The organism is Azonexus sp. (genome assembly GCF_030824335.1).
Lineage (GTDB): Bacteria > Pseudomonadota > Gammaproteobacteria > Burkholderiales > Rhodocyclaceae > Azonexus.
In genome coordinates this window covers 1-41,170 of the sequence record NZ_JAVBXX010000029.1, presented here as the reverse complement: position 1 = coordinate 41,170, position 41,170 = coordinate 1, and the positions used below count along the sequence as shown (strand labels likewise).

Sequence of the window (41,170 nt, the reverse complement as noted above, 5' to 3'; positions counted from 1 at the left end):
TGAGATCAAGGAGCTTTAGCCATGAATAACGACAATTTCTTTTCGATTGATCGCCTGGTCGAGTTTGGTCTCGGGATCGGTGTTGCGCAACAGATGGTGAACTCGATGAACCATGCACTGCAGAACACCTATATTCCGGGTTCGATGAATCCGATGGCGGGCAATATTCCCGTTCGCCCACCCGGTGCTTTCTTTGTCATTCTGGATGGCAAGCAGGCAGGGCCATTCTCGGAGGACGAGTTGACCAGGCTCATTCTCCAGGGCGCGGTCGGCAAGACGACTTATGTCTGGCGAGCAGGCATGCCGGCCTGGGAGCGTTGCGAAAACGTTCCCGAGGTGCTTCGGCTGGTGGCCTTGTGTCCGCCACCTTTGCCTGCGGGGGAGGGCGCGCCATGAAAATCAACCCGGTCAACGTGCTGCTCGCCATTCTGGTCAGTGCCATCCTGGCCTTCGGCTTGTGGAGCCTGGATGGCGAACTGAAGCACTATGTGGCAGTCGGCGCCTTCTTCTTTTTTGCCGGCACGTTGCTGCCAATGATTGGTGGCAGTTTTGAGTCTGCGCGCAAAGGGATCAACCTGCGCACGGTGAGCAGTGTGTTCTTCGTTCTCGGCCTGTTGATCAATGGGTTTTTTGCGATGCTCGGCCTGTCGGCAACGGCTTATATCATCGTCAGTGCTTTGGCTTTTCTGGCCTACGTTTTTCTTGCCAACGCCATCTACAGCGCAAGGCAATAAAACGATTCATCCGTTAAAAAAATGCCCCGGGTTGCAACCCGGGGCATTTTTTTGTCAGGCTCTTGCGACCATCCCGCTATGCCGCAGCAAGGCATCCGGGCTGGGTTCGCGGCCGCGGAAGGCCTTGAAGTTGTCGAGCGCGGCACGTTCGCCGCCGCGTGACAGGATTTCTTCCAGAAAACGCTTGCCAACCACCGGGTCGAACGGATTGCCGGCTTCCTCGAAGGCAGCGTAGCAGTCGGCCGACAGTACCTCCGCCCACTTGTAGCTGTAATAACCCGCCGCGTAGCCTCCACCGAAAATGTGCGAGAAGCTGTTCGGGAAACGGTGCCATTCGGGTGGGATCAGTACGGCCACTTCGCGGCGTACCTCGTTGATCACGTCCATTGCGGTCAACGGGCCTTGCGGGTCGAAATCGCAATGCAGCAGCATGTCGAAAATGGAGAATTCGATCTGGCGTACGGTCATCATGCCGCTCTGGAAATTCTTCGCGGCGAGCATCTTGTCGTACAAGCTGCGCGGCAGCGGTTCGCCGCTTTCCACATGTGCCGTCATGCCTTGCAGCACGTCCCATTCCCAGCAGTAGTTTTCCATGAACTGCGATGGCAGTTCGACGGCATCCCACTCGACACCGTGGATGCCGGAAACGCCCAGCTCTTCGCCGCGCGTCAGCAGGTGATGCAGGCCGTGTCCGGTTTCGTGGAACAGCGTCTGGACTTCATCGTGCGTAAAGGTGGCCGGCAAGGGTTTGCCGTCTTTTTCGCCAACCGGGCGGGCGAAGTTGCAGTTCAGGTAGGCAATCGGTTTCTGCAGGCCGTTGGCAGTCCGCTTGCGTGAGCGGGCTTCGTCCATCCAGGCGCCGCCGCGCTTGGTTTCGCGGGCGTAAAGGTCCATGTAGAACTGGCCGACCAGTTCGCCGGCCGGCGTTTCGATGCGGTAGAAACGCACGTCCTCGTGCCACACCGGTGCCTTGTCCTCCTTCACCTTGACGGTGAACAGGCTTTCAATGACCTTGAACAGACCGGCGATCACCTTCGGTTCGGTGAAGTACTGCTTCACTTCCTGTTCGGAGAAAGCATAGCGCGCCTGCATCAGCTTTTCGGAGGCATAGGCAGCATCCCAGGGCTGGAAGTCGGTGATACCGAGTTCGTCCTTGGCAAAGGCCTTCAGTTCGACGATGTCCTGCTCGGCGAAAGGCTTGGCCTTTTTCGCCATGTCGCGCAGGAAGTCGAGCACCTGCGCCGGCGTGTCGGCCATCTTCGGGTACAGCGAGACTTCGGCGAAGTTGTTGAAGCCGAGCATTTTTGCATCTTCTTCGCGCAGTTCGAGAATGCGCTTGATCAACGGACCGTTGTCCCATTCGGGTTTCGAGTAACCGTTGTCGATCTCGGCTGCGCGGGTGGCGTAGGCGTGGTACATGCGCTGGCGCAGGGCGCGGTTTTCGGCATATTGCATCAGTGGACCGTAGGACGGCGCGTGCAGCGTGAATTTCCAGCCCTCGAGGCCGGCCTTCGCAGCCGCCTCGCGGGCGGCATCCTTGGCGTAATCGGGCAGGCCGGCGAGCTGTGCTTCGTCGGTGACGATTTCGGCAAAAGCGTTGGTCGCGTCGAGGACGTTCTCGGAGAACTTGGCTGCCAGTTGCGACAACTCTTCCATGATGGCCTGGAAACGCGGTTTCTGGTCTTCCGGCAATTCGGCGCCAGACAGACGGAAATCGCGCACCTCGTTGTCGACCACTTTCTTCTGTTCTACGGTCAACGTCGAATATTCCGCACTTTTCTTCAGGGCGCGGTACTTGTCGAACAGCTTCAGGTTTTGCCCGAGTTCGCTGTAGAAGCGCGACACCTCAGGCAGCATTTCGTTGTACGCCTCGCGCCAGGCCGGTACGTCGTTCACCGAGTGCAGGTGGCCGACGACGCCCCAGGCGCGGCCGAAGCCCTCCAGCCCGTTGGACAGCGCGCCGGCAAAATCGGCCCAGGTGGCCGGTGTGCTGTCGTCGGTCAGGCGTTCGATCAGTGCGCGGCCGTCAGCCAGCAGTTGGGCGATGGCGGGTTTGACGTGTTCCGGCTGGATCAGGTCGAAACGCGGCAGATCGGAGAAATCGAGCAGAGGATTGGTCGTTGTCATAGTCGTCAGGGATAAAAAAGGGCGGTCATGGCCGCCCGGTGTGTTGTTAGAGAGTCTTGCCGGTCAGGCGTTCATACGCCTCGATGTACTTGGCGCTGGTTCGCGCAATGACCTCGTCCGGCAGCTTCGGCCCGGGCGCAACCTTGCCCCAGTCCAGCATTTCCAGGTAATCGCGCACGTACTGTTTGTCGTAGGACGGCGGGTTGCTGCCTTCGGCGTACTGGTCGGCCGGCCAGAAGCGCGACGAATCGGGCGTCAGCGCCTCGTCGATCAGGTGCAGCGTGCCGGCGGCATCGATGCCGAATTCGAACTTGGTGTCGGCGATGATGATGCCGCGCGTTGCTGCATAGACCGAGGCTTCTTCGTACAGACGGATGGCCGCGTCGCGGGCTTCGGCGCACAGTTGTGCACCGGTCTTGCCGGTGCCTTTCAGGGCGTCGGCCAGCGTGCTGTTGCAGTTGGCGGCGGCCTGCTCGTAGGAGACGTTCTCGTCGTGATCGCCGACTTCGGCCTTGGTGGCTGGCGTGAAGATCGGGCTGGGCAGCTTGGCGGCCATTTTCAGGCCGGCCGGCAAGGCGATGCCGCAGATCGCGCCGGTCTGCTGGTAATCCTTCCAGCCGGAACCGATCACGTAACCGCGCACGACGGCTTCGATGGGCAGCGGCTTCAGGCGCTTGACGACGACGGCACGGCCGCGCACCTGGGCACGTTCGTTGTCGGCGATGACCGATTCGGGATCGATGCCGGTCAACTGGTTGGGCACGATGTGGCCGAGTTTCTCGAACCAGAAGTTGGCGACAGCCTGCAGCACTTCGCCCTTTTTCGGGATCGGATCGGGCAGGATGACGTCGAAGGCCGACAGGCGGTCAGTGGTGATAATCAGCAGCTTGTCGGCGTCGACCGCATAAATATCGCGGACCTTGCCCTTGGACAGGAGTGGCAGGCTGGTGATGGAAGATTCGAAAAGCGGAGCGGTCACGATCGTGGTCCCGGTAAGCAAAAGCGGAATTATAAATTAATGTGTGCCGGCTTCTTCGGCGGCGAGTTTTTTGCGCATGCGCCGGGTGCCCCAGGCGACGATACCGGCGATGACCGGGATCGAAATCGCCGTGACGATGTCCGGATTTACGTGGTGCAACTCCTTGGTGCCCTTGGCCAGATACTGCACTAGTTGCGAGCCGTAATAGGTGAGCACGACGACGGACAGGCCTTCGACCGTTTCCTGCAGGCGCAATTGCAGTTTGGCGCGGCTGTTCATCTGGCCGAGCAATTCCTGGTTCTGGCGTTCCAGTTCGATATCGACGCGGGTACGCAGCAACTGGCTGTTGCGGGCAACCCGGCCGGACAGTTCTTCTTGCCGGCGGCTGATTGCTTCGCAGGTGTGCATGGCCGGTTGCAGGCGCCGTTGCATGAATTCCTGCAGGGTGGGCAGGCCGGGTAGCCGGCTTTCGCGCAATTCCTCGATACGTTGCATGACGAGGCCGTGGTAGGCGCGTGATGCACCGAAACGAAAGGTGGTGCGGGCGACCGAGTTTTCGACTTCGGCGGCCAGACCGGACAGCGCGGCCAGCACGCTGCGCTCGTCCTCCGGGCTGCGCGCCTGGCCGATGCGTTCCATCAGTTCGGCCAGTTGTGTTTCGCCGCTGTACAGCCAGTTGCCCACTTCCTTGGCCACCGGCAGGCCGAGCATGGCCATCATCCGGTAGCTTTCGATTTCAACCAGGCGTTGTACGGTGCGGCCGGCCTGGCGTTCGGTCATGTCGCGATTGAGCACCAGGAAGCGCGAGAAACCGTTGTCGATCCGGAAGTCGGTAAAGATTTGCGCGCTGCCATCGCCAATCAACGCGCCAACCATCGTCCGTCCGGTCGGTGCGAAGCCGGCAAGTACGGATTCCGGGCTGATTTCGCTGGTTGACCGCAACTCGACCTGGGTCGCAACCATCAGTTTTCCGGGAATGCCAGCCAGCCATTCCGGATGCACGGCATCGAAGGCGGTGGCGTCGGCGGGCAGGGTTTCACCGACGGCCAGGTCGCGGAAAAAGGTGTAACTGGAAAACTCGGTATGCAATTCCCAGCGCATGCGAAACGCGCCGGTTTCGATCACCAGATGCGATTCCGAACTCTCGATCGAGTTGCAGACGTGGCCCTGGCACAGTTTGGAGAGATTCTCGCGCGCCGCCGGAATTTTTGTCGCGCTGTGCTTGAAGACCAGGTGCGAGACCAGTGCCGAACCGGCCAGCGGGGTGGGCGGCCGAGCGTGAAACTCGTTGTTCAGGCGCTGGCGGAGCGGATGCTCGGCCAGTTCGGCGAGTGTCAGGCGAGGATGCATGGTCGTATCGGGGCAGCGTTCGTGTTGCGATGCAGCAGATTGTAGCATCGGCTCCGGGCGCGATTCGGGCTGTGGACTCGGGCTGTGTTTTGGGCTGTCGGGCATGGTGCGCAGGCCATAGAATGCAGGCCTTCGGATGTGTGCGTCGGGCAAACTCTCGCAAGGTGGATTCATGGAACATCAGGTCGAAAAACAATGGCTACGCCCCTGGCTTCGAGCGCTGGGGCTGGGCCTGCTATGCGCCGCCGCGCCAGTCGCCCAAGCGACCGAAGGTGGTGGCAGCAGCTATGCCGTCGGTGTGGAAACCAACTTTACCGGCTTGATGCTGCCCGAAGGCACGCATTTTTTGCTGTATTACCAGCACTACGCGGCAGATCAGGCGAAGGATGATGCCGGTGATGACAACGCCCGGTTTGCCTATTTCCGGACGCGGGCGGATGTTGTTGCCCTGCGTTTGTCGCACGTTTGGCCCGGTGTGCGAGTCGCCGGGGCCAATCTGGAAACGCGCCTGGCGCTGCCGCTACCGCAGCTTGATCTTGATCTCGGGATCGCCCGGCCGGCTGGGCTTGGCACGCTGGATCGCAGCGGTTCGGCATCGGGCGTCGGCGATCTGACCTTGGCGCCCGTGCTGCTGGGCTGGCATGGCCTGCGCCTGCACCAGATGGCCGGGCTGGAAGTCATCCTGCCGACCGGTGATTATGATCGTCAGAAACCGGTCAACCTTGGGCGTAATACCCGGCAACTGGCGGCTCTTTATGGACTGACTTGGTTGCCGGGGAAATGGGAAAGCTCGGCCCGTCTGCGCTACGGCATCAATGCGCGCAACGCGGCGACGGATTATCGCTCCGGCGATGAGCTGAGCCTCGAATTCAGCGCCGGTTACAAATTTGTGCCGGGCTGGTCGGCCGGCCTCAATGCTTATGCCTATCGCCAACTGAGCGACGACCGGCAATCCGGGAAGCGCGTCAATGGCGACGGCAACCGGGCCGTCGTCAATGCCATCGGTCCGTATGTCGCCTGGACGCCCGCACCGCGTTATGGTCTGGTGGCCAAATTGCAGATCGAGTCAGGGGCGCACAACCGGGCCGAGGGGCAGCGCTTCTGGCTGCAAGGCCGTTACGCCTTTTGATCGTGAATTGTCTGGATAAAGCAGCATGAATATTGCGACCATGAAAACAACGGCTGGCCCTAGGACCATAGAAACAACTGCTGGCCCTAGGACCATAGAAACAACGGCTGGCCCTAGGGGCGACCGTCTGAAAGAAGACGAAATGGCCCGCCGCCGGGCACTCGATCTGGCTTCCTTCATCGTCGAAGCCCCGGCCGGTGCCGGCAAGACGGAACTACTGACGCAGCGCACCTTGCGCCTGCTGGCGACGGTCGATCATCCGGAAGAAGTGCTGGCCCTGACTTTCACCAACAAGGCGGCGGCCGAAATGCGCGACCGGATTCTCGGCAGCCTGGAAGCGGCGCGTCAGCCGGCGCAGGCGTTTTGGGAACCCTTGCCGCCGCACAAGCAGGAAACCCGCAAATGGGCGCAGGCCGTGCTGGCGCGGGATCAGGCGCGTAATTGGGGTCTGCTCGATCATCCCGGCCGCTTGCGCGTCACCACGCTCGACGCGCTATGTGCCGGGCTGGCGCGCCAGATGCCTTTCCTGTCGCGCTTCGGCGCCCAGCCCGGCGTGGCCGACGATGCCGAAGCGCATTACGCAACGGCAGCGCGGCATACGCTGGAAATGGTCGAGTCGGAGACGCCGGATGGCGAAGTCGTCGCCGCCGCGCTGGCCTTCATGGACAACGATGCCGGGCGCCTGGAACGGTTGTTGATCGCCATGCTGGGCCGGCGTGACCAGTGGTTGCAGCACGCGGTGCGGATCGATAGTGTTGAACTGCGGGCAGAAGTCGAAGCCGGTTTCGCGGCGCTGGTCGAACGCGATCTGATGCGCGTTGCCGAATTGCTCGATAGCGGCTGGCAGGCGCGCTTGATGCCGCTCGTGCGTTTTGCTGCGGTCAACGTGCCGGAAAGCCTGAATTTGCTGCTCGACTGGACCCAGCCGCTCGGGCCGGAGGCCAGTGCCATGCCGGCCTGGCGCCAACTGGCCGGGGTGTTGCTGACCAGCGAAGGCTGTTTCCGCAAGGCGCTGAACAAGAATGTCGGTTTCCCGGCCGGCAAGGAATTCGCCGAACCGAAGAAGGCGATGGGCGAACTGCTCGCCGATCTGGCCTGCGTGCCCGGTCTGGAAGCCGCGCTGGCCGAGTTGCCGGGTTTGCCGTCGCCGGTTTTGAGCGATGGCGAGTGGTCGACCGTAGAAAACTTCTCGCGCCTGCTGCGTCTGGCTGCTGGCCAGTTGTGGCTGGCTTTCCAGGAAGCCGGCGAAGTCGATTTCATCGAAATCGCGTCGCGTGCCGGGCTGGCGCTGGGCGACGACGAAGCGCCGACCGATCTGGCGCAGGCGCTCGATTACCGCATTCGTCACCTGCTGGTCGATGAATTCCAGGACACCAGCCCGAGCCAGGTGGTGCTGCTGGAAAAGTTGATGCGCGGCTGGATGCCGGACGATGGACGGACGCTGTTCGTGGTCGGTGATCCGATGCAGTCGATCTACCGCTTCCGCAAGGCCGACGTCGGTCTGTTTCTCAACGTGCGCGAACGCGGCATTGGTGACCTGCAACTCGAACACCTGCGCCTGTTCCGCAACAACCGTTCGCATCCGGGCATCGTCGACTGGGTGAACATGGCCTTTCCGACGATTTTCCCGGCGGCTGACGAACCGGCGGCCGGTGCCGTGCGCTACGCCGAATCGGCGGCGACCAAGCCGGCCGTCGCCGACAGCGGCGTGACCGTGCATCCGGTCATCGTCAGCGACAGCAGCGATGGCGCGGAAGAAGAAGCGCGCATCGCGCTCGACCTGATCCAGGCCGCCCGGCGCACCGATCCGCAAGGCCGCATCGCCGTGCTGGTGCGGGCGCGCAAGCATCTCGATGCGCTGGTCGATGAAATTCGCCGGACCGCGCCGGACCTGCGTTTTCAGGCCGTCGAAATCGAAGGGCTGGCCGAGCGGCAGCATGTGCAGGATCTGCTAACCCTGTTCCGCGCCTTGACCCATCGCGCCGACCGCATCCATTGGCTGGCGCTCTTGCGCGCGCCGTGGTGCGGCCTGCGCCTGGCCGATCTGCACGCGCTGGTCGCCGGTGACAAGCAGCGCACCGTCTGGCAACTGATGCACGACGACAGCCGCCTCGCCGCCTTGAGCGACGACGGTCGGCAGCGTCTGCTGCACGTGCGCGGCATTCTCGAACTGGCCTTCGCCGAACGCGACCGCCAGCCGCCCCGGCGCTGGCTCGAAGGCGTCTGGCTGATGCTGGGCGGGCCGCAGTGCCTCAGTGCGTCGACTGCGCTGGCCGATATCGAGGCCTTTTTTGGCCTGGTCGACGCGTTGACCGCAAGTCGCAAGCTCGATCCGGACAATCTTGCCGCGCAGGCCGCCGAGCTCTACGCGCCGGCCGACCCGCAAGGCGATGCGGTGCAGATGATGACCATCCACAAAGCCAAGGGCCTGGAGTTTGAAACGGTCATCGTGCCCGGCCTGCAACGCGATACCGGTAGCAACGAAAGTGCCTTGCTGCTGTGGGACGAAGTGATCGCCGACGACGGCGCCGAGCGCCTGCTCGTCGCGCCGATGCGGGCAAAGGGCGAGCAATCCGCCGAGCCTTGCGTGTACGACTATCTGCGCCGTCTGGAAAACGCCCGCGCCAGCCACGAAACCGAACGCCTGCTCTATGTCGCCGCAACGCGCGCCATCCGCCGCTTGCACCTGATTGGGCTGGCGGCAAGCAGCGAGAAATCCGATGACGGCCTGAAGCTACCGGCCAGCGGCAGCTTCCTCAAATTACTGTGGCCCGGCATCGCCCAGCCGGTGTTCGTTGCCGCATTGGCCGAAGGTCAAGGCACCGTCGCCCCGGCCGATGCTTTCGACCCCGCGACCTTCGTCCCGCCGCTGATTCGTCTGGCCCATCCAGCCATTCCCGAAGCGCTGGCGCAGCCGCCTGCAGTTGCGCCGTTCAAGCCGAACGCCAACGCTGACCTGCTGGCGGCTAATTCACTGGATGAAACCCTGCCCGAAATAGGACTGGTGCTGGAAGCCTCCGTCGGCACATTGGTTCATCGCTGTCTCGAGTTGATTGCCCGGCAAGGGCTGGCAGCGTGGCCGCTCAGCCGTTTGAACACGCTGCAGCCCGCCTGGCAGCGCTGGCTGGTGCAACAGGGACATGACGAATCGGCAGCGGAAAATGGCGCGCAGGAAGCGTTGACCGCAATAAACAACACGCTGGCCTCGGAAACCGGCCGCTGGCTGCTCAGCGATCATGAGGGTGGTGCCGCCGAACAAGCCTGGAGCACGCGGGACGGCGATCTTGCGGTCAACCACGTGATCGACCGCGTTTTCATCGCCGACGGCTGCCGCTGGATCATCGACTACAAAACCGTGCGCGGGGTGGTGGCTGATGCCGAGGCTGAGCTAGCGATAAAGGCAGAAGGTTTCAGGCCGCAACTCGAACGCTATGCCCGTGTATTCGCCGGTGATTCGTTGCCGTTACGGCTGGCGGTGTGGTTTCCGTTGCAGGGGCGCTTGGTTGAGTTGTCTTCCCTAGCTTGAATGACCTGATTTTCTTGGATTGCTGACTGAAAGCCAGGGTTTATTGCTTGCCCGCAGCCAGCTTGATGAGTTTGAGATCGGCGTGAAGATACTCGCTGAAACGGGGGTGAGAGACCAAAGAGGGTCGCCACGGACCAATGTCGGACAATGCAAAACCACAACTCAAATGTTCAAAATCTTGATCGCCACCCAATAAGCGCAGGTACTTTCCGGTCAGTCCGCCACCGAAGACCAAATCTGTGGCTTTAGCCAGAACTCTGCCACTATCGAACTCACGGATTTCGATGGTCGCTTCGAAAATCGGTGGATACCACCACAGGCTGGATCTTGCATGAGGCAGAACGTCCACGATCATCCCCGGTTGATCCGATAGATCGCAGTCGTGAGTGGTCGGAAAGAGGAGGGCTCGCTCATTTTCTTTCTTGCCCAGGCATCGTCGGCCGCCTTCCGCGTCGACAAACTGAAAGGCGCCAGTTTCCAAAGCGGTCGGCCAGTTGAACTCCAGGCTGCCGAAGCTTCTGTTCGACCTACCCCGAACGACAAAACCGCTTGGCTCGACATTTGGCCTGGAGAGTACGATAACGCCAGGTACTGAATGACAAGCCTTTTCAAAAGCTGAAAAGCTCGCCAGTCCCCAGGCGGCAGCCAAACCAGTGCCGAAGATCGGCAGAATCCAGCGCATGGCTTGAAAACCGATGAAGTGTCCTAAACGTTGGCCGATCAGACTGAGTAGATAGAGTGGCAAGACTGTCAGCGCGACAAGGAGCATGAGCGCGATCAGATTGGCTGTGCCAAAAATTACGAATTCCATGCGCGACAGGGCATTAGCAAAGAGTTGACAGGTTGACGAGAGGATTTTATGGTTTTGTCATTGGTCTGGCAGGGGGCGCAAGGATGCTTGTAGATCACCGCAAAAGGCCGATCACAGGATCTGACTCTGTCCTGATGAACTGCCGGATCACCCAGCCGGCCAAAGCACACAAGCCCACACCACTGCCGCATTGACCAGCGACAGCAACACCGCCGCGCTGCCCATGTCCTTGGCCTGCTTGGCCAGTTCGTGCTTCTCCGGCGAGGCTTTGTCGACGATGGCTTCGAGGCCGGAGTTGAGGATTTCGACGATCAGGATCAGCAGGATGCTGCCGATCAAAAGTGCGCGGTCGACGCCCGTATGGCCGAGAAAAAGCGCCAGCGGGATGGCGACGATGGCGAGCATGACTTCCTCGCGGAAAGCCGCTTCATTTTTCCAGGCGGCGCCCAGGCCATCGCGTGAGTAGCCGAGGGCATTGATCAGGCGGGCGATGCCCTGCTTGCCTTTGAATTCCTTGTATTCGCTCATGATGTCATTGATTTGGTTAGGGGTATTCCTGCCGCGCATGCAGTACGTTCGTGACTTCTATCCGATCCGCCAGGACACGATAGACCAATACGTAATTGGGATGAGCAATCACTTCCCGGGTACCGGGGACGCGTCCAGGACGAAACAGATAAGGGTGTTCGGCGGTTGGCAAAATTGCTTCTTCGATCAGAGATTTCATTCGTCGTGCCGCAGCAGGGTTGCTGTGGGCAATGTAGCGAATGATCTCAAGCAGATTCTTGCGGGCGCTTGCCCGCCAGAAGATTGGCAGCATCAGGCAGATTTCCGCTGCTGCTGTTCCGCCTCGCTGATAATTGCCTCCAATTCAGCCATCACCTGATCGTGAGGAAGGCAAGGTTGATCATCTTCGATACTGGCAGCTACCTGAGCCTTGAACCAGCCGTCATGGTGCGCCGCCTGCTCATCGGTATCAAATTCGGAAATGATGGGGGAAATCGTCTTGCTCACGGGAGTCCTTCAAGGAGGGGCTGGTTCGTTGTTCAGTCTAGCGCAAGCGCGTTTCTACCGACAGCAGGAATCATTTTCTTTCCAGCAACGGTTTCAAAAATCGTCCGGTATGGCTGGCCTTGCATTTGGCGACCTGTTCCGGCGTGCCGGCTACCAGGATGCGGCCGCCGCCGTCGCCGCCTTCCGGGCCGAGGTCGACCAGCCAGTCGGCGGTCTTGATCACGTCGAGATTGTGTTCGATGACGACGACCGTGTTGCCGTGGTCGGCCAGGCGTTGCAGCACGGTGAGCAGCATTTCGATGTCCTGGAAATGCAGGCCGGTGGTCGGTTCATCGAGGATGTACAGCGTGCGGCCGGTGTCGCGCTTGGAGAGTTCGAGCGCCAGTTTGACGCGTTGCGCTTCGCCGCCGGATAGCGTGGTGGCGCTTTGGCCGAGCGTGATGTAACTGAGGCCGACGTCGACCAGCGTTTGCAATTTGCGGGCGATGACCGGGACCGGGTCGAAGAATTCGCGTGCCTGCTCGACCGTCATGCCGAGCACGTCGTGGATGGTCTTGCCCTTGTACTGCACTTCCAGCGTTTCGCGGTTGTAGCGCTTGCCGTGGCAGACGTCGCACGGGACGTAAATGTCGGGCAGAAAGTGCATTTCGACCTTGATCATGCCGTCGCCTTGGCAGGCTTCGCAGCGCCCGCCCTTGACGTTGAAGCTGAAACGGCCGGGGCCGTAGCCGCGCACGCGCGATTCCGTGACTTGGGAAAACAGCTCGCGGATCGGCGTCAGGACGCCGGTATAGGTGGCCGGGTTGGAGCGTGGCGTGCGGCCGATGGGCGCCTGGTCGACGTTGATCACCTTGTCGAACAGGTCGAGACCGACGATTTCCTTATGCGGCGCCGGTTCCGCCGTCGAGCCGTAGAGGTGGCGGGCAGCGGCGGCGTACAGCGTGTCGTTGATCAGCGTCGATTTGCCGGAGCCGGAGACGCCGGTGATGCAGGTGAGCAGGCCGCCGGGGATTTCCAGCGTGACGTCCTTCAGGTTGTGGCCGTGGGCGCCGACGACGCGCAGGATTTTGTCGGGATTCTGCGGTCGACGTTGTTTCGGCAGCGAAATTGCCCGCCGGCCGGACAGGTAGTCGCCGGTCATCGACAGCGGGTTGGCCTGCACTTCGGCCGGCGTGCCCTGGGCGACGACAGCGCCGCCGTGCACCCCGGCGCCGGGGCCGATGTCGATGACGTAATCGGCCGAGCGGATCGCGTCTTCGTCGTGTTCGACGACCAGCACGGTATTGCCCATGTCGCGCAGGTTGCGCAGGGTTTGCAGCAGGCGGTCGTTGTCGCGCTGGTGCAGGCCGATTGATGGCTCGTCCAGCACGTACATGACGCCGGTCAGTCCGGAGCCGATCTGCGAAGCCAGCCGGATGCGCTGCGCTTCGCCGCCGGACAGCGTTTCGGCCGAGCGTTCCAGGCACAGGTAATCGAGGCCGACGTTGATCAGGAAACTCAGCCGGGCAGTGATTTCCTTCAATATCTTGTCGGCAACCTGCGCCTTGGCGCCGGTCAGCGTCAGGCAGTTGAAGTAATTGCGGGTTTCGCCGAGCGGCAGGCGGCTGATTTCGTGCAGCGTCAGGGCGCCTTTGCCGGTGCCGACGCGCACGTGGCGCGCTTCGACGCGCAGCCGTGTGCCGGCGCAGCTCGGGCAGCTCTGGTTGCTGATGTATTTCGACAGTTCTTCGCGCACGGCGGTCGAGTCGCTGCCCCGGTAGCGCCGTTCGAGATTGGGGATGATGCCTTCGAAACTGTGGCTGCGGTCGAAGCGCGTGCCTTTCTCGTTGGCGTAATGGAAGTTGATCGCGACGCTGCCGGAACCGTAGAGAACGATCTGCCGGACTTCGTCGGAAAGTTGCTCGAAAGGCGTGTCGACCGAAAAATCGTAGTGATCGGCCAGTGATTCGATGATCTGAAAATAAAACTGGTTCTTCTTGTCCCAGCCGCGAACTGCGCCGCCGGCCAGCGACAGCGCCGGGTTGGCAACCACGCGCCGCGGATCGAAAAACTGGATGACGCCGAGGCCGTCGCACTTCGGGCAGGCGCCCATCGGGTTGTTGAAGGAGAACAGGCGCGGCTCGAGTTCCTGCAAGGCGTAGGAACAGACCGGGCAGGCGAACTTGGCCGAGAACATGTGCTCGACGTTGCCGTCCATTTCCAGCGCGATGGCCCGGCCTTCGGCGTGGCGCAGCGCGGTTTCGAAGGATTCGGCCAGGCGCTGGCGCATGTCATCGCGAACTTTCAGCCGGTCTACGACGACGTCGACGGTGTGCTTCTGCGATTTGGCCAGTTTCGGCACCGCATCGATTTCGTACACCGTGCCGTCGACCCGCACGCGGGCAAAACCCTGGGCGCGCAGTTCGGTGAACAGGTCGAGCTGTTCGCCCTTGCGATTGGCCACGACGGGGGCCAGGATCATCAACTTGGTTTCGGCCGGCAGCGCGAGTACGTGGTCGACCATCTGCGATACGGTCTGCGCTTCGAGCGGCTGGTTGTGTTCCGGGCAGTACGGCGTGCCGGCGCGGGCGAAAAGCAGGCGCAGGTAATCGTGGATTTCGGTCACGGTGCCGACGGTCGACCGCGGATTGTGCGACGTGGCCTTCTGCTCGATGGAAATCGCCGGCGAAAGCCCTTCGATCAGGTCGACGTCCGGTTTTTCCATCAATTGCAGGAACTGCCGGGCGTAGGCCGACAGTGATTCGACGTAGCGCCGCTGGCCTTCGGCGTACAGCGTGTCGAAGGCGAGCGAGGATTTGCCGGAGCCGGACAGCCCGGTAATCACGATGAGCTGGTCGCGCGGCAGATCGAGATTGATGTTCTTCAGATTGTGCGTGCGCGCGCCGCGGATACGGATGGTTTCCATCGCTGTTGTTCCAACGCTGTCGAGGAGGGGGAGGGAAACTATACGCAAAAGCCACCGGCAAGGCGATGTCCGGCTTGTCTATAATCTTTGGATTGCCTTTCGTGGATATCGTCATGAATACGCCAAGTTGCGCTAGCTACCGCACTTCCCTGTGCCAGGTTGTCCTCCTGTTGCTCACCCTCGTCGCGCCGGTTGGCGCCGGTCCCTTGCAGACGGAGGTTTTGCAGGAAAAGGAAGGTTGGCGGGCGCGGGTGGAAATCGATTGCTATACCCCCGGTACAGTTTGCGGCCGATTTGATTTCGCCGCACTGGGGTGTCGGGGTGAATTGACCTATCAGGGCGAAGAGGGTGGCGGTCATGTGTTTCGCGAGCGTCTGCTTGCCGGGGCCTGTACGCCCGGTTGTCTTTTCTGGCTGGATGCCGATGGGCAGCAATATCGCGAGACGTGCAAAGGGCGCCTGAGTGGCCAAGGTCGGCTGGCGCTTGCGGTGGCGGTGCCGTCGGTCAAGCAGCCAGAAACTACGGCCCCGGTAACACGGGCACTTCCCTCTGGCACGGTTTCTCCGGTGCGCCAGGCTGCGGTACAAGCGCCACCCATGGAGGACCCGGCCCGCCGTTTGCCGGCTCCCGCCGCCAATGCCCCGACGGTTCGTGCTGGCGATACGACTTATCGTGGCGATTTTCGGATCGATCCCCAGCAAGGCACAGTTTCCGGCGAGGGGAGTGTCGAATGGGTCAATGGCGACCGCTTTCTCGGTCGTGTCGTAGCCGGTCGGCGCCAGGGGTATGGTCGTTTTGTCTGGGCCAGCGGGCAAAGTTATCAAGGCGATTGGCGGGATGATCAGGCGGTTGGCCGTGGTCAGATCCTTTTTGCCGACGGCGGTCGATATGAGGGGGATGTGCAGGCCGGTTTGCCGCACGGCCAGGGAAGTTATTCCATACCGAATGGCAATAGTTACGAAGGCAACTGGCAAAACGGTCTCCGGCATGGGCCGGGGCGCCTCAGTTTTGCCAGTGGCGACTATTGGGAAGGGCGCTTCGAAAATGATCAACAGAGCGCGGATGGACGGCTGATCATTCAGCCGTCGACTGCTGCCATGCCATTGGCTGTGAGCAAAGAGGCGGCCGCCGCTAGTACCTCCTTGCCCAGCGTCAAGGAAGCAACAAAAGCGCCGCCAGCAAGCGCTGCCGGTGCGTTGTCTGCTCAGGCCGGGGGGCTCAGCCCGTTTGAGTTGAACGGCCGCTTTGGCTACCTGAATGCGGCTGGGCAGGTTGCCATTCCTCCTGGTTTCACAGAAGCCGCTACGTTTTCCGAAGGCTTGGCGCTGGTTCGCGTGGGGGAGACGCTGAGTTATATCGATGTGTCAGGCAAGCCCGTCCTGGCAATCGATTTCGACGATGCCGGAAGTTTTGCTCAAGGGCTTGCGCCGGTGCTGTCCGGCGAGCAGTGGGGCTATGTTGATCGGGAGGGACGTCTGGTCATCAAGCCGCGCTTTCAGGACGCCGACAGTTTTGCCGGTGGCTATGCGCTGGTCAAGGAAGGCGGGCTGTGGGCATATCTGGAACCGGGCGGACAACTGCGCATCGCGCCGCGCTTTGCCGGGGCGGGTCGTTTCAGCGAGGGCCTGGCGCCGGCTCGTGAAGGGAAGCTCTGGGGGTTTATCAATGACCAGGGACGTTTCGTCATTCCTTCGCGCTTTGCTGGTGTCGGCCAGTTTGCGAATGGTTTGGCGCCGGCCAACGAAAATGGGCGCTGGGGCTATATCGGGCGCGATGGCGCCTGGCTGATTCAGCCCGAGTTCGAGGAAGCGGATATGTTTTCCGGTGGCTTGGCGGTGGTGAAGCGCAATGGTCGTTACGGTTACATTGATCCTCGCGGCCGCTGGGTGGTTGCTGCCGAGTTTGACGATGCTGGCGCAGTAGAGGCTGGTCTGGCGCGCGTGGTACGCAGTGGGCAGGTGAGGTATCTGGATGCGACTGGCAAATTGCGCTTGTCTGTGGTGCTGGCGCCTTGCGGTCCAGAAGTTTTGAGTGATTCGGCAGGTATCCTCGTTTGGCCCGAGACACCGGATCAAGCTTGCCCTTAGTGATGTACAAAATACAGGTCAGCCCTCGGGGCTGGCTTGGCATGGTGAAAGCTGTTGGTGCAAACCTGCTACTATCCACTCCCTCGCTGCATTGCAACAACACCTAAATGTCTGTCCCCACTGATCGTATGAGCCCGGAAGAACGTCGCGTTGGTGCGTCGCTGGCTTCCATCTTTGCCCTGCGCATGCTCGGGCTGTTCCTGATCCTGCCTGTCTTTTCCATTCACGCAGCGACCATGCCCGGGGGCGATAACCTGATGCTGGTCGGCTTGGCGCTCGGCGCTTACGGTTTGACGCAGGCGGTTTTCCAGATTCCCTATGGTATTGCCTCCGACCTGCTCGGGCGCAAGCCGGTCATCGTGGCCGGGTTGCTGATTTTTGCCTTTGGCAGTTTTGTTGCCGCTTGGGCGCCGGATATGCACTGGATGATCGTCGGTCGCGTGCTGCAGGGTGCCGGGGCGATTTCTGCTGCGGTGACTGCGCTGGCCGCCGATTTGACGCGCGAGGAACACCGCACCAAGGTCATGGCGATGATCGGCTCGTCGATTGGTCTGGTCTTCGCGCTGTCGCTGGTCGGGGCGCCGCTGCTCTACGGCTGGGTAGGTATGGGCGGCTTGTTCTCGTTGACCGGAATACTGGCGCTCGGGGCCATCGTGCTGCTGATCAAGGCGGTGCCGCCGGTGCCCAAACCGGCCGGTCACAGCAAGTTGCCGATGCGCGCGGTGCTGACCAATCCCGATCTGCTCAAGCTCAATCTCGGTATCGGCGTGCTGCACATGATCCAGATGGCGATGTTTGTCGTGTTGCCGCATGCCTTGCTGAGTCGTGGCGGCTTGCCGGCAGCGGAGCACTGGAAGGTCTATCTGCCGGCCGTGCTGGTCTCTTTCGTGATCATGGTGCCGGCGATTATCGCCGCCGAAAAGCGCGACAAGATGCGCCCCATTTTCTGCTCCGCCATCGCGTTGACCGCAATCGTTCAACTGGGTCTGTTCCTGTTCAGCGACGGTTTATGGACGCTGGGCCTGTGGCTGTTATTGTTTTTCGTTGCCTTCAATATCCTCGAAGCCACGCTGCCCTCGCTGGTTTCGCGCACTGCGCCACCCGCCGCCAAGGGCGCGGCGCTGGGTGTGTACAACACGACGCAGGCGATCGGCCTCTTCATTGGTGGCGCGGCGGGCGGCTACATTGCGCAACATTTCGGCGATAATGCGGTGTTTTCTGCCTGTATCGTCCTGGCCCTGATCTGGCTGGCCGTTGCCGGCTCAATGAATTTCCCGCAACGGCGCCCGGCGCCGGCGACTGCGGACAAAACTGCCTAGGAGACATGACAGATGGCATCGGTGAATAAATGGATTGGTATCGGTAACCTGGGGCGCGATCCCGAGATGCGCTACACCGCGACAGGTGAGGCGATCTGCAATTTCAGCATTGCCTGTACCGATTCGTGGAAAGACAAGCAGACGGGTGAAAAGAAGGAAATGACCGAATGGGTGCGTATTTCCTTCTTTGGCAAACTGGCGGAAATTTGCGGCCAGTACCTGAAAAAAGGCTCGCAGGTTTATATCGAAGGTAGTCTGCGCACGCGCAAGTGGACTGACAAGGATGGCCAGGAACGTTACACCACCGAAATTCGTGGTGACGAAATGAAAATGCTCGGCTCCCGTCAGGGTATGGGTGCTCCGGCTTCGTCTGGCGGCGGCGGTGGTGGCGGTGGCTACGACGAACCGACCGACTACGCACCAGCCCCGCCAAAAAACCGGCCGAAGCCTTCTTTTGACGATCTGGGCGACGATATCCCGTTCTGAAACGCCAGCGAGGTAGTTGATTATGGCCAATGCCGTCACCTTCAAGGTTCTTGAAGATATTGCCAAGGATTTGTCGGGCAGTGAGATTTCCTTTCCGACCTTTCTCGACATCACTTTTCAGGTACGCACGGCGCTGAAGGACCCGAATCTGAGCGTCGACCAGTTGGCCAAACTGGTCGGTGCCGAGCCCTTGATGAGTACCAAGATCATCCGGATGGCCAACTCGGTGGCCTTGAATCCGTCCGGTCGGGAAATTGCCGACGTCAAGAACGGGATTATCCGGGTCGGCATGGAGGCGGTACGCACGGTGTCGTTCGCCGTGGCGATGGAGCAGTTGCTGAAATCCAAGCAGATGCAGCCCTTCGAAGATATCTCCCGGCGTCTGTGGGAGCATACGGCGCATGTGGCTGCTCTAGCTCGGGTATTGGCGCGGAAAATCGCCAAAATCAATGGTGACGAGGCGATGTTTACCGGCTTGGTGCACGATATCGGCGTTTTTTACCTGATGTCGCGTGCGGCTGGTTTCCCGGAATTGGTCGCCGATAAGGCCGAACTGCACGCCTTGCTGGTCGGCTGGCACGACAGCATCGGCCATGCCTTGCTGTCGGCCCTGGGGTCGCCGGAGTCCGTTCTGGTGGCAGTGCAGGAGCATGAAACCGACCGTGAAATAAAGGAGCTGAAGAGTTTGTCGGATGTCCTTTATGTGGCCAACAAGATCGCCAATCGGGCATCAAGCTGGCGCGATCCCGCACTTGACGGGGCTGTCGATACTTCGATGCTCGATTCACTGTTCGACGCAGAAACGCTGGCCGAAATCATTGCCGAGTCGGAAGAAGAAGTGACTTCGCTGAAAAAGGCCTTGGGCGGCTAACTTGCCGCTGTCGCTTTTACAGGCGACGAATTTTTTCCAGCAGTGCGGTCGTTGATGTTTGATGAATGAACGGGATGGAGTGCACCGTCCCGCCCCAGCTGCAAACCTCTGTGCAGCCGACGATTTTTTCCACCGGCCAGTCGCCTCCCTTGACGAGAATTTCCGGCCGGCAATCCAGGATGCGCTGCAACGGCGTGTCCTCATCGAACCAGGTAACCAGTGCGACACAATCCAGTGCCGCCATCACCGCCAGGCGGTCTTCAAGCCTGTTTACCGGCCGATCATCGCCCTTGCCCAGGCGCTTGACCGAAGTATCGCTGTTTAACGCCACCACCATGTTTTTCCCAAGTGCTGCCGCCTGCGCCAGATAGGTGACGTGGCCGCGATGCAGGATATCGAAACAACCATTGGTAAAAACCAGCGGGTGGGCCAATTCGCTCGATCTTGCGGTCAACTGCTCTGGCGGGCAGATTTTGCTTTCAAAGGCGGGAGGGGCGTAGGTCATGGCGTATTCGGCTGAATCAAAGGACGCATTTTAGATGGCGTCGGGGCCTGGCCACTGATTTTTCACATAAGTTGGTATCGCATCTCTCTTCGCGCACGTTCCGCCGCGTGTGCGCTAACGGATCCAGAATCCCCGCATCATTCTCAGGTTGGCTGGAGCTTTTTGTTTTATTGGTCCAGCATTCTTCGCAAATTCTCACAGCTTCTTGTGTTTTCCTCACCTTTGCGAGGTTTTATCTCATTCAATTCTCACTTTTTTTGCGCTAATGATGGAAGGGTGAAATTTTTTTCGGCTAGTATTCCCTGCTCCATAAATCTTGTGTCTTGCTGGAAAAAATATCTATGCTGAGGGGCTGGAATGAAAAATAACCAACCGGTAACCCAGACGGAAATTCCCTTTCCTGCGGGGCGTTATATTGTTTCCCGAACGGATCTCAAGGGAATCATTACGTATGCCAACGATACCTTCATCGATATCAGTGGCTTTACCCTGGATGAATTGATTGGCAAGAATCACAACCTGGTGCGCCATCCGGACATGCCGGTGCAGGCTTTTGCCTGGTTGTGGGATACGGTCAAGACCGGTAGACCCTGGCGTGGGATCGTCAAGAATCGGTGTAAAAACGGTGATTTTTACTGGGTTGAGGCCTTGGTCGTGCCGGTGCGAAAAGCCGGAGAAACGATTGGCTACATGTCTGTGCGTACTGCACCGAGTCGTCAGCAGGTTGCCGATGCACAAGCCCTGTATCAAAAATTGAATGCCGGTCAGGCCTCCATCCCGCAGGCCTCATGGTGGCGCCGTCTCTCCATCCGGAAAAAACTGACCGGCCTGGTGATTGGCCTGCTGGGCGCACAGGTGCTGAGCGCACTCTTGCCTTTGTTCGGGGCGCAACTTGGTTTACACACTGCTCATATTGAATATGGTCTGCATTCCTTGAGTATTGCCAGTGTGGCGATAGGTCTCTGGTTGATGATCATGCAAAATCAGGTCATGTCGCTGATCGGGGGAACGTCGGAGCGTCTTGATCATATTGCCCAGGGAGATTTGACCGATCCGATTTCTCTTGAGCGCCTGGATGAATTGGGGCGATTGAACGACGATCTGGTGACCATGCAGACGCACCTCAAGGCGATGATGGCCGAGATTGCGGACTCAGCCAGACGGGTCGAAAAGAATGCCGACGCGGTTAACTCCGGCATGCTGGGGACTCGTGAGGTCGCCGAGCTTCAGTCGATTGCCGTGAGTCGCATTGCCGCAGCTGTCGAGCAGTTGGTCTCCTCGGCGCAGGATGTTGCCGAGCAGGCCGGGATGGCAACGCAGGTGGTAGCAACTTCACATGATTTGCTTGGAGCGGCTGAGCAAAGCATGGCGGAAAGTCAGGCGGCATCGGGTGAGGTTGTCCGTGCGGTCGACGGTGCTAGCAAGAGCATGGCTGAGCTTTATCAATCGACCGTTGCCATCGGCCGAATCTCCCTGGCGATCAAGGATATTGCGGATCAGACCAATCTGCTGGCACTGAATGCTGCGATTGAGGCTGCGCGTGCAGGTGAGTCGGGCCGTGGTTTCGCCGTTGTGGCCGATGAGGTGCGCAAGCTGGCGGAAAAGGCGGCGGCCCAGACCAACGAAATTACTGCAACGGTCAATGCCATCCAGCGCGTGACAAAAATTGCCGTGCAGGGGATGGAGGTTGCTGGAACGCATGTTGCCGCAACCGATCTGGCCATGAATGAGGCTCGTAGTGGGCTGGACTCAGTGTCGCAGCACGAGAAGGAAGTTGTCACAATTTCTCGCTATATTGCTGAAGGGACGCAACAGCAGTCTGCGGCGGGAAACCAGATTGCCAACCAGGTAAACGACATCGTTCAAGGGATCGACCATACTTCCGCCACCATCACTGAGGTTGGGCAGAAAGCCAATCAAATGCGGGATACCGCATCACACTTGCGGGAACTTATCGCCTACTTTAAATTTATCCGTTAAGCATTATTGCTTTTGGGGTTCAAGGGATGGCTGCTAACACGATGACTGTGCATCACGATCCGGACGAAGGATTGTTCGAAGCGCTTGATACGATGGATCAAGGCTTTCTCTGGCTGGATGAGCAACTGATTGTCCGGCGGCATAATCGTGCCTACCGGCGCTTGCTGGAGATTGATGGGGAAAGCCTTTTTGTTGGTCGTCCGTATCGCGAATTGTTGCAATACCTGCTCACGCGGGGAGAGTTTGTCGAAGTCAGGGATCAGCAACGTTTTCTGGAGCGCCGTCTGCAGGCCATGCGCGACGGAGAGAATCAGCGCTTGAAGCGGGTGCGTCCGAACGGTGTCGTATTGAGCGTTTCAGCCACGACCCTGCCCTCCGGCGGGTATGTTTATACCTATCTGGACATTACGCGTGAAAGTAATGCGCAGGAGGATCTGAAGCGTAATGCCAAAGCGACCGTGGTGGCCATGGCCAACTTCGCCGAGCACCGGGATACGGATACTGGTGTGCATGTCCTTCGGGTTGCCCGCCTGGTCGGGCAAACGGCGCGCGAGCTGAAGCGGCGCGGTCATTTCACGGATATCGTTGATGACAATTTCATCGGTCATGTCAGCACGGCCAGTATCTTGCACGACGTGGGAAAGATCGCCACGCCAGACCGGATATTGCTCAAGGCGGGGCCGTTGACCGACGAAGAGCGTGCAATCATCAAGCTTCATGCCTCGGTGGGAGGCCAGTTGCTCAAGCAGGCCCTGCTGATGATGGGGGATAGCCCTTACCTGCTGATTGGTTCTGAAATTGCCTTGACGCACCATGAGTGGTTTAACGGGAAGGGCTACCCGGCCGGCCTGGCCGGTGACGCCATTCCCTTGTCAGGCCGCATTTGTGCGATTGCCGATGTTTTTGACGCCTTGACTTCACGCCGTCCGTACAAGGCACCGTGGAGTACAGAGCAGGCCGTTGCGCTGATTCGGGAGCAAAGTGGCACGCAGTTCGACCCTGTAGTGGTCGATGCATTCATTGGCGTGGTCGAGGAACGATCCAGGGTGGTTCTGGTTAGCTGGGCTGAGGAAATGAGCGTCGGGGACCTGCATATCGACGAGCAGCACCAGATACTGATCGATACGATCAATCAGTTGGCCAGTGCCGAGGGGCAGAATGATCGGGCAATGGTTGCCATGATCATTGATGAACTGGTGAGTTACGCAGCCTTCCATTTCGAGTACGAAGAGAAGCTGATGGAAGATTGTGGCTACCCGGATCTCGAGATGCATCGCAATGTGCATCTGGGGTTTGTCAACTGGGTTAGCGCTGTCAGGGAAGAGTTCATCTATCGTCGGCGTACTCAGTTTGGCGAACGTATCCTGAATTACCTGCGTGACTGGCTGCGCGATCATATTCTTGGCGAGGACCAGTGTTATCGACCCTATCTGGATTATCGGGACACTGAGCGGCGATGAAGCGGGGCTGCCTATCGTGCGTGGTGGCTAGTGGAGGTGGGACGTAATTTTTCCCAAAGCCAGCTACCCGAATTGCTCTTGCCGTCGAGCACGTAGTCCAGCTCATTGGCGTATTGCAAGGTGAATTTCAACTTGTTGAGGACCGATTGCGAGCTGGCAAACAGCACGTGGTCACCGGCTTCGAGCTGAAAATCGCTGTCGGGTAGCAGGTACATGTAGTCGTTGCGGTCAACCAGCAGGGGGACCGCGGCCAGTGTTTGTGAACGATCACTGCCTTCGCGCAGGATTTCCCCGATCCTGAAGGCTCGCCCGCGCATCAGTGCCTGGCGCGCTGCCGGTGCTTCCGAAGCATTCAAACGAATCGCCCAGACGCTGGGCGTCAGTCCATTGTTCAGTGCCTGTAGCCGGTCGACCAAGCGATGGCACCAGATTTCATCGCGATTCTGCAATTGTGTCAGGAAGCGGGCCAGCAACGGGGTGGTCAGGATGGCAATGCATTCGTGGGCGACAATGTGGCTGGGCACCATGGCGAATTCTGCACCATAGGCCTGGAATAGTGCGTTATTTGCTGACTGGTTCTGGCGGGCGACGACGAACAGGTCGGGCTTGAGTTCTGTCGCGGTAACGGCGATCGACAGGTTGTTTACGTCGTTATCGCTGCCGGCGATGATGCCCGACGCTTTGGCAATGCCGGCTTGTTGCAGTGTTTTCGCCTCTGTGCCATCACCGACGATGCGTTGATCTTCGCCGGAGGCTGTCGGGTCGATGATGGTTAGCGTGATCCCGGCGGCCTGCAGGTGTTGCGCGACGGCATGGCCGAATCGGCCGTAGCCGCAAAGTATCCAGTGTCCGTGCGGTGGGCGGTGGGGGTCGGGGATAGGCGATTCGGGCAGGCTGGTCAGTAGTTCAATCAGGCGAAAGCGTTCAGGGGCGGCGACAGCCAGTGCCAGATGTTCGGCAAAGCGTTCGAACGGATTGATGATGTGTTCGGTGCCGAAGGAGGCCATGTTGGCGGCGACTGAAGGACTCCGGGCACGGGCGATGATGGGGAGTTTGGGGGCAAGCAGGCGGACGGCGATGGCAATCGCCAGATTGGCCTGTTCGTCATTGGTTACTGCCAACACCCCTCGACACTTGGGATGCTGCAATCCGGCCAGCAACAGGTTGTCCGGCAGGCTGGCGTCGGCTGCGAGGGCAGGGGTGTCGGTTTTGAAATCCTGCAGGTCGAGCTCTTCGACGCGCAGTTCGTCTTTTTCGATGACCACGAAGGCTTGGCCGATACGGTCGAAATTTCGGCAGATCAGATTTCCCGTTTCACCACAACCGCAGACCAGATAAAAAGGCGCCTTGAGGCGGCGAACCCGCCGGATGAAGCGGCCGGTGGTCAGCGTATTCTGGAATCCCTTGTCCTGCAGCAGGCCGATCAGCGTGATGACGGTGTAAGACCAGCCGACGACGCTCAGATAGATGCACACGATGACCCACATCCGCTGGGCATCGGAGAAGGCATTGGGAATTTCACCGAAACCGATAGTCGTTGCGGTGTAGCTGATGAAATAGAAGGCGTGGAAGAAGGATAGCGGCGGGGCGGGTTGCCCGTCGGCACCGATACCCGGGACCAGCGTCAATCCGAAGACCGAGATCGCGTAGATGACGATCAGTCCGATGATCGGCGCGCGCAAGCGTCGAAGGGCGAGGAAGAAAGTGTTGTTGACCACCGCAGGCTCCGCGTCAGCGGCGCATCATCACGGTTTCGACGATCAGGATGATGACCGACACGATGTTGGCAAACAGCGCGCCACCGGAGAGCGAAACCACGCTGGAGGTGACTGAGGCGGTCATGCCCTCTCCTGTGACGTGTACTGCAATCGCCCAAGTAATCGTCGCGGCGATCAGTTGCAGATCGGCCACCAGGCTGGTAGCCAGATGAATGGCGCCAATCTGCGTCCGGTCACCAAACTTGAGCGCGGTGGCGATCAGGCTGACAACTAGCGCAGCGCCCAGTTCATAAACATGGTGCAGTTCCGGGCGGTCGATATCGCCAATGAAAAAGCCAAAATTAAGCGTCGCCGCCAGGACGATGAAAAAACCGAAAACGACTTTTTCGAGATTCATTTTTCTCTCCCTGTGGCGATCATGGAAACGCCAAACTGGCCCTGGGGCCATAAAACAAAAGCCGGCCCTGGGACCATGGAAAAAAGGCTGCCCTCAGGGTTGACCGCAATAATCAGCGGGTTTCGACAGGAACAACCTGTGCCGGCGGCGCACTCCTGCCGCTACCGAGGGCCTGCGTGTCGAGGCGCTGGGCTTCGCTGTCGGAAATGATTTCCATGATGTTCACCACCTTGCGCACGCCTGCCGTGGTGCGTGCGACCGAGGTGGCTACCCGGGCTTCGCGCTCCTTGACGATGCCCATCAGGTAGGTGATGCCGCGTTCGGTGACGACCTTGATGTGGTTGGCTGAAATCTGGTTGCTATCGACCAGCCTGGCCTTGACCTTGGAGTCGATGAAGGCGTCGTTGCTGCGGCTGCTGAGTGGCGAGACCGGGCCGATGCCCAGTTCGTTGTAAACCTCACGTACACCTTCAACCTTGCGCATTTCGACTTCAATGGCTGCCTTGGCGGTTTCGTCCGGTACTTCGCCGGTGAGCAGCAGGCGGTGGTTATAAGACGTGATGTTGATACGCGACAGGTTGCGGTACTGCTCAGGGATATGGGCTTTGGCACGCCACTCCGTCGTTTCGTCGTCGGTTTGCGTGCCGGTCGTCCGGCGGTCATGGATGCTCATGACGCCAACGGCGGCGCCAGTGGCGATCATTGTCGGAACGCAGCCCTGCAGTACTGGCAGGGCCAGCGCCAGCGCGAGGGAGGAAAGGATCAGTGATTTTTTCATGTCATTCGACTCCGAGTAGCAGTGCGTCGATACCGTCGCACAGGCAGTGGATGATGAGCAGGTGGGTTTCCTGGATACGGGCCGTGCGGTCGGCCGGTACGCACAGGTGGATGTCGTCGTCGCGCAACAGTTCGCCGATCTGGCCGCCGCCTTTGCCGGTCAGTGCAATGACCCGCATGTCGTGCTCGTGGGCGGCATGGATGGCTTCGATGATGTTGCCGGAATTTCCTGAGGTGGAAATGGCCAGCAGCACATCGCCGGCATGGCCGAGCGCGCGTACCTGCTTGGAGAAAATGTGGGCAAAGCCATAGTCGTTGCCGATCGCGGTCAAGATGGAACTGTCGGTTGATAGCGCGATGGCGGCGAGTTCCTGGCGCTCAGCTTCGAAGCGGCCGACCAGTTCGGCGGCGAAGTGTTGCGAGTCGCCAGCTGAGCCGCCGTTGCCGCAAGCGAGAATCTTGCCGCCGTTGAGCAGGCCGTTGGTCATCGTTTCGATGGCAGCGGCAATCGGCGCCGCCAGCGCATCGACGGCGTTCAGCTTGGTCTGGGCACTGTCTTCGAAATGCTTGGCAACGCGGGCGATCAAATCCATGAAGCGGTTTCTTTCTGATGGGTGGTTCGTGATTCTACATCACAGCACGGCATAGACCTCGAGCACGACCCGGCGCCACGGGTCGGGATGTTCGGTCAGCCGTGCGATGCGGGCGACCAGGCGGTCGCCGCGATCCATTGCATCGGCCACCGCCCGGTTTTGCGCCTTGGGCAGGTAGCCGAGCTGGTGACCTTGCCAATCGACGCGGATGGCTCTGGCATCGTGGCGATTGCCAGGTTCTCGCAGCAAGGTCAGTTCGTCACCGACCTGCAGGCGCTGCCAGAACGTACCGACTGCGTAATACTGGCTGCCGGCCAGCGGCGAGGTCTGGATCAACAGGCGAACGGATTGGGCGTCCGCACAGCTCAGCCAGAGCAGCAGGCTAAGTGTCGGCAGCAAACGCATGTTTCAGCCATTCGAGTTGCCCGGCGTCGATCAGGATGCAATCGAAACGGCAGTCGCAATCGCCGCGTCGGGCCAGGTAGTGGCGGGCGGCCAGGATGATGCGTCGCCGCTTGGCTGCCGTGATGCTGGCCCCGGCGCCACCGTAATCGCTGCGGCTGCGCTGGCGCACCTCGACAAAGACCAGCGTGCGGCCATCGCGCATGATCAGGTCGATTTCGCCGCCACGTACGCGAAAATTGCGGTCAACCAGCCGTAGACCGCAATTTTCCAGATAGGCAGCGGCGCGTGTTTCGGCTTCGCGGCCAAGCGCCACGGTGGTATTGTTGTTCTTTGCCTGCATCTGCGAAATATATAACAAATAATATGACAAATGAATTGATTGCGGCATTGTACGTCGTGCCGACGCCATTGGGTAATCTGGGCGACCTGACGCGGCGAGCCGAAGAGGTGCTGCGCAGCGTGCCCTGGGTGGCCGCCGAGGACACCCGGCATAGCGGCCCCTTGCTCAAACAGTTGGGCGCGCAGGCGCGTACCTTGCCAGCGCACCAGCACAACGAACACGAAGCGGCCGCACGGATCGTCGAAAAATTGCAGGCAGGCGAAGCGGTGGCACTGATTTCCGATGCCGGAACGCCCGGCATTTCCGATCCCGGTGCGCGCATCGTCGCTGCCGTGCGGGCGGCCGGTTGCCAGGTCGTGCCCTTGCCGGGAGCCTGCGCGGCGACGACCGCGTTGTCTGGCTCAGGTCTGACCGACGAGCATTTCCTGTTTTACGGTTTTTTGCCGTCCAAAGGCGGGCAACGCCGGCAGGCGCTGGAAGCGCTGCGCGAGCTGCCGTACGCGCTGGTGTTCTACGAAGCACCGCATCGCGTGCTGGAAACCGTCGACGACATGGCCAAGGTATTCGGCGAACGGACGCTGGTCATCGCCCGCGAACTGACCAAACTGTTCGAAACGGTGCATTCGCTGCCGCTTGCCGCCGCATTGGACTGGTTGAAGGAAGACAGCAACCGCCAGCGTGGCGAATTCGTGCTGATGCTGTCCGGCGCGCCGAGCGATGCCGACGATGGCGAAGGCGAGCGGGTGCTCAAACTGTTGCTTGATGAAGGGATCAGCGTCAAACAGGCAGCAAAACTGGCGGCGGCGATTACTGGCGCAGCAAAAAATGCGTTGTACGAGCGCGCACTGGCGCTGAAAAGCTAAAATCCCGGAAATACCGAATCAGAGAAGTAAATCAAGAGAAACAGATCATGAAAATCACCATCACCCGCCCCGATGACTGGCATCTTCACCTGCGCGACGGCGAAGCGCTGGCCGCCGTGCTGCCGCATACCGCCCGCCAGTTCGGCCGGGCCATCGTCATGCCCAACCTGAAGCCGCCGGTGACGACGGTCGAGCAGGCCGCCGGCTACCGCCAGCGCATTCTCGCGGCGCTGCCCCAAGGCATGGCTTTCGACCCTTTGATGACCTTGTACCTGACCGACAACACGCCACCGGTCGAGATCGCCAAAGCGGCCAGCTCGGGCTTCGTCAAGGCCGTGAAACTCTACCCGGCTGGCGCGACGACCAATTCCGATGCCGGACTGACCGACATCGCCAAGGCCTACGATACGTTGGCGGAAATGGAGCGCGTCGGCTTGCCTCTGCTGGTGCATGGCGAAGTAACCGATCCTGCGGTCGACCTGTTCGACCGGGAAAAAGTCTTCATCGATACCGTGCTGCTGCCGCTGACCCAGCGTTTTCCAAAGCTGAAGCTGGTCATGGAACACATCACCACCAAGGATGCAGCCGAATTTGTCGCGGCATCGTCGGCCAATGTGGCGGCAACGATTACCGTGCACCACCTGCTGTACAACCGCAACGCCATTTTCCAGGGCGGCGTGCGGCCACACTGGTATTGCCTGCCGGTGTTGAAGCGCGAAACGCACCGCGAGGCCCTGGTCGCTGCGGCGATTTCCGGCAATCCCAAATTCTTCCTCGGCACCGATTCAGCGCCGCACGCCAGGGGCGCCAAGGAGGCGGCTTGCGGCTGTGCTGGCTGCTACACGGCGTATGCAGCTGTCGAGTTGTATGCCGAGGCCTTCGAGCAAGCCGGCGCGCTGGACAAGCTGGAAGCCTTCGCCAGCTTCCATGGTCCAGACTGGTACGGCCTGCCGCGCAACACCGACACGATCACGCTGGCCAAAGAGACATGGAGCGTGCCGGCAAGCTATCCTTACCTCAGTACCGACGATATCGTGCCGCTGCGGGCGGGCGAGTCGCTGTCCTGGAAAATGCTCTGAAGGAAATCAAGATGCGCCTGCGTGCCCTGCTGACCGTTCTACTCGTCGTTCCGCTGGTCACTGCTTGCGTGGATGACCGGGTTTCCTGGCAAATTGATGGAACGCGTGAACACACGCTGTCCTTGATCCGCGAGCAACCTTTCTTCTGGGACAAGAAAGTCGAACTGTCCATGGTGGTCTCGCGTATGCCGGCCTGTACGCGTCGGCACAGTTTGGGCATGGGGACGGAAAAGACCCGGGTGGAGGTTTACCAGGTGCCGTCCGGGGCCTTCATCATCAAGGTCGGACGTCGCATGTATGCGACCGAGTCGCAAACCTGTATTGAATGGGCGCGCATCGAGGAAGAGCCGGCGGGCGGCATGGGGGAGTTGCGCGGTATTTTCCGGATGCGCAACGGGTCGCTCGAATTTGTCGCCGAAAAGCCGGAAGCGGCTGCCGACGACGAAGAGTGATCCGAAGCGCGCTCCGGTGCTCGTTCAGTAACGGCGGCGTGGCGGTGGCGGGGTGCCGCCGCTGCGGGTTTCCAGATGGCGGAAAGTGATGCGACCCTTGGTCAGATCATAAGGCGAAAGTTCAAGGCTGACCTTGTCGCCGAGCAGAATGCGGATGTGGTGCTTTTTCATTTTGCCGGCGGTATAGGCGATCATTTGATGGCCATTTTCCAGCGTCACGCGATAACGTCCATCGGGCAGGACATCTTCGACGACGCCTTGCATTTCAAGTAGTTCTTCTTTAGCCAAGTGGGGTGCTCCTTTAATTGAGTTGATGGGTTTGCAGCCCGTCGACCGCAGCGTCGGTAGACAAGGCTTCCGGACGGTGGCGGGGCATTTCCCACGGCCGGCCGGATTCGGTGATGGCGCTGATCGAGATCAGCGGCGGTGGCGAGCTGACGCTGCCGAAAATGGTGGCGTAAGAGACATCGGCCGCATCGCGTCCGGTGCCAATGCGCACGAAGCCCATCGGGATGGCAGTGCCTGACGGGTCGAAAATATACCAGCGATTGTCGAGAAAAACTTCGACATAGGCATGGAAGTCGGTTGGGCCGAGCGCCGGGTCGGCACCGTAATCGATGCCGGTGGTGAAGCGTGCCGGGATGCTCAAGGCACGACAGATGGCAATCATCAGGTGGGCGAAGTCGCGACATACGCCGACGCGATCGACCAATGTGTCGACCGCAGACGTGGCCGAACTGGTGGTGGCCGAGCGGAAGGCAACGTGACGATTGACCCAGTTGCAGATGGCTTCGACCCGGCGATAGCCCTTGGGCAATTGGCCGAATTCGCTCATCGCCAGCATGGCCAGACGGTCCGATTGGCAGTAGCGACTGGGGTAAATGTAGGTCAGTGCCGACAGCGGCAGGCGAGCGACCGGGGTTTCCGGGATTTCGTCCGGATTGCCGATATGCTGGTCGATATCAAGGATGGCACGGTAAGCGACGTGCAGTGGACCGGTATTGACATTGACGCGCATGAAACGCGCACAGGTCTGCGGCTCGGTCTGGATCGCCGGAACAATCTGCGGATTGAGCTGCAGGCTCTCGCTGACGATGCGTTGACTGGTGGTTTGTGCGGCGTGGATGTTGAAAACAAAATCGGCGCCGGGGAAGTTCAGTGCGTAGTTCAGATCGATCGCAAATTGTATGCGAACCATGCAATTCCAGAATAAGCAGCTCGTTGTCGAACCCTGAAGGACGCGACCACACGGGCGGTGGGATGGCGTTTTGCGACGGGGAAATGTTTATGCGGCATGCCGGAGGGTCGCCAGACGACGGGACGGCAGGGGAACATCATTCACGCGGGGCAGAACGGTAACGACGAGGCTTGACAGCCTCGCAGGAGGCTGCATATTACGCTTCACCTCGCGCTCTGGCAAGGAAAACTGCCCGAAATTCAGGCGCTTGTCGCCGCTCGCAGCAAGCGCCTGATGACTCAGTCAGGGTTTGCCTGCGGGATGCTGCCGAGCCGGTTCACGCCGCTGATCAATGCCTTGATCGAGGCAGTGACAATGTTGGCGTCGATGCCGACGCCGAAGCGTTCGCCGCTGCCGCTGGCTGCCATTTCCATGAAGGCAACGGCGCGGGCATTGCCGTCGTCGCCCATCGGCACCATCGAGCGCTCTTCATAGCTGCGTACCTGGATTTCGATGCCGGCGCTCTGCAAGGCATGGACTGCTGCGTTGATCGGGCCGTTGCCTTCACCATTGAGCACATGCGTCACGCCATTGATGTCGACGCTGAGGCGGATGCCCTGGGCGCTGTCATGTTCGAACAGATGGTGTTCGCGATAGACGATTGTTGCGGTCGACGTGAGATAAGTGGCAGAAAAGAGTTGCCAGATATCGTCGGCGCTGACTTCGCCGCCATGCGTATCGGTGTGCTGCTGGACGACGCCGGAGAACTCGACCTGCAGACGGCGCGGCATCACGATGCCGTGTTCGGTTTCCATCAAATAGGCGATGCCGCCCTTGCCTGACTGGCTGTTTACCCGGATCACCGAATCGTAACTGCGGCCGACGTCGGCCGGGTCGATCGGGAGATAGGGCACCGCCCACTGCTCATCCGCCTTTTGAGCGGCAAACCCCTTCTTGATGGCGTCCTGGTGGGAGCCGGAGAAGGCCGTGAAAACGAGATCCCCGACGTATGGGTGGCGTGGGTGGATCGGGAGCTGGGTGCAGTGTTCGAAAGTGCGGGCGACGGCGTTGATGTCGGAGAAATCGAGGCCGGGATGGACGCCCTGGGTGTGCATGTTGAGCGCGACGGTGACGAGGTCAACATTGCCGGTGCGCTCGCCGTTGCCGAAGAGGCAGCCCTCGACGCGCTCGGCGCCGGCCATGAGGCCGAGTTCGGCGGCGGCGACGGCGGTGCCGCGGTCGTTGTGCGGATGGAGGCTGATGATGACGCTGTCGCGGCGCGCGAGGTTGCGGTGCATCCACTCGATCTGGTCGGCGTAGATGTTGGGTGTGGCGATCTCGACCGTGGTCGGGAGGTTGAGGATGACCTTGCGCTTTGGCGTCGCGCCCCAGGCTTCAGTGACCGCATCACAGACTTCCTTGGCGAAATCGAGTTCGGTCGCGGTGAAGGTCTCCGGGCTGTATTCAAGCGTGATTGCGGTTTCCGGCATTTCTTCGGCAAGGCTGCGGACGAGGCGAACGGCGTCGGTGGCCATGGCGACGACTTCCGCTTTGCTCATGCCGAATACCTGGTCGCGAAAGGTCTTGCTGGTCGCGTTATAGACGTGGACGATGGCTTGCCTGGCCCCCTTGAGTGACTCGAAGGTGCGCCGGATGAGGTGTTCGCGCGCCTGCGTGAGGACCTCGATGGTAACGTCGTCGGGGATGTGTTTTTCCTCGATGAGTCGACGCACGAAGCCGAACTCGGTTTCCGAGGCCGACGGGAAGGCGATCTCGATTTCCTTGAAACCGATCTGGCAGAGGGTCTTGAACATCTGCATCTTCTTGTCGGCGTTCATCGGCTCGAACAAGGCCTGGTTGCCGTCGCGCAAGTCGGTGCTCATCCAGATCGGCGCGTGCTTGATGGTCTGATTCGGCCACTTGCGGTCAACGAGCTGTACAGGGGGAAAAGCGGAATATTTGTGGGGGTTTTGCTGTGCCATGATTTAGCTCCGAGAATTTTTTGCGATGGGCAAATGTTACGGAAAACCTCGCGGCAGGTGCTTGCGTTTTATGGCATGATTTGCGATCCAATTGGCAGAATATTGCGTAAATATAAAATGATGAGCAATTCAATGAGTATTGATCGCTATGACCGGCAAATTCTCGCTCTGCTGCAACAGGATGGGCGGATCAGCAACCAGGATCTGGCCGACCGCATCGGCCTGTCGCCATCGCCCTGCCTGCGCCGGGTACGCACGCTTGAGGAGGCCGGGCTGATTGCCGGCTATCGGGCGCTGCTCGATGCAAAGAAACTCGGTTTGAGCTTGATGGCACTGATCGGCATCTCGATGGACCAGCACACGCCGGAGCGTTTCGCCAACCTCGAAGCGACGATCTCGGACATCCCGGAAGTGCTGGAATGCCTGCTGATCACCGGCCAGCAGTCGGACTATCAGCTCAAGGTCGTCGTTCGCGACATGGATGCCTATCAGGACCTGCTGCTCAACAAGATCACCCGCATCCAGGGGGTCACCGGCGTGCACACCAGTTTTGTGCTGCGCAAGGTGGTCGACCGCACCGCGCTGCCGCTCGACCTCGCCTGAATTTGCCGGGGCAGCCGGGGAAACGATGTTAGGCTCAGGGTCTTTCGCCAACGGACCCGCCATGAGCAGCCCCGATAACGAACTCTGGCAGCAATCCTGGCGTGATGGCCGGATGGCTTTCCACCAAGCGGAAGTCAATCCGCTGCTTGCCCATTACTGGTCCAGTCTTGGTTTGCCGCCAGGCGGGGCGGTTTTCGTGCCGCTGTGCGGGCGTAGTCTCGATCTGGTCTGGCTGGCCGAACAGGGACACCAGGTAATCGGTTGCGAACTGAGCCCGCTTGCCGTGCGTGATTTTTTTCACCAGCAGGGCCTGACGCCGACGCAGACGACGCTTGGACCGCTGACCCTGTGGCAGCACGGCGCGATCCGCATCTACTGCGGCGATTTTTTCGCGCTGACGCCGGAACATCTCGGTCCGATTGCCGCCGTCTACGACCGGGCTGCGTTGACCGCCTTGCCGGAAAGCGCACGGGTTGGCTATGTCGAACACCTGCGCCAGCTGACGCCGGAAAATTGCCCGGTTTTCCTGTTGACCGCAGAAGACCCGGAAGAGGGCGAAACCGACGACCGTTTCCCCGAGATTTCCAGCGAAATCACCCAGTTGTACAGTGCCCGCTTCGCCATCGATCTGGCGCATTCCGAACGTCGCCTGGAAACCCGGCGTGAAGCCGACGGCAACGAACCGCAATGCATCGAATTACGCCTGTACCGCCTGCTGCCTTATTGATCACTGCCGGGCAGGCTGCCTTCGCCGGCCAGATGTTGCTCCTGGCGTTGCGCCAGCGAGCGGGTACGGCGTACCGGCGCCGGGCGTGGCGGCAGAAAACCGGCCAGCGATTGCGGATTGCTGCGCGCGCCACTGGCCACGTAATCGCTTAACAGCGCTTGCCGGACGGCTTCCATCGGCTGGCCTTGCTGGTCAACGAGATAGGTGAACAGCGCATCGGTCAGAATTTCCGGGCTGAGTCCGCTGGTTTTGCCACGGGTTTCCCGATGTTCTTGCCACAACCACTGGCTGAAATTCCAGAATGCCTGGAACGGCGAGGCCCGGGTTTGCAGCAGGTGCGGCAGGCTGAGCTGGAAACGGCCGGTATTGGCCAGCAGGTCCCAGTAGCGGGCAAAGCGGCTGAATGCCTCGACTTCCGTCGCGCTGATGCAGCCGGTCGAGAGAATCTGATACGGCGGGTTCGGGTCAAAAACCAGCGCGTAATCCGCACTGTGGCGAATGATGGGCGTGCCGCGCAGGCGCTTCAGGATACCGAGCTGAATTTCGTGGGGTTGCAGCGCATGCAGGCGGTCGAAGCCGGCGGCAAAACTCTCCAGCGTTTCGCCGGGCAGGCCGAAAATCAGGTCGGTGTGCAAATGGGCCTGCGATTCCTGCAGTAACCAGCGCAGGTTTTCCTCGCTCCGCGCATTGTCCTGGCGCCGCGAAATGCGCTGCTGGACGTCGACGTTGAAGCTCTGGATACCGACTTCGAATTGCAGCACGCCGGGCGGGAAGCGGGCGATCATCGCCTTGAGCGCATCGGGCAAATGATCGGGCACCAGTTCGAAATGCAGGAATAGCGCGCCGCCCGGCGCGTGCAGGCGATCCAGAAAAAACTGCAGGATACGCAGCGAGGTATCGACCTTGAGATTGAAGGTGCGATCAACGAACTTGAAGTGGCGTGCCCCCCGTTCATGCAAACCGGCCAGTTCACCGAGAAAGCGCTCGAGATCGAAAGCCCAGGCTGTTTTATCCAGCGCGCTCAGGCAAAACTCGCATTTGAACGGGCAGCCGCGCGACGCTTCGACATAAAGCAGGCGATGCGCCAGATCGTCGGCCGAATATTCCCGATAAGGCAGTTCGATTGCATCAAGTGACGGCTGTTCGCCGGCAATCACCTTGCTCAACGGGCGCGGCCCGGCCAGCAAGGCGCGGCATAGTTTGGCGAAGCTGATATCGCCCCAGCCGGTAATCACATGGTCGGCCAGCCGGACAATTTCCTGTTCGTCGGTCTCGTAACTGACTTCCGGCCCGCCGAGAATGATTTTCACGCTTGGCCGTTCGGCTTTGATGCGCTGAATCACCGCCAGGGTTTGCTGCACATTCCAGATGTAAACCCCGAAGCCGATGATCGATGGTCCATCGGCTTCCTCTGGCAGTTCGTGCAGCAGCGCAGCGACGATTTCCTGCGCCGGCCGGGCGATGGTGAACTCGCGCAATACGGTGCGTTCCTTCAGTTCGCCCATATTGGCCAGCAGGTAGCGCAAACCCAGCGAGGCATGGATGTACTTGGCGTTGAGCGTGCAGAGAATGATGCGGGATGGGGCGCTTGGTGCGGTCACTGGGCGGGGGGGCAGTTTGATGAAAGCCGGAGTTTACCGGGCCAGAAGGAAAAATCTGGTGTTGGCCGCCGAGTAAAAATATACTGTACATATCATCAGTTGCTGCGGGTGGTGCCTTATCTTCAACCATTCCAGCCCTGCCCGAAAATTGAGCGTTGCCGGAAAAGCCTTTTCAAACAGTTGTCTGGCGCATGCGCCAACGGACTACCCACATACTTATCCCCAGATTCCGGGGATAAAAGAGCCTATTCAATTTCTTCAACATGACCCCTGTTCGCCGCATTGCCCACCTCGACATGGATGCCTTCTTTGCCTCCGTCGAACTGCTGCATTATTCGGAATTGCGCGGCCAGCCCGTCGTGGTCGGCGGGCGAAACATTCACGCGCCGGTGCAGCAGGCCGATGGCACCTGGCGCTACGCCCGTTTGCGCGACTACGTCGGGCGCGGCGTGATTACGACCTCGACCTACGAAGCGCGTGCGCTGGGCGTATTTTCCGGCATGGGATTGATGAAATCGGCCCGGCTGGCACCGGATGCGATATTGCTGCCGGCAAACTTCGACGCTTACCGGGATTATTCCCGCCGTTTCAAGGCCGCCGTCGCGCAGATCGCGCCAAAAATCGAAGATCGCGGCATCGACGAGATTTACATCGACCTGACTGATCTCGCCGAGGATTCCCTGCCGCTGGCGCAACGCATCAAGCAGGCCGTGTTCGACGCCACCGGGCTGACCTGCTCAATCGGCATCACGCCGAACAAACTGCTCGCCAAGATCAGCTCCGATCTGCAAAAGCCGGATGGCATCACCATTCTGCAGATGGCCGATGTCGAAACCCGGATCTGGCCGCTCGCCGCCAAGAAAATCAATGGCATCGGCCCCAAGGCGACGGAGAAGCTGCAGGCTTTGGGTATCCACAGCATCGGTGAACTGGCCGCCGTGCCCGTCGACATGCTGGTCGGGCACTTCGGACGCAGCACCGGCGTCTGGTTGCACCAGGTCGCGCATGGCATCGATGATCGGGAACTGGTCATTGAGCGCGATCCCAAGTCGATCAGTCGGGAAAGCACGTTTGAACGGGATCTGGACGCCCGGCGGGACCGCGCCGAGTTGTCGGAAATATTCACGTCGATCTGCATGCGCGTTGCCGAGGATTTGCAACGCAAGGGCTACGCCGCCAAAACCATCGGCGTGAAACTGCGCTACACCGATTTCCACGTGGTCACCCGCGATCTGACCTTGCCGAGCGAAGTGTTTGACGGGCGTGACATCCGCAAGGCGGCGGGCGAATGCCTGAAGCGCGTGCCGCTGGAGCAGCGCATCAGATTGCTCGGCGTCCGGGCCAGCGGCTTGTCTCCGCTTGGCGTGCGAGAGACGGCGCAAACTCACAGCCAGGCAGCGTTCGCGTTCTGATGCCTGAAGGGTCACCCCGTCTTCCTGTCGTGAATTAGCGCTTCGTGGGCTCGCTCGGCGCCACTTGGATGTGCTTGTCTTCGGCATGCGGGCGCTTGATCTCGATCCGCAATACCGGCGCCTTGACGTCAGGCTGGAACAGCAGGGCAACGGCCTGCGGCGGTCCTTCACTTTCCCAGGCGAGACGTTTGTAGCCGGTCATGACGCAGTCGTTGTCGAAACTTTCGCCCGGCTGTAAAGCGCTCGATGCAGCGTAAACAAGCTGCTCCTGACCCACAAAATAGCCCATCGCCGTGCGCGTCCGAGGGATAGGCACGGGCGGATCGATCCCATCGGCACGAAAGGCGATGCGGAATTCGCGTGCCAACGTCGAATCGGCTGACTCGGTCACCGGGACAAAATCGGCGTGAACACGGCCCTCGGGTTGGCGCCAGTAAAAACGTAACTCCGGCAGCAGTTCGCCCGTCGACCAGAAGAAATGCAGATTCTGTCCGTCACGGCAGTAAATGGTGCGCATGGTATTTCGGGTGTCATGCCAGGCATCACCGAACTTGCGGTCGATCCGCTCGAGCACGAAACCGGTGGGCGCCAGCAGCGACTGGGCAAAAACCGGTCCTACACCCGGTAACTCGAAGCGCCGGACGGGCCCGACGGAATACGGTAGCGGCGCTGCCGGTGTTCCCTTGAAGGCGAGGTCCGTTACGCTGTGCTGGAGATGGAAAATCGGTCCCTGGGCCAGTGTCATCGCCATGGCGGGCAGCAGCAGGATGAGCAAGCCGCTGGCGCCCATGAACAGGCTTTCTCCCTTGCTGAAGGCCGGCCGGAGCAGGCGGCCGGCGAGCATATGTCCGGCAAACCAGACGAGCGGCCCAAGAATGAACAAAGCGGCATAAAAAACTGCCAGTGCCTCCATGCCGGAAATCGCCCGGGCCGGGATGGTGACCACGCCGACCGTCAGCGGCAGCAGCAGGAAGAGCGCCAGCAGCCGCATCGACAACCAGCTACCGGCCTTGCCCTGGCGGCCGAAATGGCGCCGTTCCAAAAACAGGATCGCGCAGACCGCCAGCAGGACCATGACTCCGACGAACCCCCAGGCCCATGCCTCAAACAGGGAGAGGCTTCTGGCAGCTATCAGGAGTTTGTCGATTTCCATGCCGGACTTTCCTCGAAATAGGATTTTGCAAGCAGGTGCCAGTGAAGTATCGAGCCGCCCCACCCGGCAGTCAATCGATCGAGCGTGACATTCCGCGGCAGTTGATGAACGAGGGCGCGCAAGTTCCGTGAGCGCCGGCTGGAAGCTATTTCAGCACAGCGTTCACGGGCGCAAAAATCGGATGACTAGGCAATTTTTCACGATTTACCCCGGTCGACCGCAGCAGATCAACGCGCCCCGTCTGACTCCACCGACTCGGCCGGCAGCAGCAGGTTGAGCAGCACCGCCAGCACGCCGCACAGGCTGATGCCCTGCAGCGAGAAGCTGCCGATGTTGACGCCAAGACCGCCGATGCCGGTGACCAGCGTCACCGAGACGATGCACAAATTGCGCGCACTGGTCAGGTTCACCTTGGCGTCGAGCAGCGTCTTCAGGCCGATGCCGGCGATCGAGCCGAACAGCAGCACCATGATGCCGCCCATCACCGGCATCGGGATGGTCTGCAGCAACGCGCCGAACTTGCCGACGAAAGCCATCACGATGGCGAAGCCGGCCGCCCAGGTCATCACCACCGGGTTGTAGTTCTTGGTCAGCATCACTGCGCCAGTCACCTCGCCATACGTCGTCACCGGCGGGCCGCCGAACAGGCCGACGACATTGACCGCCAGCCCGTCACCAAGCAGCGTGCGATGCAGGCCGGGGCTTTCGGTGTAATCCTTGCCGGCCACCGAGCCGATGGCCAGCACGCCGCCAACGTGTTCGACAATCGGCGCAATCGCCACCGGGATCATGAACAGGATCGCCGCCAGGTTGAATTCCGGCGTACCGAAGGCCGGCATGGCAATCCACGCCGCTTCGCTGACCTTGGTGAAATCGACGATGCCGACGAACAACGAAACGATGTAGCCGACAGCGACACCGATCAGGATCGGCACCAGCTTCAGCAGCCCGCGCGCGCGGATTGCGGTCAACATCGTTGCCAGCAAGGAAATGGCGGCGATGGCAATCGCTGTTTCGTAAGGCACGACCTGCGCATCGCCCGCCTTGCCGGTCGCCATGTTGACGGCAACCTGGGCCAGACCAAGGCCGATGACCATGACCACCGGGCCGATGACGACCGGCGGCAGCAGCTTGTGGATCAGCCCGACACCGCGCCATTTGACCAGCGCCGCGGCAACGTAATAGAAGAAGCTGGCTGCAGCCAGTGCGCCCAAGGTCGCGTTCATACCCCAGGTTTGCACCGAGTAGATCACCGGCGCGATGAAGGCAAAGCTGGAACCGAGATAGATCGGCACCTGACGCTTCGTACACACCTGAAAGATCAGCGTACCGACACCAGCGCCGAGCAAGGCCAGGCTGGGATTCAGCCCGGTCAGCAGCGGTACCAGCACGGTCGCGCCAAAGGCCACGAAAAGGATTTGCGCACCGGACAGGGCGGTGCGCCAGACGGGGTCTTGTGTCGCGTTCATGCTTCCTTGGTCCCGAAAATTTTGTCGCCGGCATCGCCGAGGCCGGGAATGATGTAACCCTGTTCGTTCAGGTGGCTGTCGATCGCCGCCGTGTAAACCTGCACCTCGGGATGCGCCCGGCTTACCGCCGCTATGCCTTCAGGCGCCGCCACCAGCACCAGCGCCTTGATTTGCTGGCAACCCTTGCGCTTGAGCATGTCGATGGTGGCGATCAGCGAACCGCCGGTGGCCAGCATCGGATCGATGATGATCGCCAGACGCTCGTCGAGCTGGCCGACAAAACGCTCGAAATACGGCTCCGGCACCAGCGTCTCGTGATTGCGGGCAATGCCGACAACGCTGACCTTGGCATTCGGAATCAAATCGAGTACGCCATCCAGCATGCCGATGCCGGCGCGCAGGATGGGCACCACGGTAACCTTCTTGCCCTTGATCTGCTCGATCTCGACCTCGCCGCACCAGCCGGCAATCCGGCAAGGCTCCAGCTCGAAATCGCTGCAAGCCTCGTAGCTCAGGAGACGCGCCAGCTCGGCCGTCAGCTCGCGGAATTTCTTGGTACTGATGTCGCCTTCCCGCATCAATCCGATTTTGTGTTTGACCAGGGGGTGGCGGACTTCGATTACCGGCATGACGACCTCGCGTGCATTTGCAGAAAGGGGGAAGGTTAATCGATTCGTCCATTCAACGCACTTCGGGCCCTTTGCCCGGTTTTCCTTCGCCAAGGATCGCCGCGCAAGTTCCATGCAGCCATTGCTTGCCTTGCACGTATAATCCGCCCCGGAAAGTCGGCCAGGCAATCGCTGGATATTTGCAGGCAACTGCGGTATCGGGAGGAAAGTCCGGGCTCCATTGGGCGGGATGCCAGTTAACGGCTGGGTGCTATAAGTCGTCAGACGCAAGTCGGGCGGCCCAAGGCAACGGAAAGTGCAACAGAGAATAGACCGCCGATGGCGTCGCAAGACGCACAGGTAAGGGTGAAACGGCGAGGTAAGAGCTCACCGCGTCCACGGTAACGGCGGACGGCACGGTAAACCCCATCCGGAGCAAGACCAAATAGGGAAGCTGAGGCGTGGCCCGCGCTGCTTCCGGGTAGGTTGCTTGAGCCTGTCGGTGACGGCAGGCCTAGAGGAATGATTGCC

The 41,170-nt window shown here is 60.3% G+C and carries 38 protein-coding genes and 1 other RNA gene; 17 read left to right on the top strand and 22 right to left on the bottom strand.

Annotation, left to right across the window (positions count from 1 at the left end):
* Positions 1-21: 21 nt before the first annotated feature.
* Positions 22-396 carry a DUF4339 domain-containing protein gene (locus RCI20_RS14895; RefSeq protein ID WP_306606833.1) on the top strand — a complete coding sequence of 125 codons (375 nt, stop codon included), beginning with the start codon at positions 22-24 and terminating at the stop codon, positions 394-396.
* Positions 393-734, top strand: coding sequence for a hypothetical protein (locus RCI20_RS14890; RefSeq protein WP_306606832.1), 342 nt, complete (start codon positions 393-395; stop codon positions 732-734). Before RCI20_RS14895 ends, RCI20_RS14890 begins: the two co-directional genes overlap by 4 nt.
* A 54-nt stretch (positions 735-788) precedes the next feature.
* Here RCI20_RS14890 and RCI20_RS14885 read toward each other — a convergent pair whose 3' ends face one another.
* From RCI20_RS14885 to RCI20_RS14875, 3 genes are read right to left on the bottom strand one after another with little or no spacing between them, the layout of a single operon-like run.
* On the bottom strand, positions 789-2,861 hold the full coding sequence (locus tag RCI20_RS14885) for a M3 family metallopeptidase (RefSeq protein WP_306606830.1): 2,073 nt from the start codon (positions 2,859-2,861) through the stop codon (positions 789-791).
* A gap of 46 nt (positions 2,862-2,907) precedes the next feature.
* Positions 2,908-3,840, bottom strand: a complete 933-nt coding sequence (locus tag RCI20_RS14880) for a phosphoribosylaminoimidazolesuccinocarboxamide synthase (RefSeq protein ID WP_306606828.1) — start codon at positions 3,838-3,840, stop codon at positions 2,908-2,910.
* A 36-nt stretch (positions 3,841-3,876) separates the two neighbouring features.
* Positions 3,877-5,238, bottom strand: a complete 1,362-nt coding sequence (locus RCI20_RS14875) for a DUF3422 family protein (RefSeq protein ID WP_306606825.1) — start codon at positions 5,236-5,238, stop codon at positions 3,877-3,879.
* Positions 5,239-5,362: 124 nt separating this feature from the next.
* Here RCI20_RS14875 and RCI20_RS14870 point away from each other — a divergent pair, with 124 nt between their 5' ends.
* The gene (locus RCI20_RS14870) at positions 5,363-6,319 is read left to right on the top strand and encodes a transporter (protein ID WP_306606823.1); all 957 of its coding nucleotides are present in this window, start codon (positions 5,363-5,365) and stop codon (positions 6,317-6,319) included.
* Positions 6,320-6,461: 142 nt separating this feature from the next.
* A complete protein-coding gene (locus RCI20_RS14865; RefSeq protein ID WP_306606821.1) occupies positions 6,462-9,845 on the top strand; it encodes an exodeoxyribonuclease V subunit beta in 3,384 nt (1,127 codons plus the stop codon).
* 40 nt (positions 9,846-9,885) lie between these two features.
* Here RCI20_RS14865 and RCI20_RS14860 read toward each other — a convergent pair whose 3' ends face one another.
* From RCI20_RS14860 to uvrA, 5 genes are all read right to left on the bottom strand, one after another.
* Positions 9,886-10,656, bottom strand: a complete 771-nt coding sequence (locus tag RCI20_RS14860; protein WP_306606819.1) for a hypothetical protein — start codon at positions 10,654-10,656, stop codon at positions 9,886-9,888.
* A 147-nt stretch (positions 10,657-10,803) separates the two neighbouring features.
* The gene (locus RCI20_RS14855) at positions 10,804-11,184 is read right to left on the bottom strand and encodes a diacylglycerol kinase (protein WP_306606817.1); all 381 of its coding nucleotides are present in this window, start codon (positions 11,182-11,184) and stop codon (positions 10,804-10,806) included.
* Positions 11,185-11,200: 16 nt separating this feature from the next.
* Positions 11,201-11,476 carry a type II toxin-antitoxin system RelE/ParE family toxin gene (locus tag RCI20_RS14850; protein ID WP_306606815.1) on the bottom strand — a complete coding sequence of 92 codons (276 nt, stop codon included), beginning with the start codon at positions 11,474-11,476 and terminating at the stop codon, positions 11,201-11,203.
* Entirely contained in the window at positions 11,476-11,670 is a 195-nt protein-coding gene (locus RCI20_RS14845; protein ID WP_306606813.1) for a hypothetical protein, read from the bottom strand. Before RCI20_RS14845 ends, RCI20_RS14850 begins: the two co-directional genes overlap by 1 nt.
* Positions 11,671-11,740: 70 nt before the next feature.
* On the bottom strand, positions 11,741-14,575 hold the full coding sequence (gene uvrA / locus RCI20_RS14840; RefSeq protein WP_306606810.1) for an excinuclease ABC subunit UvrA: 2,835 nt from the start codon (positions 14,573-14,575) through the stop codon (positions 11,741-11,743).
* 113 nt (positions 14,576-14,688) lie between these two features.
* Between uvrA and RCI20_RS14835 the strand changes: the two genes are divergently transcribed.
* From RCI20_RS14835 to RCI20_RS14820, 4 genes are all read left to right on the top strand, one after another.
* Positions 14,689-16,662, top strand: a complete 1,974-nt coding sequence (locus RCI20_RS14835) for a WG repeat-containing protein (RefSeq protein ID WP_306606808.1) — start codon at positions 14,689-14,691, stop codon at positions 16,660-16,662.
* A 107-nt stretch (positions 16,663-16,769) separates the two neighbouring features.
* Positions 16,770-17,981, top strand: coding sequence for an MFS transporter (locus RCI20_RS14830; RefSeq protein ID WP_306606806.1), 1,212 nt, complete (start codon positions 16,770-16,772; stop codon positions 17,979-17,981).
* Between the two features lie 12 nt (positions 17,982-17,993).
* A complete protein-coding gene (gene ssb, locus RCI20_RS14825; RefSeq protein ID WP_306606803.1) occupies positions 17,994-18,467 on the top strand; it encodes a single-stranded DNA-binding protein in 474 nt (157 codons plus the stop codon).
* Between the two features lie 22 nt (positions 18,468-18,489).
* Positions 18,490-19,338, top strand: a complete 849-nt coding sequence (locus RCI20_RS14820) for an HDOD domain-containing protein (protein ID WP_306606801.1) — start codon at positions 18,490-18,492, stop codon at positions 19,336-19,338.
* 16 nt (positions 19,339-19,354) lie between these two features.
* On the opposite strand, the gene RCI20_RS14815 is transcribed toward RCI20_RS14820, so the two are convergent.
* Positions 19,355-19,843, bottom strand: coding sequence for an adenylyltransferase/cytidyltransferase family protein (locus tag RCI20_RS14815; RefSeq protein WP_306606799.1), 489 nt, complete (start codon positions 19,841-19,843; stop codon positions 19,355-19,357).
* A 357-nt stretch (positions 19,844-20,200) separates the two neighbouring features.
* Here RCI20_RS14815 and RCI20_RS14810 point away from each other — a divergent pair, with 357 nt between their 5' ends.
* Both RCI20_RS14810 and RCI20_RS14805 read left to right on the top strand, forming a co-directional pair.
* Positions 20,201-21,823, top strand: coding sequence for a methyl-accepting chemotaxis protein (locus RCI20_RS14810; protein ID WP_306606797.1), 1,623 nt, complete (start codon positions 20,201-20,203; stop codon positions 21,821-21,823).
* A gap of 26 nt (positions 21,824-21,849) precedes the next feature.
* Positions 21,850-23,283: a bacteriohemerythrin gene (locus RCI20_RS14805; protein ID WP_306606795.1), complete on the top strand. Its 1,434-nt coding sequence runs from the start codon at positions 21,850-21,852 to the stop codon at positions 23,281-23,283.
* A gap of 11 nt (positions 23,284-23,294) precedes the next feature.
* Here the strand turns inward: RCI20_RS14805 and RCI20_RS14800 are convergent, their stop codons facing one another.
* The 6 genes from RCI20_RS14800 to RCI20_RS14775 all read right to left on the bottom strand — a co-directional run bounded on the left by RCI20_RS14800 (position 23,295) and on the right by RCI20_RS14775 (position 27,513).
* Positions 23,295-25,001, bottom strand: coding sequence for a TrkA family potassium uptake protein (locus RCI20_RS14800; protein ID WP_306606793.1), 1,707 nt, complete (start codon positions 24,999-25,001; stop codon positions 23,295-23,297).
* Between the two features lie 13 nt (positions 25,002-25,014).
* A complete protein-coding gene (locus RCI20_RS14795) occupies positions 25,015-25,398 on the bottom strand; it encodes a DUF6394 family protein (RefSeq protein ID WP_306606791.1) in 384 nt (127 codons plus the stop codon).
* A 112-nt stretch (positions 25,399-25,510) separates the two neighbouring features.
* Positions 25,511-26,176 carry a BON domain-containing protein gene (locus tag RCI20_RS14790; RefSeq protein ID WP_306606789.1) on the bottom strand — a complete coding sequence of 222 codons (666 nt, stop codon included), beginning with the start codon at positions 26,174-26,176 and terminating at the stop codon, positions 25,511-25,513.
* Between the two features lies 1 nt (position 26,177).
* Positions 26,178-26,768 (bottom strand): phosphoheptose isomerase, encoded by a 591-nt coding sequence (locus RCI20_RS14785; RefSeq protein ID WP_306606787.1) that lies wholly within the window; start codon positions 26,766-26,768, stop codon positions 26,178-26,180.
* A gap of 39 nt (positions 26,769-26,807) precedes the next feature.
* Entirely contained in the window at positions 26,808-27,173 is a 366-nt protein-coding gene (locus RCI20_RS14780) for an HIRAN domain-containing protein (protein ID WP_306606785.1), read from the bottom strand.
* The gene (locus RCI20_RS14775; protein ID WP_306606783.1) at positions 27,151-27,513 is read right to left on the bottom strand and encodes a YraN family protein; all 363 of its coding nucleotides are present in this window, start codon (positions 27,511-27,513) and stop codon (positions 27,151-27,153) included. The genes RCI20_RS14780 and RCI20_RS14775 overlap by 23 nt, the downstream gene beginning before the upstream one ends.
* A gap of 23 nt (positions 27,514-27,536) precedes the next feature.
* Between RCI20_RS14775 and rsmI the strand changes: the two genes are divergently transcribed.
* Genes rsmI through RCI20_RS14760 form a run of 3 tightly spaced genes read left to right on the top strand, consistent with a single transcriptional unit; the run spans position 27,537 to position 29,907 of the window.
* The gene (rsmI, locus tag RCI20_RS14770) at positions 27,537-28,376 is read left to right on the top strand and encodes a 16S rRNA (cytidine(1402)-2'-O)-methyltransferase (protein ID WP_306606781.1); all 840 of its coding nucleotides are present in this window, start codon (positions 27,537-27,539) and stop codon (positions 28,374-28,376) included.
* A 47-nt stretch (positions 28,377-28,423) separates the two neighbouring features.
* A complete protein-coding gene (gene pyrC / locus RCI20_RS14765) occupies positions 28,424-29,455 on the top strand; it encodes a dihydroorotase (RefSeq protein WP_373691531.1) in 1,032 nt (343 codons plus the stop codon).
* Between the two features lie 11 nt (positions 29,456-29,466).
* Positions 29,467-29,907, top strand: coding sequence for a hypothetical protein (locus tag RCI20_RS14760; RefSeq protein ID WP_306606779.1), 441 nt, complete (start codon positions 29,467-29,469; stop codon positions 29,905-29,907).
* Between the two features lie 24 nt (positions 29,908-29,931).
* Here the strand turns inward: RCI20_RS14760 and infA are convergent, their stop codons facing one another.
* The 3 genes from infA to leuA form a co-directional block, all read right to left on the bottom strand.
* On the bottom strand, positions 29,932-30,195 hold the full coding sequence (gene infA, locus RCI20_RS14755) for a translation initiation factor IF-1 (protein ID WP_306606776.1): 264 nt from the start codon (positions 30,193-30,195) through the stop codon (positions 29,932-29,934).
* A gap of 13 nt (positions 30,196-30,208) precedes the next feature.
* Positions 30,209-31,105 carry a transglutaminase family protein gene (locus RCI20_RS14750; protein ID WP_306606774.1) on the bottom strand — a complete coding sequence of 299 codons (897 nt, stop codon included), beginning with the start codon at positions 31,103-31,105 and terminating at the stop codon, positions 30,209-30,211.
* A 278-nt stretch (positions 31,106-31,383) separates the two neighbouring features.
* Entirely contained in the window at positions 31,384-33,066 is a 1,683-nt protein-coding gene (leuA, locus tag RCI20_RS14745; protein ID WP_306606772.1) for a 2-isopropylmalate synthase, read from the bottom strand.
* 132 nt (positions 33,067-33,198) lie between these two features.
* Between leuA and RCI20_RS14740 the strand changes: the two genes are divergently transcribed.
* Both RCI20_RS14740 and RCI20_RS14735 read left to right on the top strand, forming a co-directional pair.
* Complete coding sequence (locus RCI20_RS14740; RefSeq protein ID WP_306606770.1) at positions 33,199-33,669, top strand: Lrp/AsnC family transcriptional regulator; 471 nt, start codon at positions 33,199-33,201, stop codon at positions 33,667-33,669.
* A gap of 61 nt (positions 33,670-33,730) precedes the next feature.
* Positions 33,731-34,396, top strand: a complete 666-nt coding sequence (locus tag RCI20_RS14735; protein ID WP_306606768.1) for a thiopurine S-methyltransferase — start codon at positions 33,731-33,733, stop codon at positions 34,394-34,396.
* Here the strand turns inward: RCI20_RS14735 and RCI20_RS14730 are convergent.
* The gene (locus RCI20_RS14730; protein ID WP_306606766.1) at positions 34,390-35,997 is read right to left on the bottom strand and encodes a B12-binding domain-containing radical SAM protein; all 1,608 of its coding nucleotides are present in this window, start codon (positions 35,995-35,997) and stop codon (positions 34,390-34,392) included. The genes RCI20_RS14735 and RCI20_RS14730 overlap by 7 nt on opposite strands.
* A 263-nt stretch (positions 35,998-36,260) precedes the next feature.
* Between RCI20_RS14730 and dinB the strand changes: the two genes are divergently transcribed.
* Positions 36,261-37,409 carry a DNA polymerase IV gene (gene dinB / locus RCI20_RS14725; RefSeq protein WP_306606765.1) on the top strand — a complete coding sequence of 383 codons (1,149 nt, stop codon included), beginning with the start codon at positions 36,261-36,263 and terminating at the stop codon, positions 37,407-37,409.
* A 34-nt stretch (positions 37,410-37,443) separates the two neighbouring features.
* Here dinB and RCI20_RS14720 read toward each other — a convergent pair whose 3' ends face one another.
* From RCI20_RS14720 to upp, 3 genes are all read right to left on the bottom strand, one after another.
* On the bottom strand, positions 37,444-38,562 hold the full coding sequence (locus tag RCI20_RS14720; protein WP_306606763.1) for a hypothetical protein: 1,119 nt from the start codon (positions 38,560-38,562) through the stop codon (positions 37,444-37,446).
* Between the two features lie 227 nt (positions 38,563-38,789).
* Positions 38,790-40,031 (bottom strand): uracil-xanthine permease family protein, encoded by a 1,242-nt coding sequence (locus RCI20_RS14715; RefSeq protein WP_306606761.1) that lies wholly within the window; start codon positions 40,029-40,031, stop codon positions 38,790-38,792.
* Positions 40,028-40,660, bottom strand: coding sequence for a uracil phosphoribosyltransferase (upp, locus tag RCI20_RS14710; protein WP_306606759.1), 633 nt, complete (start codon positions 40,658-40,660; stop codon positions 40,028-40,030). Before upp ends, RCI20_RS14715 begins: the two co-directional genes overlap by 4 nt.
* 152 nt (positions 40,661-40,812) lie before the next feature.
* On the opposite strand from upp, the gene rnpB reads away from it, so the two are divergent.
* An RNA gene (gene rnpB / locus RCI20_RS14705) (RNase P RNA component class A) lies at positions 40,813-41,170 on the top strand; the annotation flags it as partial.

What these genes read in the sequence shown, in the direction of transcription:
- RCI20_RS14895 (WP_306606833.1), top strand. Translation starts at nt 22, where the DNA reads ATGAATAACGACAATTTCTTTTCGATTGATCGCCTGGTCGAGTTTGGT.
- RCI20_RS14890 (WP_306606832.1), top strand. Translation starts at nt 393, where the DNA reads ATGAAAATCAACCCGGTCAACGTGCTGCTCGCCATTCTGGTCAGTGCC.
- RCI20_RS14885 (WP_306606830.1), bottom strand. Translation starts at nt 2,861, where the DNA reads ATGACAACGACCAATCCTCTGCTCGATTTCTCCGATCTGCCGCGTTTC.
- RCI20_RS14875 (WP_306606825.1), bottom strand. Translation starts at nt 5,238, where the DNA reads ATGCTACAATCTGCTGCATCGCAACACGAACGCTGCCCCGATACGACC.
- RCI20_RS14870 (WP_306606823.1), top strand. Translation starts at nt 5,363, where the DNA reads ATGGAACATCAGGTCGAAAAACAATGGCTACGCCCCTGGCTTCGAGCG.
- RCI20_RS14865 (WP_306606821.1), top strand. Translation starts at nt 6,462, where the DNA reads ATGGCCCGCCGCCGGGCACTCGATCTGGCTTCCTTCATCGTCGAAGCC.
- RCI20_RS14860 (WP_306606819.1), bottom strand. Translation starts at nt 10,656, where the DNA reads ATGGAATTCGTAATTTTTGGCACAGCCAATCTGATCGCGCTCATGCTC.
- RCI20_RS14855 (WP_306606817.1), bottom strand. Translation starts at nt 11,184, where the DNA reads ATGAGCGAATACAAGGAATTCAAAGGCAAGCAGGGCATCGCCCGCCTG.
- RCI20_RS14850 (WP_306606815.1), bottom strand. Translation starts at nt 11,476, where the DNA reads ATGCTGCCAATCTTCTGGCGGGCAAGCGCCCGCAAGAATCTGCTTGAG.
- uvrA (WP_306606810.1), bottom strand. Translation starts at nt 14,575, where the DNA reads ATGGAAACCATCCGTATCCGCGGCGCGCGCACGCACAATCTGAAGAAC.
- RCI20_RS14835 (WP_306606808.1), top strand. Translation starts at nt 14,689, where the DNA reads ATGAATACGCCAAGTTGCGCTAGCTACCGCACTTCCCTGTGCCAGGTT.
- RCI20_RS14830 (WP_306606806.1), top strand. Translation starts at nt 16,770, where the DNA reads ATGTCTGTCCCCACTGATCGTATGAGCCCGGAAGAACGTCGCGTTGGT.
- ssb (WP_306606803.1), top strand. Translation starts at nt 17,994, where the DNA reads ATGGCATCGGTGAATAAATGGATTGGTATCGGTAACCTGGGGCGCGAT.
- RCI20_RS14820 (WP_306606801.1), top strand. Translation starts at nt 18,490, where the DNA reads ATGGCCAATGCCGTCACCTTCAAGGTTCTTGAAGATATTGCCAAGGAT.
- RCI20_RS14815 (WP_306606799.1), bottom strand. Translation starts at nt 19,843, where the DNA reads ATGACCTACGCCCCTCCCGCCTTTGAAAGCAAAATCTGCCCGCCAGAG.
- RCI20_RS14810 (WP_306606797.1), top strand. Translation starts at nt 20,201, where the DNA reads ATGAAAAATAACCAACCGGTAACCCAGACGGAAATTCCCTTTCCTGCG.
- RCI20_RS14805 (WP_306606795.1), top strand. Translation starts at nt 21,850, where the DNA reads ATGGCTGCTAACACGATGACTGTGCATCACGATCCGGACGAAGGATTG.
- RCI20_RS14795 (WP_306606791.1), bottom strand. Translation starts at nt 25,398, where the DNA reads ATGAATCTCGAAAAAGTCGTTTTCGGTTTTTTCATCGTCCTGGCGGCG.
- RCI20_RS14790 (WP_306606789.1), bottom strand. Translation starts at nt 26,176, where the DNA reads ATGAAAAAATCACTGATCCTTTCCTCCCTCGCGCTGGCGCTGGCCCTG.
- RCI20_RS14785 (WP_306606787.1), bottom strand. Translation starts at nt 26,768, where the DNA reads ATGGATTTGATCGCCCGCGTTGCCAAGCATTTCGAAGACAGTGCCCAG.
- RCI20_RS14780 (WP_306606785.1), bottom strand. Translation starts at nt 27,173, where the DNA reads ATGCGTTTGCTGCCGACACTTAGCCTGCTGCTCTGGCTGAGCTGTGCG.
- RCI20_RS14775 (WP_306606783.1), bottom strand. Translation starts at nt 27,513, where the DNA reads ATGCAGGCAAAGAACAACAATACCACCGTGGCGCTTGGCCGCGAAGCC.
- rsmI (WP_306606781.1), top strand. Translation starts at nt 27,537, where the DNA reads ATGACAAATGAATTGATTGCGGCATTGTACGTCGTGCCGACGCCATTG.
- pyrC (WP_373691531.1), top strand. Translation starts at nt 28,424, where the DNA reads ATGAAAATCACCATCACCCGCCCCGATGACTGGCATCTTCACCTGCGC.
- RCI20_RS14760 (WP_306606779.1), top strand. Translation starts at nt 29,467, where the DNA reads ATGCGCCTGCGTGCCCTGCTGACCGTTCTACTCGTCGTTCCGCTGGTC.
- RCI20_RS14750 (WP_306606774.1), bottom strand. Translation starts at nt 31,105, where the DNA reads ATGGTTCGCATACAATTTGCGATCGATCTGAACTACGCACTGAACTTC.
- leuA (WP_306606772.1), bottom strand. Translation starts at nt 33,066, where the DNA reads ATGGCACAGCAAAACCCCCACAAATATTCCGCTTTTCCCCCTGTACAG.
- RCI20_RS14740 (WP_306606770.1), top strand. Translation starts at nt 33,199, where the DNA reads ATGAGTATTGATCGCTATGACCGGCAAATTCTCGCTCTGCTGCAACAG.
- RCI20_RS14735 (WP_306606768.1), top strand. Translation starts at nt 33,731, where the DNA reads ATGAGCAGCCCCGATAACGAACTCTGGCAGCAATCCTGGCGTGATGGC.
- dinB (WP_306606765.1), top strand. Translation starts at nt 36,261, where the DNA reads ATGACCCCTGTTCGCCGCATTGCCCACCTCGACATGGATGCCTTCTTT.
- RCI20_RS14720 (WP_306606763.1), bottom strand. Translation starts at nt 38,562, where the DNA reads ATGGAAATCGACAAACTCCTGATAGCTGCCAGAAGCCTCTCCCTGTTT.
- RCI20_RS14715 (WP_306606761.1), bottom strand. Translation starts at nt 40,031, where the DNA reads ATGAACGCGACACAAGACCCCGTCTGGCGCACCGCCCTGTCCGGTGCG.
- upp (WP_306606759.1), bottom strand. Translation starts at nt 40,660, where the DNA reads ATGCCGGTAATCGAAGTCCGCCACCCCCTGGTCAAACACAAAATCGGA.